This window comes from Tannerella sp., assembly GCF_030528505.1.
Lineage (GTDB): Bacteria > Bacteroidota > Bacteroidia > Bacteroidales > Tannerellaceae > Tannerella.
In genome coordinates this window covers 1-50,105 of record NZ_JAUMYS010000011.1, presented here as the reverse complement: position 1 = coordinate 50,105, position 50,105 = coordinate 1, and the positions used below count along the sequence as shown (strand labels likewise).

Below are 50,105 nucleotides of genomic sequence, written 5' to 3'. Positions count from 1 at the left end.
TGCCGTCGCGTTCGCACAAAACGCCATTACATTTTTGAAATGCACCATTGTGCTTGCACAATATGCGTTTACACTTTTGAAATGTTCCGTTGTGCTAACGCAATGCGCGTTCGCGTTTTTGAAATGTCCGGATATAGCCTTTCTCGCCGTCATGTTATTTCTTCTCTTTTACAGCTCGCTGTCTTTTATCCGCTCGGCATTTTCGGCAACGATGAGGCGGTCGATACAGTCCTGTATATCGCCGTTCATAAAAGCGGCGAGGTTGTAAATCGTATAATTGATACGATGGTCGGTGATGCGCCCTTGCGGGAAATTGTAGGTGCGGATTTTGGCAGACCGGTCGCCCGTCGAGACCATCGTCTTGCGACGCGAGGCAATGTCGTCGATGTACTTCTGATGCTCCTTGTCGTAAATGAAAGAACGCAGACGGGCGAGGGCGCGCTCCTTATTTTTCGGCTGGTCGCGCGTCTCGGTACATTCGATATGGATTTCTTCGACGATACCGGTCAGCGGGTTCTTCCAATTGTAGTTCAGACGTACGCCGGATTCTACCTTGTTGACGTTCTGGCCGCCCGCGCCACTGCTACGGAACGTATCCCAGCGGATTTCTCCCTCGTTAATTTCGACATCGAACTCGTCGGCTTCGGGAAGCACGGCTACCGTAGCGGCCGATGTATGCACTCGTCCCTGTGTCTCGGTCTGAGGTACGCGCTGTACGCGATGCACGCCCGACTCGTACTTGAGAATACCGTATACCCCTTCGCCGGCGACGGTGAAGATGATTTCCTTAAAGCCGCCCGACGTCCCTTCGTTGCAGCTCGATACGGCAATTGTCCAGCCTTTCGTCTCGCAGTATTTCGAGTACATCCGAAACAAATCGCCGGCAAACAAGGCCGCTTCGTCGCCTCCCGTGCCGCCGCGAATCTCCACAATCGCGTTTTTCGCGTCTTCCGGATCGGCGGGAACGAGCATCAGCTTGATTTTCTCCTCGCATCGAGGAATTTTTTCTTCACACGCGGCCACTTCTTCACGAGCCATTTCCTTCAGGTCGGGATCGTTCTCGCTCATCAGGATGCGTTTACCTTCGTCAAGGTTGCCCAACAGGTTTTCGTATTCCTTCTTAGCCGCGATAAGGTCTTCGAGATTTTTGTATTCTTTCGTCAAACGAACGAAACGCTTCTGATCGGCGATAACTTCCGGGTCGGTAATCAGCGTAGAGACCTCGTCGAAGCGTCCGGTAAGGCCTTCGAGTTTTTGAAGCAGGGAATGATGATCTGTCATCTGAATAAAACGTGTAATGATGATGAAAAACGAAACGTGACGGAAGCTCTCACTTTAATATATGAACTCTCCGAACTCGCTTCGAATGATTAACTCTTTCTTTTCTCCCGGCTCGACGCGTCCTACCACCTGCGCGTCAATGCCGAACGACTTGGATACGGCAATCACCTCGTCCGCTCTTTCGGGAGCGAGGTAAATCTCCAGTCGATGGCCCATGTTGAACACTTTATACATCTCTGCCCAGTCTGTTCCGCTCTGTTCGCGGATGAGGCGGAACAGTGGCGGTACGGGAAAGAGGTTATCTTTCACGACGCGTACCTGATCCACGAAGTGCAGGATCTTTGTCTGCGCGCCGCCCGAACAATGTACCATGCCGTGTATCTCGCCACGCATCGTATCGAGCAGCTCTTTCACCACCGGCGCGTACGTGCGCGTGGGAGAGAGCACCAACTTACCGGCATCGAGGGGTACGCCGTCTATGGCATCGGTCAGCCTCATGCCGCCCGAGTAGACCAGTTCGCGAGGTACCGCCGCGTCGTAACTTTCGGGGTATTTTTCGGCCAGATAGCGGGCAAAGACATCGTGCCGCGCGCTCGTCAGACCGTTGCTCCCCATCCCTCCGTTGTACTCCTTCTCGTACGTGGCTTTTCCGAACGATGCCAGCCCGACGATCACGTCGCCGGGACGTATGCGGGCATTATCGATCACATCGCTGCGACGCATGCGGCAGGTAACCGTGCTGTCGACGATGATGGTACGCACCAAATCGCCGACATCGGCCGTTTCGCCGCCGGTGGCGTAGACGCCTACACCCATATCGCGCAGCTCGGCCAACAGCTCGTCCGTTCCGTTGATGATGGCTGAGACCACTTCGGCCGGGATAAGCATTTTATTTCTGCCGATCGTGCTTGATACAAGAATATTGTCGATCGCGCCTACGCAGAGCAGGTCGTCGATATTCATGATCAGCGCATCCTGCGCGATACCTTTCCACACGGACAGGTCGCCCGTCTCTTTCCAATAGAGATAAGCCAGCGACGACTTGGTTCCGGCGCCGTCGGCATGCATAATGTTGCAATACTCCGGATCTCCCCCCAATACGTCGGGGATAATCTTGCAAAAGGCTTTCGGGTAAAGCCCTTTGTCGATGTTTTTAATGGCGTTGTGTACATCTTCTTTCGATGCGCTTACGCCGCGTTGCATATATCGTTGGTCGCTCATAGTTTATGTTGTTTTTTAGAGGTCGATGTTTGTTTTGTCGCGCTTTGAACCGTTTTCTTCGTAGCTGTCGCAGTTGCCGGCTTCTTTGTCGCAGCCGATGCCTTCGCGGGCGTTCCTTTTTTCTTCGTGTCGGGAGCTTTCGAGGCTGCCGGTTTGTTCGCGTGACGCGCTTTCGATTGTTTCGGCGTCGCTTGCGGTTTCGTTTCTTTAACCGTATCGAAAGAATGCAACTTGTATTTCTCGATCAGCCCGATCAACTTACCCGCGTACTGCGGATCGGTCGCGTATCCGCACTTTTTCAGACCGTGCGCCCATGCTTTATAGTCCGTCGGCTTTAACTTGAAAAGCGGTTTGTAATGGTCTCGCTCGGTGAGGAAACGGGAATGATCTTCGAACGATTCCTCAGCTCTCACGTACTTTCGAAACGGCTCCTGCTTCCGATCGTCATCTCTGTAAATGCAAGGCCCTTTCCAGTCTTTGCACTTAATCCCGAAATGGTTGTTGCCAGCCAGCGCCAAATAGCTCTGCCCTGCGCCCGACTCCAACAGACCTTGTGCCAAAATAATGCTCGCCGGAATCTTATGCCTTTGCTGCTGCCGGATAGCCGTTTTATGATACGTCCGGATATACTCTTCGCAGATCGACGGGCTAAGCTTGTCCGATGTCCGTGATGGTTGTGCTCCGGTCCGGCAGTATCCTGCCAGAGTGGCAAGAAACCCAACCAGGACCGTATAATAATATGTGCGAAGGCGATGCAGCATTTGTTCGTTATCTGAGTTTAAGCGTTTCTCCTTCTACCGGAACGTAATCCGGGTCTTTGTCATTGAGCTTGTAAAGATTCTTGAGCCGTATGCCGTAATATTGCGAGATACTGTGCATTGACTCTCCGATCTGTACTTGATGGAAGAGGTTGGGCTTTTCAGCCTTCTTGTTTTTCTTTTCCAGATAGACAATGTCGCCTTGGCGGAGCGGGAAATCTTCCGGCACTTCGTTGTATCGTGCCAAGTCTTTTGTCTTGAATCCCAGATCGTCGGCGATTTGTGCGAACGAATCGTCATACCGTGCGACGGTATAAATCAATCCGTATGTTTTGTAAACATTTCGAGGGAGCAATCCTTTTCCGTCGTTCGCAGTTGGTTTTTGGGGCTGTACTGATGCCTTTTTGATTTTCTTCTTCGTGGATTTTTTCTTGGACGATGAGGGCTTGTGAACACTCTTTCCGTCCACGTCATACAAATACAGCTCATAGTCTTCAATCAGTTTAATGAGTTTGTTGGCGTACGCTCGATCGGTGGCATATCCGCACTGTTGAAGTCCCTTGGCCCATCCCCGGTAGTCTTTTTTGTTCAATGTAAACAGCTTGGCGTAGCGCGGACGTTCGGACAGGAAACGGGAATGATCTTCATAGGAATCTTTGACGGAACCGTACCTGCGGAAGCATTCGTTTCTCAGATCGTCGTCGTGATATGCTTTTTTACCTTTCCAGTCTCGATGACATTTGATGCCGAAGTGATTATTCGCCTCTCTGGCCAGCCTTGCCCGACCGGCACCCGACTCAAGAATCGCCTGAGCCAGCTTGATGCTGGCCGGAATATTGTATTTCTTCTCTTGCTCTGCCGCTAGATGATTGTACTGATCGATGTACTGTTCGTACGATGCGATCTTACGCTGGCCCAAGGCTTGCCAAATAACCGTAAGCCCAATCAACAATACGAGCGTTTGTCGGGTATATTTGTTCATAGTCAATATACTTTCTTCGGAATTAAGGATGCAAAGGTAAAGAAATAAATCGGAATATGTTTTGTCGGGCTGCTCCCTCGTTCTCGTTGTCCGACGTGAAGAAAATCGTCTCGTTCGGAGGATATACGGCTTCGTTTATCGGAGCTGATCTCCTCGCTCGGCCAGATGGAACGGCCTTCTTCGCCATCCGTAGCCGCAAAGTTATTGCGGCATGGAATACTGACCTGACCGGTCTTCAAACGATGTGACAATGACAACATATCCCCCTTATAACATCTCCATACAAAATTTGGATGGCAATATTCTGTTTTTTTAACATCATGCAAAAAAGAACTGTTTTCATGCTAAAATCCCTGAAAGCAGCGTAAGAGGGTTGCATAATTCTTGAAAACAACGTAGTTTTGCAACCCTAAAAAATTATTATGGTATAGAATAGAGCACATGAAAAAGAAATTCGTTTATTTGTTAGGACTTTTGGTAATGACTGTGGCCGTACAGGCACAGATCCTGACCCCTGTTAAATGGAAAATCCAACTGGAAGACTCTGAATCTGCAGAGAAGACTGTGACGTTCACGGCAACGGCCGATCAGGGCTGGCATGTCTACGATATGAACTTACCCAAAGGTGGACCGATTTCGACCTCGATCACGTATGAGACGCTCAAAGGTGCCGAGCTGGTTGGAAAACCTACTCCATCGGTAGCTCCCAGCGTCGTGCGCGACGAGCAGGCATATCCCGGCCTCGAACTGAGATGGTATTCGGGAACGGTGACGTTTACGCAGAAAATTAAAGTGACCGACCCGAAAGCATTTAAGATGGTCGGCGAAGTGGAATACATGGCTTGCAACGACGAATCCTGTCTGCCTCCCGAAACGGAATCGTTTGCGTTCGATCATAGGCACGTGAAAAAAACGACACAGGTGGCCGAAGCCAGTCCGTCCGATACGACGACCTCCGAAGAACTTGCGGATGGAACGACGCAAGCAGACGGTGAGGATACCACGCAGGCATTGGAACTTGCTCCGGCGATGCACAATACCGCAAAAACAGCTGCCCCCGACGGCGTGCTTACGCTTAGACAGGAATTGTGGACACCGGTAATCGGCGACCTCAAATCGTTTGGCGACGCGACGATTTCGGCTACCGATACTTCGTGGCTCTACATCTTTCTGGCCGGATTTATCGGCGGGTTGATCGCTTTGCTGACGCCTTGCGTTTGGCCGATGATTCCGATGACGGTAAGTTTCTTCCTCAAACGTAACAAAAGTCGCCAGAAAGCGATCCGTGATGCGCTGATTTACGGTGTCTCCATCATCGTAATCTACCTCACGATGGGACTTCTTATTACCGGAATATTCGGAGCCAGCGCATTGAATGATCTTTCGACGAATGCCGTCTTCAATATTATTTTCTTCCTGTTACTCGTGCTGTTTGCCGTGTCGTTCTTCGGAGCGTTCGAGTTGGTGTTGCCGGCATCTTGGACGAACAAGATGGACAGCAAGGCCGATTCGACTTCCGGTATTCTGAGCATCTTCTTCATGGCTTTCACTTTGGCGCTCGTTTCGTTCTCGTGCACAGGGCCGATTATTGGAACGCTGCTTGTCGAAGCCGCTTCGCAGGGTACGAGTATCGCTCCGGCCATCGGAATGTTTGGCTTTGCACTGGCACTCGCCATTCCTTTTGCCTTATTCGCCGTGTTCCCGAACCTGCTTCAGAACATGCCGAAATCCGGCGGATGGCTGAACTCGGTAAAAGTCGTGCTGGGTTTCCTCGAACTTGCCCTCGCGCTCAAGTTCCTCTCCGTAGCAGACCTCGCATACGGTTGGCGAATCTTAGATCGCGAAGTATTCCTCGTGCTGTGGATTGTGATCTTCGTGTTGCTGGGTATCTATCTGCTCGGAAAGCTCAAACTTAAACACGACAGCGACCTGCCTTATGTTTCCGTACCGCGCCTCTTTATGGCGATCATCTCGCTCGCGTTTGCCGTTTACATGGTTCCCGGATTATGGGGGGCACCGTTGAAAGCCATCAGCGCCTTCGCGCCTCCACTCTATACCCAAGACTTCAATCTTTACGAAGATGAGGTACATGCCGTTTATGACGATTATGAAGCGGGAATGGCTTATGCCGCACTGGCCAATAAACCGGTGCTGATCGATTTTTCCGGTTACGGATGTGTAAATTGTCGGAAAATGGAAGCCTCGGTATGGACAGATCCGGCCGTCAAGAAACTGATTGATGAGAAATTCGTGCTGATTACGTTGATCGTCGACGACAAGACGAAACTACCGGCTCCGATCATGATTGAAGAAAGTGGTAAAGAACGTAAACTGAAAACGATAGGCGATAAGTGGAGTTATTTGCAGCGTCACAAATTCGGGGCGAATGCACAGCCGTTCTATGTCATCCTCGATAACGAAGGAAAGCCGCTCTCCCCGTCGTATGCTTTTGACGAGGATGTAGCCAAATATGTAGGCTTCCTCGAAAACGGACTGCGTAACTATCAGCAGAAAGGTAAGTGAGGACGAGTACAAGAGAAGAGCGCTTGGAGGCCTTCGGGCGTTTGCTCGATGTCATGGACGAATTACGTGAAAAGTGTCCATGGGATCGAAAGCAGACGAACGAAAGCCTCCGTGCCAATACGATCGAAGAAACGTATGAGCTGAGTGAAGCGATTCAGAAAAATCTGCCGGCCGATATCAAGAAAGAACTCGGCGATCTGCTTCTGCACATTGTCTTCTACGCTAAAATAGGCGAAGAGAAGAAAGAGTTTGATATTAAAGATGTTTGCGACGCGTTATGCGATAAATTGATTTTCCGTCATCCGCATGTTTTCGGAGACGCGGTAGCAGAGAACAGTCGTGTCGTGGAGCAGTCGTGGGAGCAATTGAAGCTGAAAGAGAAAGACGGAAACAAGACGGTGCTCGACGGAGTGCCTTCGTCGTTGCCTTCGTTGATTAAGGCTTATCGGATGCAAGACAAGGCACGCAATGTGGGTTTCGACTGGGAGAAACGCGAGCAGGTTTGGGATAAGATTCAGGAGGAACTCAACGAATTCCGTTCCGAAGTGGATCGTATGGAAGCCGACAAGATGGAAGCCGAGTTCGGTGATTTTCTGTTCGGAATGATTAATGCCGCACGACTCTATAAAATCAACCCCGACAATGCGCTCGAACGTACGAATCAAAAATTTATCCGCCGTTTCAACTACCTCGAAGAGCATACCATCCAGCAGGGACGGTCGCTCAAAGAGATGACGCTCGCCGAGATGGATGCCATCTGGGACGAGGCGAAACGGCTCGGACTCTAATACGTTACTTTGACGTGAAAAACGCCCAGCCATTTTATTGATGGAGGGCGTTTTTTGGTGTCTTATGACAACTCCAGCATGCGTTGGATCGGTTTGACGGCGCGTAGACGAATGGCCTCGTCTACGAGTATTTCGGGCGTCTCGTCTCGCAGGCAACGATAGAGCTTTTCCATCGTATTTAAACGCATGAAACTGCATTCGTTGCAGGCGCACGTGCTATCGTTGGGAGGAGCCGGAATAAACGTCTTGTGCGGATTGCGTTTACGCATCTCATGGATGATGCCGCTCTCGGTCGATACGATAAACTCCGTTTTCGGCGATTGCACGGTATAGTTCAGCAGCGCGGCCGTCGAGCCGATAAAATCGGCAATCTGCAAGACAGGCTGCTTGCATTCGGGATGTGCGATAATTTCAGCTTCCGGATGTGCTTTCTGGAGAGCAAGGATTTTCTCCAGCGAAAACTGTTCATGTACATGACATGCGCCGTCCCATAAAAGCATATTGCGTCCGGTTACGCTGTTAATGTAATTACCCAGATTTCGGTCAGGCCCGAAAATGAGCAGGGCATCTTCAGGAAACGAAGCCACAATCTTATGGGCATTCGTCGACGTAACGACCACATCGGTCAGCGCTTTGACGGCAGCCGAAGTATTTACATACGAAATCACCTGATGGTCCGGATGCGCTTTGACGAATTTCTCAAACTCATCGGCCGGACAGCTGTCTGCCAGCGAGCAACCGGCTGCCATATCGGGAATAAGCACTTTCTTCTCCGGACAGAGAATTTTTGCCGTCTCACCCATAAAATGCACACCGCAGAGCACAATGATATCGGCCGTTGTCTTAGCCGCCCACTGAGCTAATGCAAGACTGTCGCCCACTTTGTCGGCTATATCCTGAATATCTCCCGTCTGGTAATAATGTGCCAGAATAAACACATTCTTCTCTTTCCTCAAACGGTTTATTTCTGCTGCATAATCAATCCTTTCCATCATAAATCATCCTTAAACTACAGGCCACAAAAATAATATATTTTTCCGGATAAGGTTATCCGGATGTATCAGCTCGCAGGCATGCCCGAAAAGCAGAACGTAGATTCCGACATCACGCTGTTTTGACCTTCTTTTTTTTAGAAAGTGAAAACATTTTTCTTCCCGCTTCTCATCCGTGTTCTTCATACGAAAGATTGAAAAAAACGAATGAAAAAACAAAAAAAAGAACTTTTCATGAACAATCTTGATATGCCCCTTGTTTTAAGGGTACAAACGGGTCTTCTTTAGGGCATATCGCCACGGACGAGAAAACTGAGAAGACCGCGAGTGTAAAGAATGAAATCGGCGGAACGGACACAGATAAGGAGGAAGTAGCCTGTCCGTATCGGGGAATGTACTTTGCTTCAAAATATAGCATCTCGCCCCCGAAAAGTCCGAATTCATCCGGAGCCCGAACGAGGGAAGTCCGAACCTGAAAAAAAAAGCTATGAAAGTCGGTACTTCTACCGATTACCATAGATAAATAGTTGTTTGTTTTAGTTGATTTGGAAAAAGGTCAGACTGTGAAGTTCGACCTTTTTTTTGTTTTTTTTCGAGTCCCCCCCCCGTACGTGAACTTTTGTTTAGTAAGCCGTTGCGAAAGGTTAAATAGTGGCAATATCGCTCGTCATACCAATCTTTACATGTACTTTTGTCCTTCTCTGCTCAAAGAAAAAAACAGAAAAAGAGCAAAATGTCGAGCTGAGATTTTTATGAACAGGTATATTTACGAAAAAAGTATTTTTATGAAGCATGTTTTGAAATCGGTATTCGTACTGCTGGCCATGTTCGCAGCGAATGCCATGCAGGCACAAGATGCCTCGAAAGCCTTGAAACAAGGCGATAAAGTAAAAGAATTTACCTTGAAGAATGCAAAAGGCGAAGAAGTCAGCCTATCTGCTCTTCTGAAAAAAGGGCCTGTCGTACTCACATGGTACAGGGGCGGATGGTGTCCGTATTGCAATTTGGCGCTGAAACAATTGCAGGAGGAGCTTGCACAGATCAAAGAGCAGGGAGCCACGTTGGTAGCGTTGACGCCCGAATTGCCTGATCATAGTTTGACGACACAGGAAAAAAATGCGCTCGAGTTTGAAGTGCTTACCGACCTTCATAACGAGGTGGCTCGTTCCTATGGATTGGTGTTTAAGCTCGATCCGCAGACAGCCGAGCGTTATGAAAGCATGCTCCATCTTTCCGCGCATAACGGAACCGATTCATCCGAGCTGCCGATTCCTGCTACGTATGTGGTCGATACAGAGGGAGTCATCCGTTATGCTTATGTCAATCCCGACTATAAACAGCGGGCAGATGCCAAAACGGTTGTTGAACAACTAAAAAAACTCAAGTAAAACAGAATCTGTTTTGAATAGAAGTATGTTTACGAAAAGCGCTTCGGATAGCAAATTCTTTCTAAGAGGATTGGCTATTCGAAGCGTTACCTTTTATCGATTTTAATACTTCGTCCAAACGATAAAACGTCTCGTCCGATCGAAAAAACATCCTGCGCGAACGAAAAAATGCCCCGTCAGAACGAAAAAACATTCTGTTCAAGAAGTAAAATAAACTCTCCAAACGATAAAACGTCTCGTCCGGTCGAAAAAACACTCCGTCAGAACGAAAAAATGCCCTGTCAGAACGAAAAAACACCTTGTCAGACGAAAAAAACGTACCCCCTAAAACAGGTAAACCCCGGAATCTACGGATTAAGCGTTTTCACGCGATCCGCAACTTCTTCCATCAGCCATTTAGGGGTCGACGTTGCACCACAGACGCCTACACTTCGAATATCCTCCGGCAGCGGCTCGGTAATATCAGCGGCAGAAGTAATAAATACGGAACGGGAATTTGCTTGGAGACACTGATCGAACAACATCTGTCCGTTCGAACTTTTTTTGCCTGCAACGAAATAAATCCAGTCGTGTTGCAACGCGAAATCGCGAATGTTCGGCAAGCGATTGGCCACCTGCCGGCAAATCGTGTCGAAATACTGGAAGGTTACGTCGGGTGAAATCCTTGCGCGAATGGCTTCCACCACTTCTCCGAAGCCATCGAGTGGTTTGGTCGTCTGTGAAAAAAGCACGATGTTGCGTTGAAAATCGAGCTTCTCAATGTCTTCCAGCTTTTCAATTACGATGGCTGTCCCTTCCGTCTGTCCGACAAGCCCGTTCACTTCGGCATGCCCTTTTTTGCCGTAAATCACCACCTGCGTTCCGGTATCTTTAGTCTCCTGATAGCACCGATGGATGCGCTTTTGCAGCTGGAGTACAACCGGACAGGTGGCATCGATGATTTTAATCTGATTCTTCTTCGCCAGTTCATACGTCGAGGGCGGTTCGCCATGCGCACGGAGCAGTACGGTTCGGTTGCGCAGATGTGCCAGGTCTGCATGTCCGATCGTGTGGAGCCCCAGGGTTTTCAGCCGATCCATCTCAAGGTTATTATGTACCAAATCCCCCAGACTGTACAATTCGTCAGTCTGTTCCAGCTCGTGTTCAGCACTTTGGATGGCTTTTACCACCCCAAAACAAAAGCCCGATCCGCTATCTATCGTTACTTTTACCATCTTTCTACGTTTGTGTAGCCCTGCGGAATTCGCACATCAACCATTCCTGCTGTTGGGCAATCGTCATATGTGTGTTGTCTAATTCAAGCGCATCCTCGGCCTTGCGAAGCGGACTTTCTGCGCGGGTCATATCCAGCTTGTCGCGTTCCTGTACATTCTTCAGCACTTCATCGAACGAAACCGGTTGTCCCTTTTCACTCATTTCTTTTACACGTCTTTGTGCGCGCACTTCGGCCGATGCCGTCACGAAGATTTTTAGCTCTGCCTGCGGGAAGACGACCGTACCAATATCACGACCGTCCATGACGATACCTTTTGCTTCTCCCATCGCTTGCTGCTTCGATACCAACGAACGGCGTACGAACCCCAACGCCGCAATCCGACTGACCCGATTCGATACCTCCATGCCGCGAATCTCGCTCTCCACCAGCTCGCCGTTCAGGAATGTTTCCGACACACCCGTTTCAGGGTTCGGCCGAAAAGTAATCTCTACGTTGTCTATCGCTTGCTGCAACGCCGCTTCGTCGAGCGTATCGCCATGGAAAAAGCCATGTCGCATCGCATATAGTGTCACAGCCCTGTACATCGCCCCCGTGTCGATATAGGCATATCCGACCGCCCTTGCCAGGTCTCTCGCCATCGTACTCTTACCGCACGACGAGAACCCGTCGACGGCCACAATAATTCTCTTCATGTATTCTATATGATGACTATACATTATAATATTAAGGATTCACTTCTGAGAGTGACATCGACAAACTCAGCATCAATGAGAGTGCCGAAGGATGATAACGTGCCACCGAAGCCCCGATATCGAATCGGGACACATGCAATCCCGCACCGACCGAAAAACCGCCCAGTCTGTTCCCTCCCTCTTTCAGCTTCATATCCATGTTCGCCTTGGGATTATATCCCAGTCCGACCCAAAAATTGTCCGACGGCAGAAAATCGACTCCAAATATCAGGTGTTTGGCCAGTGTCTGCACGAAACTATCCTCGAGGTCTTTCTCCGCCATCGTCTCATCTATATATTTAAACTTCCATTGCTTCAGATGTGTGGCCGTTACTGAGACGCGGATTGGAGCATGCTCCATTTTTTTGCTGATTCCCATCTGGATATCCCACGGAAGTCGTCCGCGTTCCGAATCGTATGCTTTTAGTTGTGCTCCGATATTTTTCAAGACGACTCCGAAAGAGAGATTTTTTTCTTCATCGTAATAGCTTAGGCCGGCATCCACCCCGATCCCGAACGATGAATATTCGGCCAGATGAGAATATAACATCTTCATCGAAAGGCCTCCCCTCCATTTATCCGAAAGATCGTACGAATAAAAAGCCTGTACACTCAAGTCTTTGGCTGAGAACTCTCCTTTGATCATCCGCGACGCATCGACCTCTTTAAAGTTGCCGTAGCTGATGAATGATCCTCCAATTCCCCAGGCGCCCCGTTCACGATGCGCTTTTGTATAGATCGCACTGCCGACGTTGATATCGGAGATATAATTCATATAATTCAGATTCACCATGCCGTCCATCTCTCCACCCAGCAAGGCCGGACTGTGAAAAGCAAGCGACGGGTCCGCTTCGATCAGCGATACGGTATGCCCTCCCAAAGCATTCGCTCGTGCCGAAGTGGGAAAGCGTAAAAACGTAAACACTTCGCCGCCTTCCTGTGCCGTAAGAAACCAAGGCAAGAGGCACAGTAGTCCTCCGATTAATCGTATATTTCTCTTTCTCATTCTTTCAAAAGCGTGTGCAAAAGTACATAATTTTAGAACATCGCAAGAATGTTCATACTACCCTTTCCATAACGGATAAAAATTAAAAAAGGTATTCGACTGCCGACTTTTTTTTCTGAGATCAAAAAAAAATAAAAAAAATCAAGTTTTTTCCGGCTTTCACACGCAAGCTGTAATTTTTTTGTCTATCTTTGCCTCCACGAGAATAAAATAGAGTAATCACTACTTAAAGAAGATAGCTATGGAAATCAAGAAATCGCCTAAAGCAGACCTTGAGGGAGGTAAAGGATTAAGCATCCTGATGGGGTTAGTCGTTGGTTTAGCTGTGCTGTTTGTCGGTTTTGAATGGGGGACGCAGGAGAAGGCCCTTAAGCTGGACGAAGGCATAGCCGATATCATCGCAGAAGAAGAAATTGATATTACGAGACAGGAAGAAACACCTCCTCCGCCTCCTCCACCCCCTGCTCCGGAGCCGGTCGCAGAGGTGTTGAATGTGGTGGATGACAATGTCGAAGTAGCAGATAATGACTTGCTGTCATCGGAAGACGATCAGGCACAGGCGCAAACTCAGACGTATGTTCCGCCTGCTGTTAAGGTAGAGGAAGAAGAAGAGTCTTCCCAACAGATTTTTGTGGTGGTGGAAGAGATGCCGGAGTTTCCGCAAGGACAGGCAGCCTTGATGGCTTTTATCTCTAAATCGATTAAGTATCCGGTTGTTGCACAGGAAAACGGCATTCAGGGTCGTGTAACATGTGCCTTTGTGGTGAATAAAGATGGTTCGATCGTAGATGCCGAAGTCGTTCGCGGTATTGATCCTTCGCTCGACAAAGAGGCTCTTCGTGTGATTAACAGTATGCCTAAGTGGAAGCCGGGTAAGCAGCGTGGAAAACCGGTACGTGTAAAATTTACGTTACCGATTACATTCCGTTTGAATCAGTAAGAAGCATAATACAAACAGTAAAATTCTTTTTTCATTTCACAAAAAAAGGCCGCCCTCTGATAAAGCGGCCTTTTTTTCATACCAGTATATATGCTTTCATTTGAAGATACTTTGCCGATCATCGAACGCGCTGTTCGAGAACTCCGGTTTGATGGGCCGCCCAAAAGCCTTTATGAACCGATTGTTTATACGCTTTCGTTAGGTGGTAAACGCATTCGCCCTGCTTTCACCTTGATGGCGTGCAATCTTTATAGTCCCGATGTTGAGCAGGCCCTTAAACCTGCCCTCGGAATCGAAGTGTTTCACAACTTTACGTTACTGCACGACGACTTGATGGATGAAGCGCGGAAGCGTCGGGGCCAACCCACGGTGCATGTCAAGTGGAACCGGAATACGGCCGTGCTTTCGGGAGATGCCATGCTCATTACGGCTTACCGCCTCATCGGAGAAACCTCGCCCAAACACCTTAAAACGATTCTTGACCTGTTTACGCAGACGGCCTTGGAAATATGTGAAGGCCAACAGTATGATATGGAGTTCGAGTCGCGATCGGATGTGACGGAGGCCGAATATATTGAAATGATCCGTTTGAAAACGGCGGTCTTGCTGGCTTGTAGTCTTAAAACAGGAGCGCTTGTGGGAGGGGCTTCCGAGCATGAGGCCGACATGCTCTATCGTTTCGGCATTCATATCGGGCTGGCCTTTCAGCTACAGGACGATTTGCTCGATGTGTATGGTAGTCCAGAGACGTTCGGAAAGAATATCGGGGGAGATATTTTATGCAACAAGAAGACATTCCTGTTGATTCATGCTTTGGCAAGCGCTTCGCCCCAACAAAAAGAACGAATTGCATATTATCAGGATCCGAATAAAACGGCATGCTATACGGCCGACGAAAAAATCAAGGCGATTACTTCTATTTATGATGAATTAAACATCAAGGAACTGACGCAAGACAAGATGAGGCATTATTACAATCTTGCGATGGATGAGTTGGCTCTTCTGGAAATTCCGCAGGAGCGATTGTCCGAATTGCATCGCGTATGCCGTAAATTAATGAATCGCGAGAAATAGATCGTCGGATAATACGATGAAATGGATCGATACCCATACGCACATTTACGGGCAAGAGTTTGATGCAGACCGTAAGGAGATGATAGATCGGGCAAAGAGGGCCGGTGTTTATGCGGCTCTTTTGCCGAATATTGATGCGTACAGTATTTCTGCTTTGCTGCGTGTGTGCGAAGAAAATCCGGGGTTTGCTTTCCCCATGATGGGTTTGCATCCGACGAGTGTAGATGCATGCTATGCGTCACAGTTAATGGTTGTTGAGAGAGCTTTAGTAAAGTCTGATTATTGCGCGATTGGGGAGATTGGGATCGATTTGTATTGGGACCGTTCGTTCCTGAAAGAGCAGAAGCAGGTTTTTGAAGAGCAGTTGAAGTGGAGTATTGACTTGGGGCTCGCGGTCAGCATTCATACCCGAGAGGCCTACGAGGAAGTTTTCGACAGTATATATAAGGTAGGGCATGAACGTCTGAAAGGCGTATTTCATTGTTTTTCCGGTACGCTTGAAGACCTCGAAGAGATTAAGCGTATGAAAGGATTTAAGATCGGAATCAACGGGGTCGTTACGTTCAAGAAGTCTGCTTTGCCCGAAATGATTCGGACGGCGTCTCTTGACATGTTGCTACTCGAAACCGATGCTCCTTATTTGGCGCCGGTCCCTTACCGCGGAAAACGAAATGAGGTCGCTTATTTATGCGAGACGGCTTGCAAGACGGCCGAGATCTTCGGAATAAGTATGGAAGAGCTTTCTGCCCATACGGAAAAGAATGCGTTAGAATTGTTTAACATATTGGGCGGTGCTCTTGGTGTCGAGTACAAATAGCACAAGTACAGCCTTTTCTGAGTTGTTTTACACTTGCTTCCGTGATTTAAATCGTCGCTCCTTCCGATAAAAAAGTTTGCATGTCATATTTTTTTCGTACTTTGCACTCGTTTTTGAAAGGCATACGATTCTGGAGAGATGCTCGAGTGGTTGAAGAGGCACGCCTGGAAAGCGTGTATACGCCAAAAGCGTATCGCGGGTTCGAATCCCGCTTTCTCCGCAGGCAGAATGAATAATTCGCCGAAAGAAAAGTGAAAAGCCTGTGGGAAACAAGAAGGTAATGAGATTTATTAACAAACAATTTAAAAATAACAAAAAAGAGAATTATTAATTTTAAATTAGCATCACTATGAAAAAGTTGTTTACAAAAGCAGTCTTAGGCGTTTGCGCCTTGGGAACCTCTACAGTAGCATTCGCTCAAGAAGCCGCAGAAGCTGTGGCTCCTGTTGAAGGGAGCATGCATCAAGCGTTAAAAACCAAGTTTATCGAAGGTGATGCCGGCTTCATGAGTCTGGTAGCGATTGCTTTGATCTTGGGTTTGGCATTTGTTCTGGAACGCATCATTTACCTGAATCTGGCTGACGTGAATCCGAACGGAATGCTGAGCGATATCGAAGCGGCTCTTGACCGTGGAGACGTTGAAGGTGCCAAAGCTATTGCACGCGACACCAGAGGACCGATTGCTTCGATTGCCTATCAGGGCCTGATGAGAATGGATCAGGGTATTGATGTGGTAGAGAAGTCGATCGTGTCGTATGGCGGTGTGCAGAGTGGTTTGCTGGAGAAGAACTTGTCGTGGATTACCCTGTTTATCGCGATGGCTCCTTCTTTGGGATTCTTGGGAACGGTGATTGGTATGATTATGGCGTTCGACAAAATTGAGCGCGTAGGGGATATCAGCCCGACGGTTGTTGCCGGTGGTATGAAAGTGGCTTTGATCACGACCGTGGGCGGTTTGATTGTAGCCCTTATTCTTCAGGTGTTTTATAACTATCTGCTCAGCAAATTGGAGGGTATCCTGAACAAAATGGAAGATGCTTCAATTACGTTGCTCGACATGGTTATCAAATACAATGTAAAATACAAAAAATAAGATTGAACCATGGCAGTAACTAAAATAAGAAAAATGTCAAGTTGGACATTGCTGGGCGTCATGCTTGTCAGTGTGATCGTTTTTGCGATGTTCTACTTCGGCGGAGTCGTTGATTCTGCCGCTGAAAAGCCCGAACCGGTTAATACTTCTTTATTATTGTATTGGTGTTACGTTGTGTTTGGTATTGCCGTTGCACTTTTATTCTTGTTCGGTTTGGTGCAATTCTTCGCAACGCTGAAATCAAGACCTAAAGCAGCCATCAGTTCGTTGGGTGTTTTGGTCGCTTTTTTAGCCATGTTAGGGATTACTTATGCGATCGGAGATACGACTCCGTTGCCCGGTATCAACGCCGATTCTGCTCAATATAATGTAGCGAGCTGGTTGAAAATATCGGATATGTGGATCTATTCCATCTATATTTTGTTGGGATTGTCTGTTTTAGCCATCGTGGGCGGCTCTGTCAAGAAAGTATTCAGCAAGTAAAACGCATAAACAAGAAAGAAAATGGGTAAAAAAAGAAAAGTTCCGGGAATCAATGGATCTTCTTCTGCCGACATCGCTTTCATGTTGTTGCTCTTCTTCCTTTTGACGACCTCAATGGATACGGATATGGGGTTGGCGCGAAAGTTACCTCGCCCACCTGAAAAACAGGAACAAGATCAAGAGATTGATATCAAAAAAAGGAATATGCTTATCTTATTGATCAGTTCCGAAAACAATATATTATGTGGAGGTGAATATGTCGATGTATCGCAAGTTAGGGCTAAGGCAAAGGAATTTATTTCTAATGTAAATGACGATCCTAACTTGCCGGAAAAAGAAGAAGTGGATGTTCCGTTCTTCGGAAGAATGATGGTGACGTCGAAGCACGTTATTTCGTTGCAGAACCACCGCGGTACGCAGTATCAGGCCTATATCAATGTGCAGAACGAATTGGCTGCGGCTTACAATGAATTGCGTGATGAAGTTTCCAAACAGAAGTGGGGCAAAACATTTGCGGAATTAAATCCGGAGCAGCAAAAGGCTGTGCAAACGATTTATCCGCAGAAGATATCGGAGGCTGAGCCGAAGAATTATGGTGAGAAAAAAACAAAATAAAAAAGGAGGAATATAATGGGAAAGTTTAATAAATCGGGGGGACGTGAGATGCCCGAATTGAACACGGCGTCATTGCCTGACTTGGTATTCGCCTTTTTGTTTTTCATCATGATGGTAACGACGATGCGTGAAGTGACGTTGAAAGTGCAGTTTCGCGCGCCGCAGGCTACCGAGCTGCAGAAGTTGGAGAAAAAGTCACTCGTGACATTTATTTATGTCGGAAAGCCGATGCCGGAGTATCAGGCTAAGATGGGTTCTGAAAGCCGTCTTCAGTTGAACGATGCATTTGCAGAAGTTTCTGAAGTGGGTAGTTATATCGGTCAGGAGAAATCGAGTATGAAGGAAGAAGATCAACCTTTTATGACGGTTTCGATCAAAGCCGATTATGACACGAAGATGGGGCTTGTGACCGACTTGAAGCAAGCGCTTCGAGAAGCATACGCCCTCAAGATCAGCTATTCGGCACGAAAGAAAGTCGACTGATGACGAATATTTGAGAATGATTCGACAAAGGGTTGAATTTCTCCTTTTACGGGGGATATTCAACCCTTTATCTGTTTTTATCAGACGGAATAATTTGGAAAATAGAGAGATAAACTTCTATAACAAGATTCACACAATATTGTAAGCATCATGCAACATTCTAATATTGAAAAAACAATGGCACTATATGAATTAGACGAATTAGACGAGAAAATACTCAAACTCATTGTGGGGGATGCCCGAAAACCGTTCCTCGAAGTGGCACGAGCGTGCAATGTTTCCGGAGCTGCGATCCATCAGCGGGTGCAGAAACTGCTCCATGCAGGCGTCATCAAAGGCTCGGAGTTTATGCTCGACAACCGTATGATCGGGTATAAAACATGTGCGTATATGGGGCTTTTCCTTCAGGACCCGGGACAATTCACATCGATTGTCGATGCATTGAAAGATATTCCGGAGGTCGTGGAATGCTATTATACGACGGGGAAATATGATCTTTTTATTAAAATCTATGCAAGAGACAATGAACATTTGCTCAAGATCATTCACGATAGGCTGCAACCTCTTGGATTGGCGCGTACGGAAACCTTGATTTCTCTCAAGGAAGGCTTCCGCAGACATTTGCCGATCGACTTTAACAGAGAGAACGGCAAAGGGAAAAAGGCAAAGTAGAAGAGTTTTCTTAACTTGTTTGTACGATTAAGCCTCGTCGTACGGCAAATTACTTACCCCACAATGGTGATCTGATTGTTTCACCCTTGTGGGGTAATAAGTATATCATAGCGCTTGAGCCGATGTAAAGCTTCGGTTTAGCGATGCTTATCGGAGGGAGTAACGGTAATAGCTTGAACTCGGATTCCGCAATAGAACGAATAAGCATGAATTTCATTCAGGCCTTCAGCCCTCCGAACAAGGTACGGATGTCGATCCCCCACCCTTGCGGGATGGGGCTGAAATAATCCGGGCTTTCAGCCCTTGTATGCCCTGCGGACGTTGAGTTGTTGAAATGTTTATTTGTTGAGTTGAATGTTAAACAACAAACACCTAAACAACTAAACATCCGAAGGACTGAACACTGAATGCTGATTACTTTTATATGTTGGGTTAAAAGAATAGGGTACGCACTGTAGAGACGTTAATTCATTGTCAATTGTCATGCGTGGTACACGCTAAACCATATACTTGGCGAATAACTATTAACCATTGGAAAATAGCCCTGAAAGGGCGAGATAACTCAGCCCAATGCGAAGCGTTGGGGAAAAGGCATCGCATCCCGATGGAGGGCTGTAAGCCTGATATAATAGTTATTAATGGTCAATTGTCATGCGTGGTACACGCCGAACCATGTAGTCGGCAAATAACAATTAACCATTGACAATTAACAATTAAGAACTAGTAAACGCCGAATAGTCTATCGCGTAATTTGAGTTGAAAAGAGCTTATTCTCCAAACAAAAAACCGTGGTCGAGTAGAAACGGCCACGGTTTTTTATGATAGAATCGGTAGGATTGATTATCCGCCGAGGAATCCCAACAAGATACCGGCTGCAACAGCCGAGCCAATCACACCTGCCACATTCGGTCCCATGGCGTGCATCAGCAAGTAGTTGCTCGGATCATATTCGAGTCCGACCGTCTGCGAGATACGTGCCGAATCCGGTACGGCCGACACGCCTGAGTTGCCGATCAGCGGGTTGATCTTGTTGCCTTCTTTCAGGAAGAGGTTAAAGAACTTAACGAAGAGGATACCTGCACACGTCGCGATGACGAATGACAGGGCTCCGAGCATAAAGATCTTGATTGAATCCCAAGTGAGGAATTGGGTGGCTTGTGTAGAGGCACCCACCGTCATACCCAATAAGATGGTAATCGTATCGATGAGCGGCCCACGGGCCGTTTCTGCCAAACGACGTGTCACGCCACTTTCTTTTAGGAGATTCCCAAAGAAGAGCATCCCCAATAGTGGTAAGCCCGACGGAACGAGAAAGCAGGTGAGCAGAAGTCCGATAATCGGGAAGATAATCTTTTCGGTCTGTGACACGACGCGGGGCGGTCTCATCCGGATCAGCCGTTCCTTTTTCGTCGTCAGCATACGCATAAATGGCGGCTGAATGATGGGTACGAGCGCCATATACGAATAGGCCGACACGGCAATGGCTCCCATCAGGTTAGGTGCTAACTTGGACGAGAGGAAGATGGCTGTCGGGCCGTCCGCACCGCCGATGATACCGATAGCACCGGCCTGACTCGGCTCGAATCCCGATTGCAACGCGATGATATACGCGCCGAAAATACCGAACTGAGCGGCGGCTCCGATCAACATCAGCTTGGGGTTCGAAATCAACGCCGAGAAGTCCGTCATCGCACCAATACCCAGGAAGATAAGTGGGGGATACCATCCTCGTACCACTCCTTGATATAAGATGTTCAGCACGGAGCCTTCTTCATAGATACCGACCTGTAGCCCGGCGTCTTTGAACGGAATATTTCCGATCAGGATACCGAACCCGATCGGGATCAGCAGCATCGGTTCGAACTCATATTTGATCGCCAAAAAGACAAATAACAGCCCGATGAGGATCATGATGACATGTCCCCATGTCGCATTGGCAAATCCGGTGTAGGAGAGGAAGGTTTGCATGTTCTCTCCCAAGAATGATAAGAAGCTTTCCTGCATGACTTTTCTTATTTAAGAATGATCAAATCGGTACCTTCCAGTACAGAATCGCCTCTGTTCACTTTGATTTCGGCTACTTCGCCGTCGCGGTCGGCCGGGATGGTATTTTCCATCTTCATTGCTTCGAGTACGAGCAGTTTCTGGCCTTTCTTTACGGTGTCACCCACTTTGCAGTCGATGCTCAGAATCACTCCGGGCAGTGGCGATTTAACGGCACCCACTCCTGCGCTGGTTGTCGGACGAGCAACGACAGGCGCTCCTGCCGATGTGGTTGGAGCTTGCGCCGGACGCTTAACGGCGGCTACCGTTTTCTTGGCCCCTTTATCCATTTCTACCTTGTAGGGGGTGCCGTTCACTTCCACTTCCGCCATGCTATCCTCTACATGGTTTACTGTAACGTTGTAAATATTGCCGTTGATTGTATATTTAAATTGTTTCATCGAATTAATTATTAATGATTAGTTGTTATGGAGCGAATATCTCTTGTTATCTTTTTGACGGTATGCTCCGTAATCCGTAGATTTTTGAACTCCACGGCGAATAGTTGCGAGTCACTTTATGAATCGTAAGCACTCTGTTTTCGAGATCGTGCGTATCTTCCGTCACTTCGTAAAGAGCAGTGGCAATGGCTGCGAACACTTCGCCCGACTCATTGATTCCGGCGGATCCCGATCGGCCACCGGCGGCTTTTTCCGCTCTTTTACGACTCATCTTGATGGCGCTTTTACCCACTTGCTTAAATACGAGAAACAGAATCAGCAATCCCAGAAATACGACGGTCATGGCCGTGAGCGTCATGCCCACGCCCCAAGAGTCGTTTTGCTTGAAATTCTCAATCTTTTCGTTCGAGTCGAGCGTTTTATTGTTCGTGTCCGGGGTTACCCTCGAGAGGATACCCCATGTGCCTATGCCGTCGAGAGACAAGCCATAACTTACGTCAGGCTGTTGTCCGGCAGGTACAATGACGTGATCAATCAATGTTCTTCCGTCCGAGTCGTAGAAAAAGAGTTCGTTCTCTTTATTGGGATCGAGTTTGAAATTCAAGTGAAACGTTCCGTGTGAGGGATTGTTATCTGCCCAAAACAATACATGTTGACGGGGAGGGACTTTCGTCTTTACGTCGCCTTTCGGGATCATGTATTTTTTGGGGTTGTTCTTGTCGTTCGTAATATAGCATCCTCTGATGTCGACTGTCCCGGGCGAATTGTTATACAGTTCAATCCACCCGTTCCGTGAGCCGTACGCATCGACAAAGTTGTCGACGTTGATGACGAGTACTTCGTTCAGGCGTATGGACGAGGTGGACTGCCCGTTGGCATAGAAACTGCCAATCAGCATCAGGATAGCCAGCATGATTCCTGTTTTTTTCATTTTACATGTGCTTATGATTGTTACAAAGGAATATTTCCGTGTTTCTTCGCCGGATTCGTGAGCTTCTTCGTTTGAAGTTGCTGCAGCGAACGGATGATGCGGAACCGGGTGTTACGCGGTTCGATCACGTCGTCGATATAGCCATACTTCGCTGCGTTGTACGGGTTGGCGAACAACTTGTTATATTCATTCACCTTTTCTTCCATCACGGCAGCGGGATCAGTCGCTTCTTTCAGTTCTTTGGCGTACAGCACTTCGGCGGCGCCCGATCCACCCATTACAGCGATTTCGGCAGTCGGCCATGCGTAGTTCATGTCGCCGCGCAGTTGCTTACAGCTCATTACGATGTGTGAGCCACCGTACGATTTACGCAATGTAACGGTAACTTTGGGTACGGTTGCTTCGCCGTATGCATAGAGCAGTTTGGCTCCGTGCAGAATGACGGCGTTATATTCCTGTCCTGTGCCCGGAAGGAAGCCCGGAACGTCGACGAGGGTGACGAGCGGAATGTTGAAAGCATCGCAGAAACGTACGAAGCGCGCGCCTTTACGTGATGCGTTGCAATCCAGTACTCCCGCCAGGAATTTGGGCTGGTTGGCCACGATGCCGACGGACTGACCGTTGAATCGGGCAAAACCGATGATGATATTTTTCGCGAAGCTGGGCTGTATTTCGAAAAACTCGCCATTGTCAACAATTGTCCGGATCACTTCGTACATGTCGTAGGCTTGATTGGCACTGTCGGGGATGATCTCGTTCAGGTTGTCGTCGAGGCGGTCGATCGGATCGTTACATTCTACATAGGGAGGTTCTTCCAGGTTGTTCTGCGGGATGTAGCTGAGCAACTGGCGAATCATGGCAAGTCCTTCTTCTTCGGTTGCTGCTGTAAAGTGGGTAACCCCCGATTTCGTAGAGTGAACGCTTGCTCCGCCCAGATTTTCCTGTGTCACATCTTCGCCTGTTACGGTTTTCACCACTTTCGGTCCGGTGAGGAACATGTACGATGTACCTTCGGTCATCAGGGTGAAGTCAGTCAATGCCGGCGAGTAAACCGCTCCTCCGGCACACGGTCCGAAGATGCCGGATATCTGCGGAATGACGCCCGACGCGAGAATGTTTCGTTGGAAGATTTCGGAATAACCGGCCAATGCGTTGATACCTTCCTGAATACGGGCGCCTCCCGAGTCATTGATTCCGATACAGGGCGCTCCCATCTTCATGGCCATATCCATCACTTTGCAGATTTTTTGGGCCATCGTTTCCGACAGAGAACCACCGAACACGGTGAAATCCTGTGCGAAAACATAGACGAGTCGTCCGCTGATCGTACCGCAGCCGGTCACCACACCGTCGCCGAGGATTTTCTTTTTCTCCTGTCCGAAGTTCACACAGCGGTGCTCGACAAACATATCCATTTCTTCGAAGCTGCCTTCGTCCAGCAGCATGTTAATGCGTTCGCGAGCCGTATATTTCCCTCTTTCGTGCTGCTTTTCGATTGCTTTCTCACCACCACCCAAGCGTGCTTTTTCGCGTAGGGCGATCAGTTCTTTTATCTTTTCAAGTTGGTTACTCATTATATATTATGTTAGTAGTGAATATTGATGACGAATTTATTTCATGCACAGTTCGGTGAGTACGCCTCGTGTCGATTTGGGGTGCAGAAAAGCGATTTGAAGCCCTTCGGCGCCGGGGCGGGGGGCTTTGTCGATGAGTTGTACGCCTTTCGAGGCCGCTTCGTCGAGCGATTGCTGTACGTCGGGAACGGCAAATGCGATGTGATGAATCCCTTCACCGCGTTTCTCGATAAACTTGGCGATGGTGCTGTCGGGGCTCGTAGGCTCCAATAATTCGATTTTGGTCTGTCCGACTTTGAAAAACGCAGTTTTTACTTTCTGGTCGGGTACTTCTTCGATGCTGTAACACGTAAGACCTAATACCTGCTCATAATAAGGACGATGCTCCTCAATGCTGTTTACGGCGATGCCGAGATGCTCAATGTGCGAAATTTCCATAGTAACTCTTTATTTAATTTGTTAGTAAATGATACGGCAAAGATATGAAATAAAATTGAGAAATATATAAATGAGGCGTGCGGGAAATCATAATCTTTCACATCTGTTTGCGGATTGGAGGTTCGCTGTGGCTGAGGGACGGAGTGGGACGGGGAAGAGGACTTGAGCGCGAATTGCGGTCAAAGCGGATAGAACATTGCCGGATACTTGCGGAAAATGCAGGAAAAAGATACATCGTTCCGCTACGGGCTATCCGGCAAAAAAACGAACCGAAAGCAAGGCGCTTGCGAGCCCGTTTCAGTCGTGCACACGCGTGCCGATCGGTTCCCCAAGCATCACTTTCTTCAGATTTCCGACGGTATCCATATCGAAGACGATCAGCGGAAGACCGTTTTCCTTGCACATCGTCGTGGCCGTCAGGTCCATCACTTTCAACTTGCGGCGATAAATCTCGTCGAACGTAATTTCGTCGAATTTGACGGCCGACGGGTCTTTCTCCGGATCGGCCGTGTAAATGCCGTCTACGCGTGTGCCTTTGAGCATCACATCGGCCTCGACTTCGATGCCGCGCAGCGACGATGCCGTATCGGTAGTGAAGAACGGATTACCGGTTCCGCCGGCGATGATTACCACCTGTCCGGCTTCGAGGCGTTCGATGGCGCGTGTCTTGCTGTAATATTCGCCGATCGGCTCCATGCGAATGGCGGTCATGACGTGTGCCTTGACGCCTGCGGCATGAAGCGCCGAGCTCAGCGCCAGACTGTTGATGACCGTGGCCAGCATCCCCATTTGATCGCCTTTGACACGGTCGAAGCCTTTCGCCGCGCCGCTCAGTCCGCGAAAAATATTCCCTCCGCCGATGACGATTGCGATCTGGATGCCCATATCGGCAATCTCCTTAATCTGTGTCGCATATGACGCGAGGCGCGCCTCGTCAATGCCGTATCCAGCGTTACCCATCAACGACTCGCCACTCAATTTCAGTAAGATTCTTTTGTATCTCATCGTAAGCATTGTTTTGAATGGCCACAAATGTAGGTAAAAACCTCGATATTTTACGCCGGCGGAGAAAAAAGGACGGATGCTTCGGCCGATTTTTCGCTTTTGAACCGCGCGGCTTCGTGCGGGAACAGCCCAAAAGCGTCTGTCACGCTGTGTGAACTCCGTTTTTTAGGCGTTGTTGTACAACAACGACCTTAAAACAGCGTGTTTTGCCCCGTTGTTGTAAAAAAATGACACTTAAACAGCAGTTTTTGCCTGTTTGTTGTACAACAATGACCTTCAAACAGCATGTTTTGCCTCGTTGTTGCGCAACAACGACCCTTAAACAGCGTGTTTGACCCTGTTGTTGTACAACAACGCCCTTCAACGTTAACCGGCGATATTGAAAACGCCAAACTGATAAAGGATAATCATCCCGATCCCTGTGGGAGCGATGTATTTGACCAGAAAGCAGTATGTCCGGAAGAAGTAGAATGGTACGCTGCCTTGGTTCGTCAGTTCGGCTTTCAGGATTTTTTGGTCTACGCGATGCCCGACGAAGATGCAGGTGAGCATACCGCCGAGGGGAAGCATGATTTTAGCGGTCAGAAAATCGAGACAGTCGAAGAAGGTCATCCCGAAGAAGGTGCTGTCTTTCATCAGTCCGAACGAGAGCGAGCTGAACACCGCCAAAATACACGTGCCGAGCGATACGTAGACGGTTGCCCGCTTGCGTTTGATGCCATGCTCTTCGTGAATGTAGGCCGTGGCGACTTCGTGCAGCGAGATGGTAGACGTCAGCGCCGCTACGCCCAAAAGGAGGTAGAAGCTGAAAGCCCATACGTTCCCGAAAGGCATCTGAGCGAAGATATTGGGCAACGTGATAAATACGAGAGCGACTTTTTCGGTCGGTTCGACGCCGAAATGAAAGACGGCCGGAAAAATCATTACGCCGGCCAGCAGCGCGACGAGTGTGTCGAGTACCACGACTTCGATCGCGGTACGTTGCAAGTCAGTTTTTTTGTGAAAATACGAACTGTATGTAATCAGGCATCCCATGCCGATGCTGAGCGAAAAGAAGGCCTGTCCCATGGCGCTGAACACGACGGACGAGTTGATTTTTCCGAAATCGGGTTTGAAAAGAAACTCTAACCCTTCGCGAGCACCGGATAACATCAGGCTGCGTACGCATAGCAAGATCATGATGGCGAAGAGGAGCGGCATCAGGAATTTCGATGCCCGTTCGATCCCGTTCTTCACACCGACCGTTACGATGAAATGCGTAAGCCCGATAAAGAGCAGAGTCCAAAAGACGGGTCGGAAGACGCCGGATGAAAAATCGGTGAATTCAGTCTCGAAGTCGGCCGTCGTTTTACCGGCTAACGGTTCGGTCAGGGATTGAAAAAGGTATTCGAAAGTCCATCCGGCGATGACGAAATAGAAGCCGAGAATGAGGAACGCAATCAGGACCCCGTTGTAACCGACCAGTCCCCATGCCGTGCCGGGCGCCATGGCTTTGAAGGCTCCGGCCGCGTTGCGCTGCGTGTGTCGGCCGATGAAGAACTCGGCAATGACGGCCGGCAGTCCGAGAAGCAACACGCAAAGAATATAAATCAGCAGGAACGCGCCGCCTCCGTTGGTGCCCAGCATATACGGGAAACGCCAGATATTGCCTAATCCGACGGCGCTCCCGATGGTGGCGAGGACGACTCCCAGCCGTCCGAACGTTGTGCGTGTTGCCGTACTCATATCCGTCCGTCTTTCATGTGAATGATGCGGTCGGCTTTCGTCGCCAACTGCTCATCGTGCGTGACGATGACGAACGTCTGTCCCATTTCGTTCCGTAAGTCGAAGAAGAGGGCGTGCAGCTCTTCCTTATTTTGCGTATCCAGACTGCCCGAAGGCTCGTCGGCCAAAATCACGGACGGATGGTTGACGAGCGCGCGTGCCACAGCGACCCGTTGTTTCTCACCGCCCGACAGTTCAGCGGGCTTATGCGTCATCCGGTCGGATAGCTTCAGAAAATCCAGCAGCTCTTTCGCCCTTTTTTCGGCGGCGGAGGCTTGTTGGCGGGCAATCAGCGCAGGAATCATTACGTTTTCGAGCGCGGTAAACTCCGGCAACAGCTGATGAAACTGAAACACGAAACCGATATGACGATTGCGGAAATCCGCTACCTGCTTTTCGTTGAGCCGGAACGGTTCCACACCGTCGATGAGAAGCGTTCCGCTGTCGGGCTTGTCTAATGTTCCGATGATTTGCAGCAGTGTCGTTTTACCGGCACCGCTTGGCCCGACGATGGCGACGATCTCTCCGGCATCGATCGTCAAATCAATACCTTTCAGAATCTCCAGTTTGTCGAAGCGTTTTCTTATTCCTCGCGCTTGTATCATTGTTAAAATAATCTGTCCGATGGGATGAAGTTGCGAAAGTAGATAAAAATCCGGCATCGGACAAGAAAAAGAGGAGAAATAAGCTCAGGGGATTCGGACTCTGTTGTTTTATTCGCATAATCCGTTGGAAAAACGTTATCTTTGCGCTACTTTTTAAACATCGCCGCTGTGGTAAACAAGGCGAAAAACTGTTATACGTTTATGTTCGAATTTTTAGAGGTTTATCCCTGGTTGACACCGATTATTATTTTCTTTGGTCGTATCTGTGACGTGACCTTAGGCACCTTGCGGATCATCTTCGTTTCGAAAGGGGAAAAGAAGAAAGCTCCGGTTGTCGGCTTCTTTGAGGTGTTTATCTGGGTGATTGTGATTTCGCAAATATTTTCCAATGCCAACGATATCGTGGCTTATCTTTCGTACGCAGGTGGTTATGCGGCTGGTAATTTCGTGGGGATTATGGTCGAGAGCAAGATTGCGATCGGTTTTCTGCTGTTTCGCATCTACACGAAAAAGGATGGTGCGGAACTGACACGCATGCTGAACGATAACGGGTGCGGCTCTACGTGTTTCAGAGGCGAAGGGGCGATTTCGGAAGTTTCGGTCATCGAGACGGCAGTCAGCCGCAAATCGGAGAAGAAAGTCGTCCGACTGCTTAATATGTTCGATCCGGATGCTTTTTATCTGATCGAGGATGTCCGCTCCAAGCAGCGAGGAATTTTCTCGGCTGCCGCTGCGCCCCGTCTGGGAAAATAGACGTTTCGCGAATGCTTCAGAATCTGACCTGAAAACGTGTTTCAATCAGGCTCAGGTTGGTATTGTCATAGCCTGCTCTGTCGGTTGCTTGGGTCAGTGAACCTCTGACGCGCCAGATCATGTACTTGTTCAGGTAATAATTGAAGGTGAACGACCAGTCGTTCACCCGTCCGCCGAGAATATTCGCTTTATGATCCGACAGGTCGGTGTAGTTATAGCCCAGTACAAGTTCCATCGAACCGGGTGAGGGTGTCTTGATGCTGCTCTCGTCGTCGGAGTAGGAGTAATTTCTTCCTTTTATAAGTCCTCTTAAAAAGGCGTATGCTCCACTTGCCCGATAATCGGGCATTCCTTTTTCACGATTTACCGTCGCGAAATAATATTGCGCCTCGATGGCCAGAGGGCCGATGGAGGCCATTACTTCAGGCGTGAACTTGTAGAGCATTCTGGCATCGGTGATGTCGGCTTGTTGGGCTTTTACTCGCGCGATGCGGGTTGGAAAGTAGGCTCTCAGAGCGTACGAACGATGATTGTCTTCCGCTTTTGCACTGTATCTCGGCGATTCGAACGCGCCGGAGAAGCCAACGTGTAACATTCTGCCCGGCTCGCGGAGAGGACGGTAGACGAGACGGCTCATCATGCCGTATCCCTCGTTGCCGAGTTGGTCGGTCGTCTGTTTGATGGCTTCGTTCTCGGCGAAGAGACTCAGCGTGCCGTAGAACTCTTTTTTGCTGTGAATGAACATTAATCCCACCAGACGAGAGTTATAAAACGCCTGATTAGCGGCCGGTTCTTCCTTAGAGATTTTCAGCGAAGAGCCCGTCGCACTTTGAAGTCCGAAATGATGTAAAAAATACCCTCCACGAAGCATGTTCTCTTTATTGAACACATAGTCTATATAGACATCTTTCAACGAAACCTTGGCATACGCGAATCCGACGTCGACTTTCGTTTTCCATCGGCCGTATTCGGCCTCTACCCCGATGCGAATATCGGGGATGGCAACCCCGTCATTAAATTGATCGTTATAACGGTCGGCATTGAAGAGGCCGGCATCCATCAGGACACGTCCCGTAGGTTTTGCAGTCAATTTTTCTTCTTCATCCTGACTGTATCCTGTCCAACACAAAGCCAGACTACAAAGAATGAGGGTTATTTTCTTTATCATACGCGGAATCGTTTTCAAGTTGTTTTTGTTTTTTACTTTTTTCTCTTCGCAATGTCGTTAAATTTTAAACGAAATTTGTCGAAATTTCGACAAAGATACGTTTTATCACATCGAAATCGTCTGCCTTGAGAATATTTAGTTTTTTTGCATCGCTTTTGTGAATTTATTCGCTAAACAACCTTCCACGTGAAATGGTTCATGGCATTGATATTTTATGATGATTTTAATTCGTATCTTTGTGTAATCAAAGTAAGCCATGACGGTGAAGAGTAAATATCTGATAGGTCTGTTTTTGCTTGCGTTGCTGGCAGTGGGTTGTCGCGATAAGCACAAGCATCCGGTCGACTTCTATTACTGGAAAGCCGATGTGCAGATCGGCGAAACAGAACGGAATTATTTCGACTCGCTCGCCTGCGAGAGACTTTTTATCCGACTTTTCGATATCGACCTGCAAGATGGCGTTCCGGTGCCGGTAGCTAAAATCAAACGTTTCGACGCGACGATTTTGCCGACGGAATATGTGCCGGTCGTATTCATTACGAATCGTACGTTTGCCGATATGACGGACGAAAAGATCGCCGAACTCGCCGACCATACCTTAAAACTGATTCGGGACATCGCCACCGTCAACCGTTTTCCGGAAATACACGAAATAAAAATTGATTGTGACTGGACGGCACGTACCCGGAACACGTACTTCCGTTTCCTCGGAATCCTGAAAAAGCGTTCAACCAAGAACATATCGTGTACGTTGCGTCTGCATCAGATCAAGGATAAGAAACAGACGGGCGTGCCGCCGGCTGACAAAGGTTACCTGATGTGCTACGCGACCTCCGATCCCACCGGCGATGCGTCGGCCAACTCGATTCTCGACATTTCGCTGCTTAAGGCTTATACCCGAAATATCAACGATTATCCGTTAACGTTCGATGTTGCTCTGCCGTTGTATTCGTGGGGGATCGTGACGAACCATTTGGGCCAGAAGAAGCTCGTTAACGGGCTTTCGGCCGACGATCTGCAGCCGCCTTTCTTCCGTCAGACCGGCGAACATATGTTCGAAGTAGAGCAGGATTGTTTTCTGTACGGGCTGTATATCAACAAAGGCTTTACGGTGAAACTCGAAGAAATTACACCTTCGTTGTTGACAGAGGCCAAACACTATTTACATCAGAAGATAGACCATGATTACCGCATCGTCTATTTTCACCTGAGCAAAGGATTCTTAAAACGATTTACCCTTCAAGAATTGAAATAAGTTTCCGTTCTCCCCTCTAAAAACGAAAGCAAGTGCTCAACTTGAACTTTTTCATTTATTTTTGCACTCACGTCTCTGATACAAAGTCACGGATGGAATGAAAAAGATAAATGACATCGCCTCTCTGTATAATCTCTATGTAGACAATCTGTATACGTATGCCCTTTATTTGGGCTTCGATAAAGAGGCGATTATGGATGCGATTCACGATGTGTTCTGTAAATTAGCTGCTGATGAAAAAACACTTCGGGATGTAGCAAATATAAAATCATACCTTTTCAAATCGTTAAAGAACAGATTGTACGATATCTTCAAAGCACAACGCGAATATGTCGGGCTGTCGATCATCGAATCGGAAGAGATGCCTTTCGATATACATATAACCATTGAGGATCTGCTTATCAATAGAGAGGAACAACTGCAAATAGAGCGTTCTATCGCAGAGATGCTCGGTAGTCTGACCGAACGCCAGAGAGAAATCGTTTACCTGCGTTATATTCACGAATACGACTATGAGCAAATTGCCGAATTGCTACAGATCAGTGTGCATGGTTGTCGGAAACTTCTTTCCAAAGCGATGCAGAAATTACGTAATACATACGGACTTAAAACTCTACTTTTTATTTTCGTCTGATATCTCCGCGTTAAATTTTTAATATTTTTCAAAAGAAGGGGATAAAAAATCAGTTCTGTCGTCTTTATAAAGAAAACAGGATTCGAATACATTGTTATATATGCCAAGTTATTCACATTATACCGACTTTCTAAAAGACGAGCAGTTTATCCGATGGCAATTGCTGCCGGATGAAGAGCTGAATGCGCAATGGCATGATTTTATTGAAAGACATCCGCATTTGGAGGGAGATATTCGGTCGGCTATAACTTATTTGAAGACAACAGGCCTTAATAAGAACAGATTGAACGAAGAAGACCGCAGACAACTTTTTCGGAGAATACAAAGGACCATCGCGCGAGACTCGGAAAGGCTAAAAGTGCGCCGTATAATACGGTATGCAGTGGCTTCGTGCGCAGCTATTGTTCTAATTATCGCCGGATTGTATTTCTTTACTGCTCCGGAGGAAGAAAAGGTGATGCCATCCGGTACGGAACAAATTGTCGGTAATCTGTTGAACCATGAAGATATTCAACTTATTTCGGGCAAAGAGTCGCGATCTTTTCAAAGTAATATCAAATTAAACGTCAGTAACGAAGGTTCCATTACCATTGCGCAGGAAAATGCTGAAGAGGAGACGATTGATGTTGACAGAGCTTGGCCCAATCAGTTAGTTGTACCGTATGGGAAGCGTACGCAGTTGATATTGTCTGACGGTAGCAAAGTTTGGTTGAATTCGGGAACGGTACTGGAATTTCCAGCTGAATTTTCTGCTCAAAATCGTGAAATAAACTTGATTTCCGGAGAAATATACGCCGAAGTGGCTCCTGATAAAACGAAGTCGTTTTATGTGCATACGTCCGATTTTCATGTAAAAGTATACGGTACGAAGTTTAATATTTCACGATATGCCGATTCTCCCCAATCTGTTACATTAGTAGAAGGAAGTGTAGGCCTTCGATCGGGAAGCGACAAAGAACTGCTCTTATTGCCCGATGAGCAGGCAGTCTACGGGAAAAACGGAATGTTTGACAAACAAGTCGTAGACGTCAATCGCATAATCAGCTGGAAAGACGGATATCTGACATTAGACAGGACTCCTGTGTCTGAAGTGTTGAAACAGATTGGACGGTACTATAACCTTGCGTTCGATTACGAAGCAGACGTGAATTTACAGAAACGGACGTGCACAGGGAAGATTTATCTGTCGGACAACCTTGACTACGTAATGACAACCGTAGCCTTGTTGTCGTCGACCGGATACGAAAAACAAGGGAATAAAATATATATCATGAACAAACCGAATCAAAAACCGATGATGCCTATGAGAAATATGAAATAGCCTTTATAAAAAAGAGAGCCGGGCAGATACCGCAAATATCGCCCGGCCGGATTGAAATTAATTATCAGGAATTATTAATAATTAAAATCGTACAAATATATGAATAAACGATGTATTGGGGAAAAAGCATCTCCCAATAAATTCAAATGTGTTTTAAAAATCAAGAGAATCGCTGTTTTTGCCTTTTATGTTCTGTTTTCTTGGGCCATAAACAGCTACTCGCAGCAGTTTACGTTTAAACAGAAGTCGATTCCGATCAGGGAGGTCTGTAACAGCATTGAAAAAGAAAGTGATTTTGTTTTCGTTTTTTCGGATCATAGTGAAGCCAAGATCGGCAAGAAAATCGAGATCAACGTTCATGCGAAAAACGTAACGGAAGTCTTAGATATCATCTTTTCCGGTACGGGGCTTGCTTACAGGATACTGGATAAACAGATTGTCGTTTATGAAACGAAAAGCATGCCGACGGAGGAGAGTACCAGGCAGAGGAATGTGATTATCGGAGCGGTAGTGGACGCGAAGACCGGCGATCCGCTGACCGGTGCCTCGATCTTGGTGAAAAATTCCGATCCCCCGCGCGGAGCAACGGCCGATGCGGACGGAAAATTCGAACTGGCAGCGACCTCAAGTGACGTTCTCGTCGTGAGTTTTATCGGATACGTCACCAAGGAGGTTCGTGTCGGCAATCAAAAGATTTTGAACATTCCCCTTTCCGAAGATGCGCAGGCTTTAGGTGAGGTGGTCGTATCGGCCTTTAATACGGGACAGAAGAAAGCGACTATGACGGGCTCGATACAAACCTTACGTCCGAGCGATCTGAAAGTTCCGGCCACGAATTTGTCGACGGCTTTTGCCGGGCGTCTGGCCGGAGTGATCGCTTATCAGCGTAGCGGGGAACCGGGGAGTAACGGTGCCGATTTCTTTATACGGGGTATTTCGACGATGAGCGGTGTGAACAGCCCGCTGATTATTCTCGATGGGGTAGAGGTCTCGAAGGCAGATCTGGATGCTCTCGACCCCGAAGTAATCGAAGCATTTTCGGTACTGAAGGATGCCACGGCTTCTGCCATGTACGGTACACGCGGAGCGAATGGCGTGCTTATCATCAAGACGAAAAGCGGTGCCGATCTGGATAAACCGATTATAGGCGTGCGTGTGGAATCGTATGTAAACACGCCGATCAATGTACCTCAGGTAACCGATCCCATTACGTTTATGCGTATGTTCAACGAGGCCGTTACGAATCAGGGTACGGATGCACTGCTGTATTCGCAGGAGAAAATGGACGGCACTTTGAAAGGACTCGATCCTTACCTGTATCCCAATGTGGATTGGTATAAAGAGCTGTTCAATTCCGCAACATTCAATCAGAAAGCGAATTTTAATGTGCGTGGCGGTACGAGTAAGATTACCTACTTCATGAATGTGAACGGTGTGCACGAGAGCGGTATGCTTAGAGGGCGCAGCAAGGACTTCTTCTCGTTCGACAACAATATCAACTATATGAAGTATGCTTTTCAGAATAACATCGACTTTAACTTGTCCAAGCAGTCCAAGATCGGGCTTAACCTGAACGTGCAGCTTAACAGTTTGCATGGTCCCATTACGGCCAGTGACGGAGGAGGAGGAATAGGCAATATCTTCAATGCGATCATGCAGAATAATCCGGTAGACTTCCCGATTACGTATCCGCAAGGCGATGACCCCTGGTATCATTGGGGCGGGACGCGTATCGGTTCTACGCCGATCGAGAATCCGATGATTGTGGCTACGGCGGGTTATAAAGACATGTTCGAGAGTACGGTTGTGGCCATTCTCAATTACGATCAAAAACTGGACTTTATGACGAAGGGGCTTGGCTTTAAGGCGCTCTTCTCATTCAAAAATTGGAGTCGAACAACGAACTACCGTTATCAGGGATACAATAAATATTTCCTTGACGGGGTAACGACCGATCCGGATGGAAAAACTGTTTATATACAAGTCTCGGAAAGCGGATCGCCTTCCAAGCCGAATTTGAATGCCGGTTCAGGAGTGAGTGGAGACCGGAGCTACTATTTCCAGAGCTATTTCGATTATAACCGTTCTTTTAACGACCATACTATTTCCGCCATGCTGCTCTATAACATGAGCGAATATAATAATAATGTGATCGGAAATAATAATCTCATCGGGTCGCTTCCCAAGCGTAAACTGGGTTTTGCCGGACGGGTTACCTATGATTACGCTCACCGGTATATGCTTGAAGTGAATGCCGGATACAATGGTTCGGAGAATTTCGCGGCGGGACACCGCTTCGGTTTCTTTCCTTCCATCGCTGCCGGATGGAATATCAGTGAAGAAAAATTCTGGAAGTCGCTCAAACCGGTCGTGTCGAATTTTAAAATACGCTCGTCGTACGGTTTGGTGGGGAATGACCAGATCGGTGGAGAGCGATTCATTTACATGGGAATCGTTACGCTCAATAATACGCCGGGTTACACGACCGGATACGACGGTTCGACGATAGAGCACAAAGGACCGACCTATTCGCGGCTTCAAAACAATCAGATTACATGGGAAATCGGAAAGAAGTTCAATTTGGGCGTAGACCTGCAGTTCTTCGATGCGCTGAATATTACGGTCGATATGTTCAGCGAGATACGCAGCAATATCTTTCAGCAAAAGCAATCGATTCCCAACTCGTTCGGAACGGCCGATACGAAGATATTCGGGAACTATGCCAAAGTGAAAAATCGGGGATTCGATGCTGCGGTAGATTACGGCAAGCAAATCAACAAAGACTTTTCACTGCAATTTCGGGGTTCTTTTACCTTTGCCCGCAATCAGGTGCTTGAGTATGATGAAGCGCCGGGCTTGCGTCCTGCGCTTCGTCAGGTTGGCCGACGGCTGAACACTTATATGGGGTATGTGGCTAACGGACTGTATATCGATCAGGCGGATATTGCGAACCATCCCAAGTCGACACTCGGAAATATTACGATTGCTCCGGGAGATATAAAATATGTAGACCAGCCGGATGCCGACGGGAAGTACGATGGGCAGATTACGTCGGACGACCGGGTTGAGATCGGCTATCCCCATGTCCCCGAAATTATTTACGGCTTCGGGCCTTCCATGAAATATAAAAATGTGGATTTCTCGTTTTTCTTTCAGGGACAGTCGAATGTGTCGCTTATGATGAACGGTTTTCATCCGTTCGGCACACAGGAACGACGCAATGTACTGCAATGGATAGCCGATGACTATTGGAGCAAGGACAATCAGAACGTCCATGCACGCTATCCGCGTCTGACGCATCATTATAACGATCATAACCGACAGAATTCCACGTATTGGCTGCGTGATGCGTCATTCCTGAAGCTGAAGAATCTGGAAATCGGTTATACGTATAAATCCGTACGTATTTATGCCAGTGCGACGAATCTGTTCACCCTCTCCAAATTCAAACTTTGGGATCCTGAACTGGGGGGAGGAAGCGGTATGAGCTATCCCTTGCAGCGTACGTATAATTTCGGACTGCAAATTAAATTTAACGATAAATAGTTTTTATTCGATTAACATATAAAGATCATGAAAATAGGATATAAAATACTTGGTTTAGTACTGATTATGGCAGGCTTTGCTTCCTGCAACTTTCTGGATGTCGTACCCGATGAACGGACTACGGATACCGACACCCATGCCGGACGCAACAACGGGATCGACTATTTGTATTCGTGTTACGCCTATTTGCCTAATCCGGCCAGTACGCCGGGAGGACTCGACCTCCTTACGGGCGATGAGGTGATTACCGCTTTTGAACATGAAACATTTGCCGCCTTTCCCAAAGGAAACTATTCCGCCTCGGCGCCGGTGATTTCGTATTGGAACACGTTCTTTCAAGGGCTTCGGCAATGTTACATGTTTATGGAACGAATCGATAAGTTTCCCAATACGACGATCGACGAGAAGAAAGATTACCGGGCACAAGCCAAATTCCTGATAGCATATTATCATTTTTTGCTCGCGCGTGCTTACGGACCGATTCTACTTATTAAAGAAACGCCGTCGACCGATGTGCTGGCCGCCGACTATCCGAGTCGGGAACCTTACGACGAGTGTGTGAACTGGATTTGCGATCTGCTCGACGAAGCTGCAAAAGACCTTCCGACCAAACGTGATATCAAGACGCAATACGGTTTGGCCACCAGCGTGATGGCCAAAGCCGTGAAAGCCAAGATGCGACTTTATGCCGCATCGCCGCTCTTCAACGGAAACGGCATGTATGCGGAGTTCAAAGACAAGCAAGGGAGGCAACTTATGCCCGCCACGTACGATCCGCAGAAATGGACGAAAGCACGTGAAGCGATCAAAGAGGCCATTGATCTGGCCGAGGCCGGCGGACATGTGTTATATGCGAATGATGCGTATCGTGAGGGCGACAACTCGGCCAATCGATTTCCGGGCGTCGGCGTGGTGCGGCGCATGCGCACGTTGACGCTCGACTGGAAAGGCGCTGCCAATCCGGAAGTGCTCTTTGCCGATACGCGGGGCGAAGGATATTATGACCTGCAACTCAAATCTATGGCAAAGACATCGGCCGATAACGGCGCGAACGGGGTCTCTCTCACTTGGGAGATGCTCAACCGCTTTTATACGAAGAATGGCCTCCCGTGGGATGAAGACCCGGCATTCAAGTCGGACAATAAACTTGCCGTCGTCAATATCGATGCCGCGCATGCCGCTTATGGAAAAGAAGGGGAGAAGACGATTGCCTTTAACCTGAATCGTGAGCCGCGCTTCTATGCCTGGGTTGGTTTTCAGGGAGGCTATTTTGAAGTACTCAACGGCGATGACAACGCTTATCCTATCCCGTCGTATATGACGGAGCGGGGACGTGTTGTCCTGAACTTTCTGAAAGACGGGAACCAGGGGCGCAAAAACCGGACGAATAACTATTCGCCCGGAGGATACCTGAACAAGAAAGGGACGGATCCGAACATGATCATGAAAAAGTCGGGATTCACCCGTCTGGTTTATCCGTGGCCGGTGATTCGTCTGGCCGATCTGTATTTGGCTTATGCCGAAGCATGCGTGGAAACAGGCGATCTGGAAACGGCCAAAGCCTACCTGAATCGTGTACGGGAGCGTGCCGGTATCCCGACGGTAGAGACTTCATGGAATGGTGTTGCCGTACTCGATCAGGCCAAACTCCGCCAAATTGTACGTCAGGAACGCCAGATCGAACTTTATCTTGAGAATCAAAACTTCTGGGATATGCGTCGCTGGCTGTTGGCCGAAAAGGCTTTCGGTAAAAAAGCACAGGGCCTGAATATCGAGGCAACGAACATCGATGACTTCGCGCGGCTCAAAGAAATCGCGTTCGAACGTAAGTTCGAGGCACCCAAAAACTATCTGTTGCCTATCCCGAGCGCGGATATCAACCGGAATCCCAAACTTGTCAATAACCCCGGTTACTAATACCGAACAAATTACATGAACGATGAAAAAGATATTTTTATATGTTTGCGCAGGCGCTTGGGTATGGTTTGCGTCTGCCGGATGTCAGAAAGACGATTCTGGTCCTTTGCCTGTCCATATCGACGCATCTTCGTTAGCGACCGAGTCGCGCGAAGGAGCCGTTAAGATCAGCTGGAAAATCCCCGAAGCTGCGAACTACGAGTATATTCGGGTAACTTACCAACATCCCGGCACCGGGAAGGAACACCGCCGTTTGGCCAGTGTACATGCCGATCATATCGTGATCGATGGTTTGCTGAAACGCTACGGCCCGATAACGTTTGAATTAGTGCCCGTAACGGCTCAGGGACGGGAAGGCGAAGTACATACCGTGACTGCCGAGGCGCTGGCGTTGCCCAAAATCACGAAAATCGTTACCCAATCGAAAAAGCAGATGACCGTAGACCCGACGCAGATTTGGGCCAGTAATCCGCAGGACGATCATGAAGGGCGGGTCGCGAATCTGGTCGATAACGATTACAGCACGATTCTCCATTTCAGTTGGAGCAATCCCAAACCTTTCCCGCATTATATTGTGATGAAAGTGCCCGATCCGGTCCGGACGTTGAGCTTCTTTCTGAAGAACCGTACAAATGCCGATAACAACAATCGCCCCAAAAGCATGAACCTTTGGGTGAGTGCGACCTTCGACGGAACGACGTTCCGCCCGGCCGAGTTCTCGGCGCACAAGGTGGCCGAATTCAGAGGAATGCCGCAGGGTAGCGGTACGGAAGTCGTGTCTCCGGGATATATTCTCCCCTCCGAAATGCAATATGTCTGGTTCGAAGTGCTCGAACCTCACGGGAGTCGGCTGTGGTTCACCGTAGCGGAAATTAAACTCTACAGTTATAAGATGGAAACATTCGATCCGGAAACGGGAGAAACAACGATGTTGTAAGCACAGGAGAAACCACGCATCGGAGAGATGATTGCAAAAGGCAGCCCCAAAATATAAATTTTTGAGGCTGCCTTATCCGATTTTGAATAAAAAAGTTCTTATCTTTGTCGTACGGTTGGGAAAAACAATAAATCCGATTTTCTAATTCAAAAAAAAACAAAATCATGGCGATTAAGTATAAAGTTATTGAACGCGGCGAACCCGGAGTAGCGGGGGGCGGCACAAAGAAGTTTTATGCTTCGGCGAATGTAACGGGCGAGAAGTCGCTCGCAGGTCTAACGCGCGATATCGAAAAGATAAGCACCGTCAGCGGTGCCGATATTCGTGCAGTGTTGTATGCGCTGGTCGATACCATGACCGGAGCACTGTCCGAAGGACAAGTCGTCCGTTTAGGCGAACTGGGCAGTCTCAGAGTAAGTATCAGCAGTGAAGGAAAAGAGAAAGAAAAAGAAGTGACGCCGGCTACCATCAAGCAAGCACGCGTGGTGTTTACGCCCGGCAAAGCGATTAAAGACATGTTGGAGACGGTTACATACGAAAAGATGTAATCCCGCTCCGTCCGAACCGATGCCTATCCTTTTCCCAACCGATGCCTATCGCTTTTCGAACCGATAGGCATAGAAAAAAATCCGATAGGCATCGGTTTTTTGTGCAGAGCGTATCCGTAAACAATCATATCTCAAACATCCGTGAAACAAATCACCGTAAAACAAAAACGCATGAATGTAAAAAACAACATGAACCGGTCGTTGTATACCGGTTTGTATGCCATCAAGGCTGGCATCATTGCCCTGCTGTCAGGAGGCATTGTGCAGCAAGCCTCCGGATGTGCGGGCGATTATGCGCCCGATGCCGACTATTGCAACGTCTTTTCGCAGGAACTGATCAAAGACCCACGGTATGCTCCTTTCCTGCTAAGCTACGGCAATCCTTTTTACGAAAGCGCCAACCCGCAATGGAAAGCGCGCAATGCCAATATCGAACAATGGCAGCAATACCTCGGACTGAACTATGATCAGGCACATTATCTGGTGATGAAAGCCACCCGCGCCGACATACAGGCGCTGACGAAAGGCGGCCAAACGACTGATCCGAAGCTGGCGTTCCTTACGCCCGACTTCGTGCAGCGTCACAAACAGGCCTTGCTCTATCTGGCTTATGCCAAATATCTGGAGCCTTATATGCACATCATCCGCCAGTCCGAAAGCTGGAACTACTATTCCGAATACAGCGACCTCAAAGAAGCGTCCGAACTGGATGAGCAGAAAGTTACCAACGTTCTGATACGTAGCTGGAATGCCGAGACCGATAAGGAACTGAAGCTGCGTTACGGCTATCAGCTCGTGCGGTTCGCACATTACAACCGGAAATACAACGATGCCGTGACGCTGTTCGACAAATACGTCGAAACGCTCGATGATAAGCCCGAAATGTATTACTACGCGCTCAGTCAGAAGGCCGGCGCACTCTACGGACTGGGCCGGACACAAGAAGCTATTTCCGACTTTATCAAAGTCTTTACGTATTCCGCCGACCTGAAAAAATCGGCCTATGCGTCCGTTTTCCTGATACATAACAATGACTATAACGAAACACCGCAAGCCGGTTTGGATACGGAGCGTCTGTTGTCGTCCGTTCAGACCGACGCGGAACGCCGATCGCTTTACTTTATGCTCGGATACAAGGCTTTCAATAACCCGCTGAATGAGTTGGAGAAGATCGTCGCGTCCGACCCCGACGCTATCGAGGCCAAGGTGCTGATGGTACGCGCCATCAACGCCATCGAACGCGATGTGTTGGCCGACCGGTATTCGTATTCGCTGAAAGCCGCCGACAAACGGTATCCGTTACTCACAGAGAAAGAAATCACGGATTTTTTGGGAGCATCGTACAAGCTGTCTGCCAAGATGATTCGTCTGGCACACAAAAAAGATTTTTGGAACTTGACGACGGCTTACCTCTGCTTCCTGCGCAAAGACTTCGCACAAGCCCGTAATCACCTCGCGCAGGTAACGACTGCCGACGCCACTTACGCGCGCCAGAAAGACATCATCGCCGCCCATCTTTATATGGCCGAGCAGACGCAGATCAGCCCGGAGACCGAACGAACGCTTCATGCTCGATACGCGCAGATGCTCGACCGCAACAATCCGTCGAACCGGACGTTCCTCCAGATCCTCGCCAACCGTTACTATCTGCAAAAGGAATATGCCAAGGCTTTCCTGATCAGCAATACGCTCGCATCGGTGCGAAACAATCTCCAGAAACCGCTGCTCGACGAGCTGGCCGCATTTCATGGCAAGAAGAACAAAAACGAATTGGAGACGTGGCTCGATAAAAACCTTCGGGACGATTCGTTCAACCTCCTCTACGGAACTTTCTTCCTGACGGAGGGCGACCTCGAAGCAGCTCATCGGTATTTTCAGGCCGAAAAGCAAGCCAGAATACACGTCTCCGCCCGTATCTTCGGATACAATATCCGGGAGTGGTACAGCGGCGCCGAGAAAGACGTGATGCGCGACGATTACCTGGCCGACTTCCCCTTTATCAAACAACGGATGAGCGAGAAAGACGTCACCGACGCGTTGCTGAAGCTCCGGAAAGCCGGCGAGAAAAATGATGCCGAGGCGGCCAAAGCGAATTTCCTGCTCGGTAACTTTTTCTATAACGTTACGACAACGGGGTATTTCCGCCATTACCTGCGTTTCGATACCGACAATAGCTATTTTTCGGAGAAATATTCGGATTATAACGAAGAGAAAGCGAAAGACAAATACATGGCCAATCCCGAACAGACGTTCTATGTGATCTACGGCGAATCGTATTACCGCAACACGACCGACCTGGCCGGGAAGTACCTGCAAAAGGCGCTCCGGCAGGTGAAAGACGACGAACTGAAAGCGCGGATTCTTTTCGCGCTGGCCAAGAACGAGCTTGAACGTTCGTATAAAGGACAGGATTATTTCACGGGTGTCGACGATTTACCCGCCGAAACGGTGAATTATTTCAATCAGCTGACGCAGTATAAAGAAACGGCCTTCTACAAAGATGCCTGTACATACTGCAAATACTTCGACGACTATGTGAGCCGATAATCGATACGGCACGATACAGGCCGGACGGATGCCCTTCTGTATCGTGCCGTCATAAGGCCGGGAGCGGAGAGTATACGGTCATTCGTTGCGGGTATGGACGACCTTATGCGTCGCCACGGCCTGTCCCGCCCGAATCCGGACAAAGTAAACGCCTTTTGCTTCGTTGCCGAAAGGAATCCGGGTTTCGTAACGATTCTTCTGCTGTTGCGCCACAAGCATTCCCTGCGCGTTGAAGACAGCCACATCGAACGTGCGGCCGTCTTCGAGCGATACGGTCAGCTGTCCGTCCGCAAACCATACCTTAGCCTCCGATAAGCCGCCTGTGATGATTACGTTGGCTACCTTATTGCCGTTGCAATCTTCAAACACCGGACTCCGGTACAGCAATCGGTTGTCTACATGACAACACATGAAAGTAGAAAGTACCCCTTCCATTGTCGGTATTGCCGGAACAAGAATAAAGGACAAGCCTAACTGGTCATGACCCAGCCCTTCGATATAGCTGTAATGTTCCCCGACGTGTATGCGCTTGTGTTTATGGCCGTCTTCGAACATGACGGAATCGATTTTCGTAATTTTTCCTGACGGAACAATGCCGATTGAAGGGATACTTTCTCCTACCTTCAGCGAGAAGTCGTAGATGACAGTCTCCTGCTGTTTCAGGTAGTCCGGGTGAACCTTATTTTCATATCCGGGATACGGTTTGAACATGACTCGATTGTTTTCGGTGCGAATCAACCCTTTCAATGCTTTTCCTTGGCGGATGATTCTCCATTGCTTTCCGTTGACCACGGTATCGCCATGCAAAACGGTTTCATCAAATGGGTCATCGAGTTTTATTTTTTCCTCGCTAAAATCCCAATAACATTTCCAGACCACGGAATCTGCCTTAAAGGCATTCACATACTTGCCGCCGAAAGCATTTTCTTGCGGCCAAACTTCTGCCGATACCAACAGCATCAGCAAAAATGATAGAAAGATTTTTTTCTTCATGATTATACTATTGAACAGTTTGTTTTCTGCTGGAGATCAGAATATACACTAAAAAAACTTTTCCTTTGCAGAGAAGAGACATGGCTGTAAATCTGATACATGATTCTAAATAAATTCTCTCATATCTGTTTATATCGAATAAGATTTTAGGACATTCAAAATCAATAGACCTATTTCTTAATTCTATATAAACTCTATTATTATTCCTTTTAGCGGGAGTTATACATGGCATCGGGAGCAAAAGAGAAATGCCCTCCCGAAGCTATATCAAGATTTTTGCAATATAATTTAGAACGACTATCAACGATTAATTTACCGCCGGGCTCGACTGTGATTTTTTTAGCCGAAGCATCTAATGTGGCTCCATTTGTAACACGTAATGTCGCTCCGCTTTTTACAATAATATCTCTTTCGTATCGCTTATACGAATAGATGTTTACTGTACCGGCAATGATGACGTCTGTTGGAATGCTGTTTATTTCCCGAACTAGAAAAGATGCTGCTGCTTGGAAATGCGTATGTTCTTGATTCGATGTCGGCATATAATACCTCTCAAATTTTGTTTTACCTGCTTGATGAAGATTTTGACCGGTTAGTCTGCTGTTCAATTGACTTTGCCAGTCCGATAATGCTAAAGCACTTACTGTTGGAACAAAAGAAAAGTACTTCTTCATCAACAGACCGTCGGGAATTTTGCCTGCGACGTTGCTGACATTGTAAATCCCAGCCGGGGCGCCATCTAATGGATATACGGAAGCATTGCTGTTCATGCTTTTTTCTGAAATATCCAATTTTATATTTATTAAAAATAGAATTTTCTTATGTATCCGTATCCTGCCCCAATAAACATTCGATGTATTTCTGTTGGGTACCGCATGGATTTTTACATCACTGACGACATCTGCGCTTCCCGGTATTTTCAAAACAACCAGTTTAGGAAAATTCGTCAGAAGAAAATACGTCCCATAATAATAAGTTAATAAATGCATCCATAGGGAAAATTTATATGTCTCCCGATGGTTAACCAACATTGTGCCCGGCTCCATCGCTTTCGTTCCGTTTCCGGTACCGTTAGTTATCGCCACATTTTCGCATTGTAGAGGAAATCCTACATTATCATACTCTGTTTGAAATGTACTATGTTCGTTACCGTCAATTTGCAAACGACCGTTTACATGATAAACCAGCATCTGTTTGGCTGCCTTGCTGTCTAATATCTTGAGTCCTTTTTTAATCATATCGATGTTCTTTGCCTGAAAAAACTTGATGAAGGCTACCGAGAATTTTATATCGGCAAGATGACGAAGCATTGCCTGCATGCCGATTGGAACATTGGCTCCTTTATGAGGAGAATCTACACTGATAAATTTCCATGTATCATGTTTCCTGTTTTCCAATTCCATCTTTCTCAAAGCATATCTCGCAACAAGTCCTCCCATGCTGATTCCCATAACGACATTGGGAGAGGTTCCTTCCTTATTTCTATTGACATAGTCGATTACTTCCTGAAAAAGAGCTGCGTTTCTTCTGATATCATCCAATCCGTCATTATAATCCAAATAAATGATATCGAAAGAACTTATGTTTTCCCATATATTGGGATTACCGATATTCAATGTCCCGATCTTTTCTTCATCAATACTCAAGTTGGTTATATCCATATTTGTTGTTCCCAGCACATGGCTCGGATCAAATCCTTCGGCTATAATCAACGGCTTTCTTATCTTCTTATCGGTGTTACCTTTTGCATATTTAATTTGTATTTTACCTCCGGAGTGTCGGGAAGAGGCGGATATATCCGATGTCACGTCGGCTGATTTTAATGTGACGGGTGGCTCTTCCCCTATGGATATTTTCGTTCTGCATGTATATGTCGTATTATCTGTATACGTTATTCTGAAGTAAATATCTTTAATACCTGTCGATGAAAATGTATGGGCAATGTTGTTGTTCCACGACATCGTTCGATATCCTCCCTCGTTGTTGAAGTTGATCTGGAGGTTCTTAACGGCTTTGCCCGTATTATTTACGAATAAGTTCGAACTGAACTTAAAACGTATGGTTTTACCGTAGAAATACTTTTCTTTAGGAGCGACAGCGAAGAGCATCTTCTGTTCGTATGGATTCTTGCCATTGACGTCGTAAATCTGTTCATTCACAACTCTTACCAAGCTGGAACCAACCGCATCCTTACGATACATATCATATCTAAGATGTATAACTGCAAGTGATGTGGCTCCCTCGCTTGAAATTCGGGCGTTCATTTGGTCTGGAGTCGATAAAGAGATATTGCCGTTTACTTTCGAGCTATACATCCCCCCGTAAAGAGCGTTCCATATTTCCATATCAATATAGTTTTCGTCGGTCAATGCCACCCCATCATAATATACCGGGTCTATAAGATGCAGTCCGTAATCATACAGTAACCCCGTGGTTACTCTGCTTTTGTCGACATGCTGAAACACCTTGCTTATTTTAGCATTATATTCGGCAATCTCTTGAGCAATCAGGACATAAAATGGGCTTATTGCCATTATTATTATGGCAAGAACCCTTTTTCTTATTCTTTTCATCATATTTTTCTTAGTCATGAATATTAATTTTGATATCGAACCGACCGTCCGTAATCGCTTTTATTTCGCCGGTTTTTATATGCTTTACACTGAAAGAAAAAGTCCCGCTTATAATACCATTCTCTTTGTCGAATTTCAACAAACAATACTCACTTGGCAGGTCTTTGCATAAACGGTAATACTCTTTATTGATTTTATACAATGCACTGGACACTTTATGCTTAAATCCGACTTTTACGATGCTGTCCGTAATACTGATAGAGCGATCTTTGTTAGCGTACGAATAAAAACCCAAATATTTCCCTCCTACACTGTAGTAGCCGCTGATAGGGCTGTGTCCCAACACGCCGCTACCACGGGTATATACAAACAGCTCTTTGTCTACATAGCAACCGAATGTATTTTTACCGGAAGTCGAAATTTCAGGCAGTTCGAAAGCTTCTTCTGCTTCGCAACGAGGAAGAAAGAAACCTAAAAGAAGAATGAAAAAGAAACTGTTGAGTCTCATAACCGTTATGTTTTATTTATTCACCAATTTTTTTGTTCCCACTACGACACCATTGGCAATCAGTTTGTAGATATGCAGTCCGGAAGCGAAATCGGCTGAAGAAACGGTTATCGATCCTTTTTTGTCATGTACGTCGAGCGGCACGTTTTTCACCTGTGCTCCGTTGATCGAATAGAACGCGATGGCTGCGTTTGTTGTTCCTTCGGGCAAGGTGTAATCGATTCGGGCGTTACCGTTTACCGGATTGGGCACATTTTGCGACAGATACTCCTCCGTATCGAGGATTTTTTCATTGGCTGTCGTCGCTTCACCGCTCTTGAAAGATATCCGTCCCTGACTCTCCAACGCTTCCACTCTGGCCTGAAGTTCCTTGATCGCTTCTACAAGTACTGGTATCAGTCCGGTATAATTTACCGCATAGATCCCCTCGGCATCCTGCTCCACCAATTCCGGGAAAAGTTCTTTCACTTCTTGTGCGATAAAACCGAATTCTTTCTTATATGCTTTGCTCTCCGACAGATTGAGCGGTTCTGCCAATGCGCTTTGGGCATCTCCCTTACTGATTTTACCCTGTGCAATCATGGTTTCCACCTCCTTACGTCGGTCTGCTTCGGAAACAACTTGTTTCTCGTAAAATTTACCATGGAGGCGTTTGAGTCTGCTCAGATATGAACTGTTGATATTGACAATGTTCCTTTTGAGTCTCTCATCCGAGGTAATCAACAGCCCTTGTGTGGTCCAAACTCGTCCGTTCACTTCGAGGGCATACGTGGTCGGCTTCCGCCCGATACCGATTTTACCGGTCTGATCAATAAACAGTTTGTAATTTCCCCAATTGGGTGATCCATATGGTCGCCAGATATTTAATCCGCCTTCGGAGAATTCCATACCCCAATTAGGACCGATGTATACTCCGGGGGCACTGCCGACACCATTCCAGTTATTCGGCTTCTGACCGATGAACAGATGGCTGTCTTGATAAAACAACTGTGCCTTTAAAGAAGGCATCCAACACATCACTAAAACTACGGCTAAAGCCGTCCGTAAAATAGAATTTTTTTTCATAATGGAAATTATTTATTCGTTATGCAATGCAAACGTAAATAAAATAATTTTGTTATAGTTTTTTATTTCAAAAGATTAACTTTTATTATTGTGTGTATTTGGTTTTGCGTGTAAGTGTTTGATCTTCAAATTTCCGTTCTGATGCGTCACGCCGGCCTTTTGTTCTTTATCTGTCGAGTTGTTTGTTGTTTTGTGTAAATTATGTTTTTTTTAATGTGTTTCTTTGGATTGGTATCAAATCTTTTTGAGAGGGATTTCTGTCCGATGCCGACAGGAAGTACGGTTATCGCTCCATTCTCTGCTTATTGCTTTTCCGTCAGGTATTGCCAGAAGCGGACAGGCATATCCTGACGCTGTTTCCGCAGGTTGATGCGTTCTTTGATGGTCATCGCTTTGAAATAGCCGCGCCACAACTCCTGAAACAGTTGCTCGTCTTCGGCCATCAGCGATTCGTCCAGCCGGCCGTCCAGCAGCTGTTCATCGTCCGTGAACGTGATTTCGCGTGCCGTTTGCCGGTCGTAATAGTAACCGTACCTGCGTCGCAGGTCGTAGATCACCCAAGATTGGTCGGCAAAACGGTCGGTGAAATGGTCGATAGTCAGGGGTAACGCGTTATATATCGGTCGGACGGGGGCGAAGAACAGATCGTCGGCCGCTTTCTGAAAGCGTACGAACTGCTTGAGATAATGCGCTTCATGGCTTACTTTGCGGGCAATCTTACCGACTTCCAACACATCGGCATCGCCGAAGTTCAGGGAGATGTCGAGCTGCGTGTCGAATGTTTTGCGGATATAGCGGAACAGCAGTTCGTCGCTCCCGGGCAATTCCGATAGCCAGACGTGCATCAGCATGTTACGGGCTTCTTTCTTCAGTTTGCGCTCCAGTGCTTGCCACACCCGCTCGGCCGATGTTTTTTGACTCCACACCGTGTAGGTCTCGTCCGTAAACAGAGGAGGCGTTTCGCCTGTTTTCATCAGGCGGTGCGGGAATGTTTTCCGGTTATATGCGTCGAAAACGGCCGTCAGCAGTCCTTCGAAAGTCTTGTCATAGAAGAAAATCACCATACGCTTTCCTCTTATTCGGTCCATGGGATGGTCAGCTGGCGTTCGTCTGCCGCCATCTTGCGCTTCTTCGGTTCGGTCAGGATGCGGCGCACGTATTCGGGCGTCACCTCATGCACCGTGTTCATCGGTAACTCACGGCAGGTGATGAAGTATTGCGCTTTCTTCATCACGATACCGATCTTTTTCAACTGTGCCGATGTGAGTCGGCCGTAACGGCGTGCGGCTACGATCAGCTTGGCCGACTTCACGCCGATGCCCGGCACTCGCAGAATCATCGCATAGTCGGCCGTGTTCACATCTACCGGGAAATGTTCGGGATGCCGCAAGGCCCATGCCAGTTTCGGATCGATTTCCGGATCGAGGTTCGGGAAACGGTCGTCGACGATCTCGTCTGCCCTGAACTCATAAAAACGCATAAGCCAGTCGGCCTGATAGAGCCGGTTTTCTCGCACAAGGGGCGCTTGCCTTACGGCCGGTAAGCGTTTATCGTACGTATTCACCGGTATGTATCCCGAATAATAGACGCGTTTCATGCTTGGCCGGCGGTAGAGGGCGGACGAGATGGTGAGGATTTCCTTATCTGTCTCGGAGGTCACGCCCACGATCATCTGCGTGCTTTGTCCGGCGGGAACAAAACGCGGTGCATGCCGGAATTTGCGTCGGTCTTCGAGGCTTTGCAACATCCCTTGCTGAATGTAGCGCATCGGTGTGAAGACGCTTTGAAAATCCTTCTCCGGCGCGAGGAGTTTCAGGTTTTGTTCTGTCGGGATTTCGAGGTTGACGCTCATGCGATCGGCATAAAGCCCTCCTTCGTTGACCAGCTCCTGACTGCATCCGGGGATGCTCTTCAGGTGAATATACCCGTTGAAACGATGTACTGTACGAAGGTCTTTGACGACACGCACCATACGTTCCATCGTATAGTCGGGACTGCGCATGACGCCGGAGCTGAGAAAGAGTCCCTCGATATAGTTGCGACGGTAAAACTCGATGGTCAGTTCCACCAGTTCGTTGACCGACAACGTGGCTCGCGGATGGTCGTTGCTGCGACGGTTGATGCAGTAAGCGCAGTCGTACATGCAATGGTTCGTGAGCATGATTTTGAGGAGGGACACGCAACGCCCATCGTCCGTGAAACTATGACAGATGCCCATCCCGCCGACAGTATTGCCTAATCCGCCGGACGTGTTTCTGCGCACCGTGCCGCTCGAAGCACATGAGACGTCGTATTTAGCCGACTCGGCCAGTATCTTCAGTTTCTCTAAAATTCCCTCGTTCATTTCCTCACAAAGGAAGACATTCCGGGCGAAACAAGAAAAAACTTTGGCCCCAAAAATCTTCCTTTGTTGAAAAAAACTTTGGTATGGTTGCGGAGGGATGCCGAAGATTTATCCCAGATTACGCGATACACTGTTCGGCGTTTACCATTAATAATGGATGTACGAATGTACG

Annotated in this window: 44 protein-coding genes and 1 tRNA gene; 22 read left to right on the top strand and 23 right to left on the bottom strand. The window is 47.7% G+C overall.

The genetic code is table 11. From position 1 onward, the window contains the following. Window positions 1–168: 168 nt before the first annotated feature. Genes prfA through Q4A89_RS03125 form a run of 4 tightly spaced genes read right to left on the bottom strand, consistent with a single transcriptional unit; the run spans window position 169 to window position 4,242 of the window. A complete protein-coding gene (prfA, locus tag Q4A89_RS03140) occupies window positions 169–1,281 on the bottom strand; it encodes a peptide chain release factor 1 (RefSeq protein ID WP_124750839.1) in 1,113 nt (370 codons plus the stop codon). A 54-nt stretch (window positions 1,282–1,335) separates the two neighbouring features. Next, entirely contained in the window at window positions 1,336–2,502 is a 1,167-nt protein-coding gene (locus tag Q4A89_RS03135) for an AIR synthase-related protein (protein ID WP_303183707.1), read from the bottom strand. Further along, entirely contained in the window at window positions 2,499–3,263 is a 765-nt protein-coding gene (locus Q4A89_RS03130) for a glycoside hydrolase family 73 protein (protein WP_303183705.1), read from the bottom strand. Before Q4A89_RS03130 ends, Q4A89_RS03135 begins: the two co-directional genes overlap by 4 nt. Window positions 3,264–3,270: 7 nt before the next feature. Continuing rightward, entirely contained in the window at window positions 3,271–4,242 is a 972-nt protein-coding gene (locus tag Q4A89_RS03125) for a glucosaminidase domain-containing protein (RefSeq protein ID WP_303183703.1), read from the bottom strand. A gap of 56 nt (window positions 4,243–4,298) precedes the next feature. Here Q4A89_RS03125 and Q4A89_RS03120 point away from each other — a divergent pair, with 56 nt between their 5' ends. The 3 genes from Q4A89_RS03120 to mazG all read left to right on the top strand — a co-directional run bounded on the left by Q4A89_RS03120 (window position 4,299) and on the right by mazG (window position 7,553). Further along, window positions 4,299–4,490 (top strand): hypothetical protein, encoded by a 192-nt coding sequence (locus Q4A89_RS03120; protein ID WP_303183702.1) that lies wholly within the window; start codon window positions 4,299–4,301, stop codon window positions 4,488–4,490. A 193-nt stretch (window positions 4,491–4,683) separates the two neighbouring features. After that, complete coding sequence (locus Q4A89_RS03115; protein ID WP_303183700.1) at window positions 4,684–6,765, top strand: cytochrome c biogenesis protein CcdA; 2,082 nt, start codon at window positions 4,684–4,686, stop codon at window positions 6,763–6,765. After that, a complete protein-coding gene (mazG, locus tag Q4A89_RS03110; protein WP_303183699.1) occupies window positions 6,762–7,553 on the top strand; it encodes a nucleoside triphosphate pyrophosphohydrolase in 792 nt (263 codons plus the stop codon). Before Q4A89_RS03115 ends, mazG begins: the two co-directional genes overlap by 4 nt. A gap of 62 nt (window positions 7,554–7,615) precedes the next feature. Here mazG and nadA read toward each other — a convergent pair whose 3' ends face one another. Next, a complete protein-coding gene (gene nadA, locus Q4A89_RS03105; RefSeq protein WP_303183698.1) occupies window positions 7,616–8,548 on the bottom strand; it encodes a quinolinate synthase NadA in 933 nt (310 codons plus the stop codon). 782 nt (window positions 8,549–9,330) lie between these two features. Here nadA and Q4A89_RS03100 point away from each other — a divergent pair. Beyond that, the gene (locus tag Q4A89_RS03100; RefSeq protein WP_303183696.1) at window positions 9,331–9,933 is read left to right on the top strand and encodes a peroxiredoxin-like family protein; all 603 of its coding nucleotides are present in this window, start codon (window positions 9,331–9,333) and stop codon (window positions 9,931–9,933) included. Window positions 9,934–10,280: 347 nt separating this feature from the next. Here Q4A89_RS03100 and Q4A89_RS03095 read toward each other — a convergent pair whose 3' ends face one another. The 3 genes from Q4A89_RS03095 to porQ are packed head-to-tail and all read right to left on the bottom strand — an operon-like array spanning window position 10,281 to window position 12,886. Then, window positions 10,281–11,147, bottom strand: a complete 867-nt coding sequence (locus tag Q4A89_RS03095; protein ID WP_303183694.1) for a 4-hydroxy-3-methylbut-2-enyl diphosphate reductase — start codon at window positions 11,145–11,147, stop codon at window positions 10,281–10,283. Window positions 11,148–11,151: 4 nt separating this feature from the next. Beyond that, entirely contained in the window at window positions 11,152–11,841 is a 690-nt protein-coding gene (gene cmk / locus Q4A89_RS03090; protein WP_303183692.1) for a (d)CMP kinase, read from the bottom strand. Window positions 11,842–11,872: 31 nt separating this feature from the next. Next, on the bottom strand, window positions 11,873–12,886 hold the full coding sequence (gene porQ, locus Q4A89_RS03085; RefSeq protein WP_303183690.1) for a type IX secretion system protein PorQ: 1,014 nt from the start codon (window positions 12,884–12,886) through the stop codon (window positions 11,873–11,875). Between the two features lie 241 nt (window positions 12,887–13,127). Here porQ and Q4A89_RS03080 point away from each other — a divergent pair, with 241 nt between their 5' ends. The 9 genes from Q4A89_RS03080 to Q4A89_RS03040 all read left to right on the top strand — a co-directional run bounded on the left by Q4A89_RS03080 (window position 13,128) and on the right by Q4A89_RS03040 (window position 19,063). Further along, window positions 13,128–13,826 carry an energy transducer TonB gene (locus Q4A89_RS03080; RefSeq protein WP_303183688.1) on the top strand — a complete coding sequence of 233 codons (699 nt, stop codon included), beginning with the start codon at window positions 13,128–13,130 and terminating at the stop codon, window positions 13,824–13,826. Window positions 13,827–13,916: 90 nt separating this feature from the next. Then, on the top strand, window positions 13,917–14,900 hold the full coding sequence (locus tag Q4A89_RS03075) for a polyprenyl synthetase family protein (protein WP_303183686.1): 984 nt from the start codon (window positions 13,917–13,919) through the stop codon (window positions 14,898–14,900). A gap of 16 nt (window positions 14,901–14,916) precedes the next feature. Then, complete coding sequence (locus Q4A89_RS03070) at window positions 14,917–15,717, top strand: TatD family hydrolase (RefSeq protein ID WP_303183684.1); 801 nt, start codon at window positions 14,917–14,919, stop codon at window positions 15,715–15,717. Between the two features lie 132 nt (window positions 15,718–15,849). Then, a tRNA-Ser gene (locus tag Q4A89_RS03065) sits at window positions 15,850–15,937 on the top strand. Window positions 15,938–16,066: 129 nt separating this feature from the next. Beyond that, a complete protein-coding gene (locus Q4A89_RS03060; RefSeq protein WP_303183682.1) occupies window positions 16,067–16,810 on the top strand; it encodes a MotA/TolQ/ExbB proton channel family protein in 744 nt (247 codons plus the stop codon). 9 nt (window positions 16,811–16,819) lie between these two features. Then, complete coding sequence (locus Q4A89_RS03055) at window positions 16,820–17,293, top strand: hypothetical protein (protein ID WP_303183680.1); 474 nt, start codon at window positions 16,820–16,822, stop codon at window positions 17,291–17,293. 21 nt (window positions 17,294–17,314) lie between these two features. Continuing rightward, window positions 17,315–17,908 (top strand): biopolymer transporter ExbD, encoded by a 594-nt coding sequence (locus Q4A89_RS03050; RefSeq protein ID WP_303183678.1) that lies wholly within the window; start codon window positions 17,315–17,317, stop codon window positions 17,906–17,908. A gap of 15 nt (window positions 17,909–17,923) precedes the next feature. After that, complete coding sequence (locus Q4A89_RS03045) at window positions 17,924–18,391, top strand: biopolymer transporter ExbD (protein WP_014224382.1); 468 nt, start codon at window positions 17,924–17,926, stop codon at window positions 18,389–18,391. Window positions 18,392–18,568: 177 nt separating this feature from the next. Further along, window positions 18,569–19,063 (top strand): Lrp/AsnC family transcriptional regulator, encoded by a 495-nt coding sequence (locus tag Q4A89_RS03040; protein ID WP_303183672.1) that lies wholly within the window; start codon window positions 18,569–18,571, stop codon window positions 19,061–19,063. Window positions 19,064–19,903: 840 nt separating this feature from the next. On the opposite strand, the gene Q4A89_RS03035 is transcribed toward Q4A89_RS03040, so the two are convergent. From Q4A89_RS03035 to Q4A89_RS03000, 8 genes are all read right to left on the bottom strand, one after another. Continuing rightward, window positions 19,904–21,067 (bottom strand): sodium ion-translocating decarboxylase subunit beta, encoded by a 1,164-nt coding sequence (locus tag Q4A89_RS03035; RefSeq protein WP_303183670.1) that lies wholly within the window; start codon window positions 21,065–21,067, stop codon window positions 19,904–19,906. Between the two features lie 8 nt (window positions 21,068–21,075). After that, complete coding sequence (locus Q4A89_RS03030) at window positions 21,076–21,507, bottom strand: biotin/lipoyl-containing protein (protein ID WP_303183668.1); 432 nt, start codon at window positions 21,505–21,507, stop codon at window positions 21,076–21,078. A gap of 46 nt (window positions 21,508–21,553) precedes the next feature. Beyond that, window positions 21,554–22,438: an OadG family transporter subunit gene (locus Q4A89_RS03025; protein WP_303183666.1), complete on the bottom strand. Its 885-nt coding sequence runs from the start codon at window positions 22,436–22,438 to the stop codon at window positions 21,554–21,556. Between the two features lie 20 nt (window positions 22,439–22,458). After that, window positions 22,459–24,012, bottom strand: a complete 1,554-nt coding sequence (locus tag Q4A89_RS03020; protein ID WP_303183664.1) for an acyl-CoA carboxylase subunit beta — start codon at window positions 24,010–24,012, stop codon at window positions 22,459–22,461. Window positions 24,013–24,048: 36 nt separating this feature from the next. Continuing rightward, entirely contained in the window at window positions 24,049–24,450 is a 402-nt protein-coding gene (gene mce, locus Q4A89_RS03015) for a methylmalonyl-CoA epimerase (protein ID WP_124750501.1), read from the bottom strand. 297 nt (window positions 24,451–24,747) lie between these two features. Beyond that, on the bottom strand, window positions 24,748–25,455 hold the full coding sequence (gene pyrH / locus Q4A89_RS03010; RefSeq protein ID WP_303183661.1) for a UMP kinase: 708 nt from the start codon (window positions 25,453–25,455) through the stop codon (window positions 24,748–24,750). A gap of 366 nt (window positions 25,456–25,821) precedes the next feature. Then, the gene (locus Q4A89_RS03005; protein WP_303183660.1) at window positions 25,822–27,180 is read right to left on the bottom strand and encodes a sodium-dependent transporter; all 1,359 of its coding nucleotides are present in this window, start codon (window positions 27,178–27,180) and stop codon (window positions 25,822–25,824) included. Beyond that, the gene (locus Q4A89_RS03000) at window positions 27,177–27,824 is read right to left on the bottom strand and encodes an ABC transporter ATP-binding protein (RefSeq protein WP_303183658.1); all 648 of its coding nucleotides are present in this window, start codon (window positions 27,822–27,824) and stop codon (window positions 27,177–27,179) included. The genes Q4A89_RS03005 and Q4A89_RS03000 overlap by 4 nt, the downstream gene beginning before the upstream one ends. Before the next feature lie 201 nt (window positions 27,825–28,025). Between Q4A89_RS03000 and Q4A89_RS02995 the strand changes: the two genes are divergently transcribed. Continuing rightward, the gene (locus Q4A89_RS02995; RefSeq protein WP_303183657.1) at window positions 28,026–28,577 is read left to right on the top strand and encodes a DUF2179 domain-containing protein; all 552 of its coding nucleotides are present in this window, start codon (window positions 28,026–28,028) and stop codon (window positions 28,575–28,577) included. Between the two features lie 16 nt (window positions 28,578–28,593). On the opposite strand, the gene Q4A89_RS02990 is transcribed toward Q4A89_RS02995, so the two are convergent. Next, the gene (locus Q4A89_RS02990; RefSeq protein ID WP_303183655.1) at window positions 28,594–29,745 is read right to left on the bottom strand and encodes an OprO/OprP family phosphate-selective porin; all 1,152 of its coding nucleotides are present in this window, start codon (window positions 29,743–29,745) and stop codon (window positions 28,594–28,596) included. A 256-nt stretch (window positions 29,746–30,001) separates the two neighbouring features. Here Q4A89_RS02990 and Q4A89_RS02985 point away from each other — a divergent pair, with 256 nt between their 5' ends. From Q4A89_RS02985 to Q4A89_RS02950, 8 genes are all read left to right on the top strand, one after another. After that, window positions 30,002–31,000, top strand: a complete 999-nt coding sequence (locus Q4A89_RS02985) for a hypothetical protein (RefSeq protein WP_303183654.1) — start codon at window positions 30,002–30,004, stop codon at window positions 30,998–31,000. Window positions 31,001–31,097: 97 nt separating this feature from the next. After that, complete coding sequence (locus tag Q4A89_RS02980; protein ID WP_303183653.1) at window positions 31,098–31,634, top strand: RNA polymerase sigma factor; 537 nt, start codon at window positions 31,098–31,100, stop codon at window positions 31,632–31,634. Window positions 31,635–31,734: 100 nt separating this feature from the next. Continuing rightward, the gene (locus Q4A89_RS02975) at window positions 31,735–32,955 is read left to right on the top strand and encodes a FecR family protein (RefSeq protein WP_303183652.1); all 1,221 of its coding nucleotides are present in this window, start codon (window positions 31,735–31,737) and stop codon (window positions 32,953–32,955) included. A gap of 99 nt (window positions 32,956–33,054) precedes the next feature. Next, window positions 33,055–36,501, top strand: coding sequence for a SusC/RagA family TonB-linked outer membrane protein (locus Q4A89_RS02970; RefSeq protein ID WP_303183650.1), 3,447 nt, complete (start codon window positions 33,055–33,057; stop codon window positions 36,499–36,501). A 27-nt stretch (window positions 36,502–36,528) separates the two neighbouring features. Next, a complete protein-coding gene (locus tag Q4A89_RS02965; RefSeq protein WP_303183649.1) occupies window positions 36,529–38,418 on the top strand; it encodes a RagB/SusD family nutrient uptake outer membrane protein in 1,890 nt (629 codons plus the stop codon). A gap of 22 nt (window positions 38,419–38,440) precedes the next feature. Further along, on the top strand, window positions 38,441–39,355 hold the full coding sequence (locus tag Q4A89_RS02960) for a DUF4959 domain-containing protein (protein ID WP_303183648.1): 915 nt from the start codon (window positions 38,441–38,443) through the stop codon (window positions 39,353–39,355). A gap of 164 nt (window positions 39,356–39,519) precedes the next feature. Further along, window positions 39,520–39,903, top strand: a complete 384-nt coding sequence (locus tag Q4A89_RS02955) for an HU family DNA-binding protein (RefSeq protein WP_303183646.1) — start codon at window positions 39,520–39,522, stop codon at window positions 39,901–39,903. A 171-nt stretch (window positions 39,904–40,074) separates the two neighbouring features. Then, the gene (locus Q4A89_RS02950) at window positions 40,075–42,450 is read left to right on the top strand and encodes a hypothetical protein (RefSeq protein WP_303183645.1); all 2,376 of its coding nucleotides are present in this window, start codon (window positions 40,075–40,077) and stop codon (window positions 42,448–42,450) included. A gap of 78 nt (window positions 42,451–42,528) precedes the next feature. Here the strand turns inward: Q4A89_RS02950 and Q4A89_RS02945 are convergent, their stop codons facing one another. From Q4A89_RS02945 to Q4A89_RS02920, 6 genes are all read right to left on the bottom strand, one after another. Continuing rightward, window positions 42,529–43,443: a T9SS type A sorting domain-containing protein gene (locus tag Q4A89_RS02945; RefSeq protein ID WP_303183644.1), complete on the bottom strand. Its 915-nt coding sequence runs from the start codon at window positions 43,441–43,443 to the stop codon at window positions 42,529–42,531. Between the two features lie 209 nt (window positions 43,444–43,652). Continuing rightward, the gene (locus Q4A89_RS02940) at window positions 43,653–46,019 is read right to left on the bottom strand and encodes a triacylglycerol lipase (protein ID WP_303183642.1); all 2,367 of its coding nucleotides are present in this window, start codon (window positions 46,017–46,019) and stop codon (window positions 43,653–43,655) included. A gap of 7 nt (window positions 46,020–46,026) precedes the next feature. Then, window positions 46,027–46,524 carry a hypothetical protein gene (locus tag Q4A89_RS02935; protein ID WP_303183641.1) on the bottom strand — a complete coding sequence of 166 codons (498 nt, stop codon included), beginning with the start codon at window positions 46,522–46,524 and terminating at the stop codon, window positions 46,027–46,029. Window positions 46,525–46,536: 12 nt separating this feature from the next. Then, entirely contained in the window at window positions 46,537–47,589 is a 1,053-nt protein-coding gene (locus Q4A89_RS02930) for a tail fiber domain-containing protein (protein ID WP_303183639.1), read from the bottom strand. Window positions 47,590–47,891: 302 nt separating this feature from the next. Further along, window positions 47,892–48,653 carry a TIGR03915 family putative DNA repair protein gene (locus Q4A89_RS02925; protein WP_303183711.1) on the bottom strand — a complete coding sequence of 254 codons (762 nt, stop codon included), beginning with the start codon at window positions 48,651–48,653 and terminating at the stop codon, window positions 47,892–47,894. A gap of 11 nt (window positions 48,654–48,664) precedes the next feature. Continuing rightward, entirely contained in the window at window positions 48,665–49,933 is a 1,269-nt protein-coding gene (locus Q4A89_RS02920; protein ID WP_303183638.1) for a putative DNA modification/repair radical SAM protein, read from the bottom strand. Window positions 49,934–50,105: the final 172 nt, after the last annotated feature.

Coding starts and splice junctions, on each gene's coding strand:
- prfA (WP_124750839.1), bottom strand. CDS start 1,281: ATGACAGATCATCATTCCCTGCTTCAAAAACTCGAAGGCCTTACCGGA.
- Q4A89_RS03135 (WP_303183707.1), bottom strand. CDS start 2,502: ATGAGCGACCAACGATATATGCAACGCGGCGTAAGCGCATCGAAAGAA.
- Q4A89_RS03130 (WP_303183705.1), bottom strand. CDS start 3,263: ATGCTGCATCGCCTTCGCACATATTATTATACGGTCCTGGTTGGGTTT.
- Q4A89_RS03125 (WP_303183703.1), bottom strand. CDS start 4,242: ATGAACAAATATACCCGACAAACGCTCGTATTGTTGATTGGGCTTACG.
- Q4A89_RS03120 (WP_303183702.1), top strand. CDS start 4,299: ATGTTTTGTCGGGCTGCTCCCTCGTTCTCGTTGTCCGACGTGAAGAAA.
- Q4A89_RS03115 (WP_303183700.1), top strand. CDS start 4,684: ATGAAAAAGAAATTCGTTTATTTGTTAGGACTTTTGGTAATGACTGTG.
- nadA (WP_303183698.1), bottom strand. CDS start 8,548: ATGATGGAAAGGATTGATTATGCAGCAGAAATAAACCGTTTGAGGAAA.
- Q4A89_RS03100 (WP_303183696.1), top strand. CDS start 9,331: ATGAAGCATGTTTTGAAATCGGTATTCGTACTGCTGGCCATGTTCGCA.
- Q4A89_RS03095 (WP_303183694.1), bottom strand. CDS start 11,147: ATGGTAAAAGTAACGATAGATAGCGGATCGGGCTTTTGTTTTGGGGTG.
- cmk (WP_303183692.1), bottom strand. CDS start 11,841: ATGAAGAGAATTATTGTGGCCGTCGACGGGTTCTCGTCGTGCGGTAAG.
- porQ (WP_303183690.1), bottom strand. CDS start 12,886: ATGAGAAAGAGAAATATACGATTAATCGGAGGACTACTGTGCCTCTTG.
- Q4A89_RS03080 (WP_303183688.1), top strand. CDS start 13,128: ATGGAAATCAAGAAATCGCCTAAAGCAGACCTTGAGGGAGGTAAAGGA.
- Q4A89_RS03075 (WP_303183686.1), top strand. CDS start 13,917: ATGCTTTCATTTGAAGATACTTTGCCGATCATCGAACGCGCTGTTCGA.
- Q4A89_RS03070 (WP_303183684.1), top strand. CDS start 14,917: ATGAAATGGATCGATACCCATACGCACATTTACGGGCAAGAGTTTGAT.
- Q4A89_RS03060 (WP_303183682.1), top strand. CDS start 16,067: ATGAAAAAGTTGTTTACAAAAGCAGTCTTAGGCGTTTGCGCCTTGGGA.
- Q4A89_RS03055 (WP_303183680.1), top strand. CDS start 16,820: ATGGCAGTAACTAAAATAAGAAAAATGTCAAGTTGGACATTGCTGGGC.
- Q4A89_RS03050 (WP_303183678.1), top strand. CDS start 17,315: ATGGGTAAAAAAAGAAAAGTTCCGGGAATCAATGGATCTTCTTCTGCC.
- Q4A89_RS03045 (WP_014224382.1), top strand. CDS start 17,924: ATGGGAAAGTTTAATAAATCGGGGGGACGTGAGATGCCCGAATTGAAC.
- Q4A89_RS03040 (WP_303183672.1), top strand. CDS start 18,569: ATGGCACTATATGAATTAGACGAATTAGACGAGAAAATACTCAAACTC.
- Q4A89_RS03035 (WP_303183670.1), bottom strand. CDS start 21,067: ATGCAGGAAAGCTTCTTATCATTCTTGGGAGAGAACATGCAAACCTTC.
- Q4A89_RS03030 (WP_303183668.1), bottom strand. CDS start 21,507: ATGAAACAATTTAAATATACAATCAACGGCAATATTTACAACGTTACA.
- Q4A89_RS03025 (WP_303183666.1), bottom strand. CDS start 22,438: ATGAAAAAAACAGGAATCATGCTGGCTATCCTGATGCTGATTGGCAGT.
- Q4A89_RS03020 (WP_303183664.1), bottom strand. CDS start 24,012: ATGAGTAACCAACTTGAAAAGATAAAAGAACTGATCGCCCTACGCGAA.
- mce (WP_124750501.1), bottom strand. CDS start 24,450: ATGGAAATTTCGCACATTGAGCATCTCGGCATCGCCGTAAACAGCATT.
- pyrH (WP_303183661.1), bottom strand. CDS start 25,455: ATGAGATACAAAAGAATCTTACTGAAATTGAGTGGCGAGTCGTTGATG.
- Q4A89_RS03005 (WP_303183660.1), bottom strand. CDS start 27,180: ATGAGTACGGCAACACGCACAACGTTCGGACGGCTGGGAGTCGTCCTC.
- Q4A89_RS03000 (WP_303183658.1), bottom strand. CDS start 27,824: ATGATACAAGCGCGAGGAATAAGAAAACGCTTCGACAAACTGGAGATT.
- Q4A89_RS02995 (WP_303183657.1), top strand. CDS start 28,026: ATGTTCGAATTTTTAGAGGTTTATCCCTGGTTGACACCGATTATTATT.
- Q4A89_RS02990 (WP_303183655.1), bottom strand. CDS start 29,745: ATGATAAAGAAAATAACCCTCATTCTTTGTAGTCTGGCTTTGTGTTGG.
- Q4A89_RS02985 (WP_303183654.1), top strand. CDS start 30,002: ATGACGGTGAAGAGTAAATATCTGATAGGTCTGTTTTTGCTTGCGTTG.
- Q4A89_RS02980 (WP_303183653.1), top strand. CDS start 31,098: ATGAAAAAGATAAATGACATCGCCTCTCTGTATAATCTCTATGTAGAC.
- Q4A89_RS02975 (WP_303183652.1), top strand. CDS start 31,735: ATGCCAAGTTATTCACATTATACCGACTTTCTAAAAGACGAGCAGTTT.
- Q4A89_RS02970 (WP_303183650.1), top strand. CDS start 33,055: ATGAATAAACGATGTATTGGGGAAAAAGCATCTCCCAATAAATTCAAA.
- Q4A89_RS02965 (WP_303183649.1), top strand. CDS start 36,529: ATGAAAATAGGATATAAAATACTTGGTTTAGTACTGATTATGGCAGGC.
- Q4A89_RS02960 (WP_303183648.1), top strand. CDS start 38,441: ATGAAAAAGATATTTTTATATGTTTGCGCAGGCGCTTGGGTATGGTTT.
- Q4A89_RS02955 (WP_303183646.1), top strand. CDS start 39,520: ATGGCGATTAAGTATAAAGTTATTGAACGCGGCGAACCCGGAGTAGCG.
- Q4A89_RS02950 (WP_303183645.1), top strand. CDS start 40,075: ATGAATGTAAAAAACAACATGAACCGGTCGTTGTATACCGGTTTGTAT.
- Q4A89_RS02945 (WP_303183644.1), bottom strand. CDS start 43,443: ATGAAGAAAAAAATCTTTCTATCATTTTTGCTGATGCTGTTGGTATCG.
- Q4A89_RS02940 (WP_303183642.1), bottom strand. CDS start 46,019: ATGATGAAAAGAATAAGAAAAAGGGTTCTTGCCATAATAATAATGGCA.
- Q4A89_RS02935 (WP_303183641.1), bottom strand. CDS start 46,524: ATGAGACTCAACAGTTTCTTTTTCATTCTTCTTTTAGGTTTCTTTCTT.
- Q4A89_RS02930 (WP_303183639.1), bottom strand. CDS start 47,589: ATGAAAAAAAATTCTATTTTACGGACGGCTTTAGCCGTAGTTTTAGTG.
- Q4A89_RS02925 (WP_303183711.1), bottom strand. CDS start 48,653: ATGGTGATTTTCTTCTATGACAAGACTTTCGAAGGACTGCTGACGGCC.
- Q4A89_RS02920 (WP_303183638.1), bottom strand. CDS start 49,933: ATGAACGAGGGAATTTTAGAGAAACTGAAGATACTGGCCGAGTCGGCT.